42 protein-coding genes and 1 pseudogene are annotated in these 50,079 nt (G+C 67.8%); 12 read left to right on the plus strand and 31 right to left on the minus strand.

Features of this window, described 5'->3' with window-relative positions; translation table 11 throughout:
* Positions 1–26: 26 nt before the first annotated feature.
* Both mtr and DSY14_RS07785 read left to right on the plus strand, forming a co-directional pair.
* Positions 27–1,436 (plus strand): mycothione reductase, encoded by a 1,410-nt coding sequence (mtr, locus tag DSY14_RS07780; RefSeq protein ID WP_211715794.1) that lies wholly within the window; start codon positions 27–29, stop codon positions 1,434–1,436.
* Between the two features lie 374 nt (positions 1,437–1,810).
* Positions 1,811–2,584, plus strand: a complete 774-nt coding sequence (locus DSY14_RS07785) for an IclR family transcriptional regulator (RefSeq protein WP_283091592.1) — start codon at positions 1,811–1,813, stop codon at positions 2,582–2,584.
* 7 nt (positions 2,585–2,591) lie between these two features.
* Here the strand turns inward: DSY14_RS07785 and DSY14_RS07790 are convergent, their stop codons facing one another.
* Genes DSY14_RS07790 through DSY14_RS07820 form a run of 7 tightly spaced genes read right to left on the minus strand, consistent with a single transcriptional unit; the run spans position 2,592 to position 8,558 of the window.
* Entirely contained in the window at positions 2,592–3,245 is a 654-nt protein-coding gene (locus DSY14_RS07790) for a flavin reductase family protein (protein WP_211715796.1), read from the minus strand.
* Positions 3,238–4,323, minus strand: coding sequence for an ABC transporter substrate-binding protein (locus DSY14_RS07795; RefSeq protein ID WP_211715797.1), 1,086 nt, complete (start codon positions 4,321–4,323; stop codon positions 3,238–3,240). Before DSY14_RS07795 ends, DSY14_RS07790 begins: the two co-directional genes overlap by 8 nt.
* A gap of 24 nt (positions 4,324–4,347) precedes the next feature.
* Entirely contained in the window at positions 4,348–5,214 is an 867-nt protein-coding gene (locus DSY14_RS07800; protein WP_211715798.1) for an ABC transporter permease, read from the minus strand.
* Complete coding sequence (locus tag DSY14_RS07805; protein WP_211715799.1) at positions 5,211–5,966, minus strand: ABC transporter ATP-binding protein; 756 nt, start codon at positions 5,964–5,966, stop codon at positions 5,211–5,213. The genes DSY14_RS07800 and DSY14_RS07805 overlap by 4 nt, the downstream gene beginning before the upstream one ends.
* A gap of 7 nt (positions 5,967–5,973) precedes the next feature.
* Positions 5,974–6,726, minus strand: a complete 753-nt coding sequence (locus tag DSY14_RS07810) for an HpcH/HpaI aldolase/citrate lyase family protein (protein WP_211715800.1) — start codon at positions 6,724–6,726, stop codon at positions 5,974–5,976.
* Positions 6,723–7,637 carry a hypothetical protein gene (locus tag DSY14_RS07815; RefSeq protein ID WP_211715801.1) on the minus strand — a complete coding sequence of 305 codons (915 nt, stop codon included), beginning with the start codon at positions 7,635–7,637 and terminating at the stop codon, positions 6,723–6,725. Before DSY14_RS07815 ends, DSY14_RS07810 begins: the two co-directional genes overlap by 4 nt.
* A gap of 3 nt (positions 7,638–7,640) precedes the next feature.
* Positions 7,641–8,558: a DUF6282 family protein gene (locus DSY14_RS07820; RefSeq protein ID WP_211715802.1), complete on the minus strand. Its 918-nt coding sequence runs from the start codon at positions 8,556–8,558 to the stop codon at positions 7,641–7,643.
* Positions 8,559–9,735: 1,177 nt separating this feature from the next.
* Here DSY14_RS07820 and DSY14_RS07825 point away from each other — a divergent pair.
* A complete protein-coding gene (locus DSY14_RS07825) occupies positions 9,736–9,930 on the plus strand; it encodes a hypothetical protein (RefSeq protein ID WP_211715803.1) in 195 nt (64 codons plus the stop codon).
* 389 nt (positions 9,931–10,319) lie between these two features.
* Here the strand turns inward: DSY14_RS07825 and DSY14_RS28650 are convergent, their stop codons facing one another.
* Positions 10,320–11,537, minus strand: a complete 1,218-nt coding sequence (locus DSY14_RS28650; RefSeq protein ID WP_249187497.1) for a hypothetical protein — start codon at positions 11,535–11,537, stop codon at positions 10,320–10,322.
* Positions 11,538–12,039: 502 nt separating this feature from the next.
* Here DSY14_RS28650 and DSY14_RS07835 point away from each other — a divergent pair.
* Both DSY14_RS07835 and DSY14_RS07840 read left to right on the plus strand, forming a co-directional pair.
* Complete coding sequence (locus DSY14_RS07835) at positions 12,040–13,101, plus strand: hypothetical protein (protein WP_211715804.1); 1,062 nt, start codon at positions 12,040–12,042, stop codon at positions 13,099–13,101.
* A gap of 375 nt (positions 13,102–13,476) precedes the next feature.
* Positions 13,477–14,214, plus strand: a complete 738-nt coding sequence (locus tag DSY14_RS07840; protein ID WP_211715805.1) for a hypothetical protein — start codon at positions 13,477–13,479, stop codon at positions 14,212–14,214.
* Between the two features lie 1,697 nt (positions 14,215–15,911).
* On the opposite strand, the gene DSY14_RS07845 is transcribed toward DSY14_RS07840, so the two are convergent.
* From DSY14_RS07845 to DSY14_RS07860, 4 genes are all read right to left on the minus strand, one after another.
* Positions 15,912–16,070: a hypothetical protein gene (locus tag DSY14_RS07845; protein ID WP_211715806.1), complete on the minus strand. Its 159-nt coding sequence runs from the start codon at positions 16,068–16,070 to the stop codon at positions 15,912–15,914.
* A 113-nt stretch (positions 16,071–16,183) separates the two neighbouring features.
* Positions 16,184–17,005 carry a dimethylarginine dimethylaminohydrolase family protein gene (locus DSY14_RS07850; RefSeq protein WP_211715807.1) on the minus strand — a complete coding sequence of 274 codons (822 nt, stop codon included), beginning with the start codon at positions 17,003–17,005 and terminating at the stop codon, positions 16,184–16,186.
* A gap of 116 nt (positions 17,006–17,121) precedes the next feature.
* Positions 17,122–18,690 carry an ABC transporter substrate-binding protein gene (locus DSY14_RS07855; RefSeq protein ID WP_211715808.1) on the minus strand — a complete coding sequence of 523 codons (1,569 nt, stop codon included), beginning with the start codon at positions 18,688–18,690 and terminating at the stop codon, positions 17,122–17,124.
* Positions 18,691–18,930: 240 nt separating this feature from the next.
* On the minus strand, positions 18,931–20,223 hold the full coding sequence (locus DSY14_RS07860) for an MFS transporter (RefSeq protein ID WP_307851159.1): 1,293 nt from the start codon (positions 20,221–20,223) through the stop codon (positions 18,931–18,933).
* A 70-nt stretch (positions 20,224–20,293) separates the two neighbouring features.
* Here DSY14_RS07860 and DSY14_RS07865 point away from each other — a divergent pair, with 70 nt between their 5' ends.
* Positions 20,294–21,268 carry a GlxA family transcriptional regulator gene (locus DSY14_RS07865; RefSeq protein ID WP_211715809.1) on the plus strand — a complete coding sequence of 325 codons (975 nt, stop codon included), beginning with the start codon at positions 20,294–20,296 and terminating at the stop codon, positions 21,266–21,268.
* Positions 21,269–21,388: 120 nt separating this feature from the next.
* Here the strand turns inward: DSY14_RS07865 and DSY14_RS07870 are convergent, their stop codons facing one another.
* The 11 genes from DSY14_RS07870 to DSY14_RS07920 form a co-directional block, all read right to left on the minus strand.
* On the minus strand, positions 21,389–22,513 hold the full coding sequence (locus tag DSY14_RS07870; RefSeq protein WP_211715810.1) for a hypothetical protein: 1,125 nt from the start codon (positions 22,511–22,513) through the stop codon (positions 21,389–21,391).
* Positions 22,514–24,289: 1,776 nt separating this feature from the next.
* On the minus strand, positions 24,290–24,796 hold the full coding sequence (locus DSY14_RS07875; protein ID WP_211715811.1) for a flavin reductase family protein: 507 nt from the start codon (positions 24,794–24,796) through the stop codon (positions 24,290–24,292).
* A gap of 108 nt (positions 24,797–24,904) precedes the next feature.
* Positions 24,905–26,260, minus strand: coding sequence for an FAD-binding oxidoreductase (locus tag DSY14_RS07880; protein ID WP_211715812.1), 1,356 nt, complete (start codon positions 26,258–26,260; stop codon positions 24,905–24,907).
* Positions 26,257–26,616 (minus strand): hypothetical protein, encoded by a 360-nt coding sequence (locus DSY14_RS07885; protein ID WP_249187499.1) that lies wholly within the window; start codon positions 26,614–26,616, stop codon positions 26,257–26,259. The genes DSY14_RS07880 and DSY14_RS07885 overlap by 4 nt, the downstream gene beginning before the upstream one ends.
* A complete protein-coding gene (locus DSY14_RS07890) occupies positions 26,613–27,914 on the minus strand; it encodes an ATP-grasp domain-containing protein (protein WP_211715813.1) in 1,302 nt (433 codons plus the stop codon). The genes DSY14_RS07885 and DSY14_RS07890 overlap by 4 nt, the downstream gene beginning before the upstream one ends.
* Positions 27,911–29,053: an FAD-binding oxidoreductase gene (locus DSY14_RS07895; RefSeq protein WP_307851160.1), complete on the minus strand. Its 1,143-nt coding sequence runs from the start codon at positions 29,051–29,053 to the stop codon at positions 27,911–27,913. Before DSY14_RS07895 ends, DSY14_RS07890 begins: the two co-directional genes overlap by 4 nt.
* Before the next feature lies 1 nt (position 29,054).
* Positions 29,055–30,593: a class I tRNA ligase family protein gene (locus DSY14_RS07900; protein WP_211715814.1), complete on the minus strand. Its 1,539-nt coding sequence runs from the start codon at positions 30,591–30,593 to the stop codon at positions 29,055–29,057.
* On the minus strand, positions 30,590–30,961 hold the full coding sequence (locus tag DSY14_RS07905; protein ID WP_249187500.1) for a cupin domain-containing protein: 372 nt from the start codon (positions 30,959–30,961) through the stop codon (positions 30,590–30,592). The genes DSY14_RS07900 and DSY14_RS07905 overlap by 4 nt, the downstream gene beginning before the upstream one ends.
* Positions 30,962–30,966: 5 nt before the next feature.
* Entirely contained in the window at positions 30,967–32,253 is a 1,287-nt protein-coding gene (locus DSY14_RS07910; protein ID WP_211715816.1) for a SidA/IucD/PvdA family monooxygenase, read from the minus strand.
* 192 nt (positions 32,254–32,445) lie between these two features.
* Complete coding sequence (locus DSY14_RS07915) at positions 32,446–33,693, minus strand: acyl-CoA dehydrogenase family protein (protein WP_211715817.1); 1,248 nt, start codon at positions 33,691–33,693, stop codon at positions 32,446–32,448.
* Positions 33,694–33,843: 150 nt separating this feature from the next.
* Positions 33,844–34,677, minus strand: a complete 834-nt coding sequence (locus tag DSY14_RS07920; RefSeq protein WP_211715818.1) for an isocitrate lyase/phosphoenolpyruvate mutase family protein — start codon at positions 34,675–34,677, stop codon at positions 33,844–33,846.
* A gap of 716 nt (positions 34,678–35,393) precedes the next feature.
* Between DSY14_RS07920 and DSY14_RS28655 the strand changes: the two are divergent.
* Positions 35,394–35,510 (plus strand): annotated as a pseudogene (locus DSY14_RS28655) (IS5/IS1182 family transposase); the annotation flags it as partial.
* A 103-nt stretch (positions 35,511–35,613) separates the two neighbouring features.
* On the opposite strand, the gene DSY14_RS29420 reads toward DSY14_RS28655, so the two are convergent.
* The 3 genes from DSY14_RS29420 to DSY14_RS07935 all read right to left on the minus strand — a co-directional run bounded on the left by DSY14_RS29420 (position 35,614) and on the right by DSY14_RS07935 (position 39,004).
* Positions 35,614–36,249: a DUF4352 domain-containing protein gene (locus DSY14_RS29420; protein WP_211715819.1), complete on the minus strand. Its 636-nt coding sequence runs from the start codon at positions 36,247–36,249 to the stop codon at positions 35,614–35,616.
* 116 nt (positions 36,250–36,365) lie between these two features.
* Positions 36,366–36,704 carry a transposase gene (locus DSY14_RS07930; protein WP_211715820.1) on the minus strand — a complete coding sequence of 113 codons (339 nt, stop codon included), beginning with the start codon at positions 36,702–36,704 and terminating at the stop codon, positions 36,366–36,368.
* Positions 36,705–37,276: 572 nt separating this feature from the next.
* Positions 37,277–39,004, minus strand: coding sequence for a hypothetical protein (locus tag DSY14_RS07935; protein ID WP_211715821.1), 1,728 nt, complete (start codon positions 39,002–39,004; stop codon positions 37,277–37,279).
* Between the two features lie 359 nt (positions 39,005–39,363).
* Between DSY14_RS07935 and DSY14_RS07940 the strand changes: the two genes are divergently transcribed.
* From DSY14_RS07940 to DSY14_RS07950, 3 genes are all read left to right on the plus strand, one after another.
* Positions 39,364–39,909, plus strand: coding sequence for a hypothetical protein (locus DSY14_RS07940; RefSeq protein ID WP_211715822.1), 546 nt, complete (start codon positions 39,364–39,366; stop codon positions 39,907–39,909).
* A 299-nt stretch (positions 39,910–40,208) separates the two neighbouring features.
* The gene (locus DSY14_RS29425) at positions 40,209–41,180 is read left to right on the plus strand and encodes a helix-turn-helix domain-containing protein (protein WP_211715823.1); all 972 of its coding nucleotides are present in this window, start codon (positions 40,209–40,211) and stop codon (positions 41,178–41,180) included.
* Between the two features lie 172 nt (positions 41,181–41,352).
* Positions 41,353–42,801: a hypothetical protein gene (locus DSY14_RS07950; protein ID WP_211715824.1), complete on the plus strand. Its 1,449-nt coding sequence runs from the start codon at positions 41,353–41,355 to the stop codon at positions 42,799–42,801.
* A 323-nt stretch (positions 42,802–43,124) separates the two neighbouring features.
* On the opposite strand, the gene DSY14_RS07955 is transcribed toward DSY14_RS07950, so the two are convergent.
* The gene (locus DSY14_RS07955) at positions 43,125–43,595 is read right to left on the minus strand and encodes a hypothetical protein (protein WP_211715825.1); all 471 of its coding nucleotides are present in this window, start codon (positions 43,593–43,595) and stop codon (positions 43,125–43,127) included.
* A gap of 1,299 nt (positions 43,596–44,894) precedes the next feature.
* Here DSY14_RS07955 and DSY14_RS07960 point away from each other — a divergent pair.
* Positions 44,895–45,422 carry a putative phosphothreonine lyase domain-containg protein gene (locus tag DSY14_RS07960; protein WP_211715826.1) on the plus strand — a complete coding sequence of 176 codons (528 nt, stop codon included), beginning with the start codon at positions 44,895–44,897 and terminating at the stop codon, positions 45,420–45,422.
* Positions 45,423–45,719: 297 nt separating this feature from the next.
* Here DSY14_RS07960 and DSY14_RS07965 read toward each other — a convergent pair whose 3' ends face one another.
* Positions 45,720–46,523, minus strand: coding sequence for an SDR family oxidoreductase (locus tag DSY14_RS07965; RefSeq protein ID WP_249187501.1), 804 nt, complete (start codon positions 46,521–46,523; stop codon positions 45,720–45,722).
* A 97-nt stretch (positions 46,524–46,620) separates the two neighbouring features.
* On the opposite strand from DSY14_RS07965, the gene DSY14_RS07970 reads away from it, so the two are divergent.
* Positions 46,621–47,415, plus strand: a complete 795-nt coding sequence (locus DSY14_RS07970) for a helix-turn-helix transcriptional regulator (RefSeq protein WP_249187502.1) — start codon at positions 46,621–46,623, stop codon at positions 47,413–47,415.
* Between the two features lie 14 nt (positions 47,416–47,429).
* Here the strand turns inward: DSY14_RS07970 and DSY14_RS07975 are convergent, their stop codons facing one another.
* The 3 genes from DSY14_RS07975 to DSY14_RS07985 form a co-directional block, all read right to left on the minus strand.
* Positions 47,430–48,254 (minus strand): transposase family protein, encoded by an 825-nt coding sequence (locus DSY14_RS07975; RefSeq protein WP_211715827.1) that lies wholly within the window; start codon positions 48,252–48,254, stop codon positions 47,430–47,432.
* A gap of 5 nt (positions 48,255–48,259) precedes the next feature.
* Positions 48,260–48,520 (minus strand): hypothetical protein, encoded by a 261-nt coding sequence (locus DSY14_RS07980; protein ID WP_211715828.1) that lies wholly within the window; start codon positions 48,518–48,520, stop codon positions 48,260–48,262.
* Between the two features lie 458 nt (positions 48,521–48,978).
* Complete coding sequence (locus DSY14_RS07985; RefSeq protein WP_211715834.1) at positions 48,979–49,383, minus strand: RHS repeat-associated core domain-containing protein; 405 nt, start codon at positions 49,381–49,383, stop codon at positions 48,979–48,981.
* Positions 49,384–50,079 lie beyond the last annotated feature (696 nt).

The following is a 50,079-nucleotide window of genomic DNA, read 5'->3' on the forward strand; positions in this document are numbered from 1 at the left end:
GAGAGCGCCCGTAGTTAGGACTCACCATGCACACTCCCGCCAGTGACATCGCGGTGGACCACCACTACGACCTGGTCATCATCGGCAGCGGTTCGGGCAACTCGATCCCCGGGCCCGAATTCGAGGACCGGTCGATCGCGATCATCGAGGAGGGAACGTTCGGCGGCACCTGCCTCAACGTCGGCTGCATCCCCACCAAGATGTTCGTCCACGCCGCCGACGTCGCGCTGGCGACGTCCCGGTCGCAGCGGCTGAACCTGAACGCCCGGTTCGATTCGGTGGACTGGCCGGGCATCGTCACCCGTATCTTCGAGAACCGCATCGACCCGATCGCCTCCGGCGGGGAGAGCTACCGTCGCGGCCCCCAGACCCCGAACATCGACGTCTACGACCGGCACGCGGTCTTCGTGGGCGAACGCACGCTCCGCACCGGTCAGGGCGACCAGGAGAAGGTCATCTCGGGCGACGAGGTCGTGATCGCCGCCGGCTCACGTCCCTTCATCCCCGAGGCCATCGCCGACTCGGGTGTGCCGTACCACACCAACGAGGACATCATGCGGCTGCCCGAGCCGCCGACCTCGTTGGTGATCGTCGGTGGGGGTTACATCGCCATGGAGTTCGCCCACGTCTTCGACGCGTTGGGCACCGACGTCACCATCATCGCCCGCTCGGCGTTGCTGCGCGGAATGGACGCCGACCTGGGCAAGCGGTTCAACGATCTGGCCGCCGAGCGTTACCGCCTCCTCGGCGGCCGCACCATCGTCGACGCCGAGCACACGGAGGACGCGGTGACCGTACGGCTCGACGACGGCTCGTCCGTGAGCGCGGACGCGCTGCTGGTGGCCACCGGACGTGTGCCCAACGGGGACCGGTTGGACCTGGCCTCGGGTGGGATCGCGATGGGCGAGGACGGGCGCGTCCTGGTCGACGCGTACGGTCGTTCGACCACCGCCGAGGGTGTCTGGGCTCTCGGCGACGTCTCCTCTCCCCACATGCTCAAGCACGTCGCCAACGCGGAGATGCGCGCCGTGCGCCACAACCTGCTCCACCCGAGCGACCTCCACGTGATGCCGCACGACCACGTTCCCGCCGCCACCTTCACGCACCCGCAGATCGCCACCGTCGGTATGACCGAGGAGCAGGCCCACGCGCGGGGCCACAACGTGACGGCCAAGGTACAGAAGTACGGGGACGTCGCCTACGGCTGGGCCATGGAGGACGTCACCGGCCTCTGCAAACTGATCGCCGACCGCGACACCGGCAAGCTGCTCGGTGCCCACTACATGGGCCCGGACGCGGCCACCCTGATCCAGCAGATGATCACCGTCCTCGCCTTCGACCTCGACGTGCGTGAGGTCGCGACCAGGCAGTACTGGATCCACCCTGCCCTGCCCGAGGTCACGGAGAACGCCCTGCTCGGCCTCGACTTCTCCTGAGCGACCCGGCACGTCCCACGCGCTCCCGGAGGGGGCGGCTCACGGCAGAGGCCGACCCGGTACACGCGTCGGCGGGCGAACCCGCGGTACGGGGCGCGGGGTGGCGGTGTGCTCATGGAGCGGGTCGCCGGCGGCGCCGACCACGGCGGGTTCTCCCGTGGCCGGGGCGGCCCCCGCACGGCGTCGTGGTCGGCCGGACCTCACGGCCGGGGCCTTCGTGGGGTTCCTCGTGGACCTCGGCCTCCGTCGCCCGAGCGTGACGGGCCCCGGAACTCTCCCGGCCCGGATCCCGACCGCACCCGGGGAATTCCGGGCCCGGACCACGAGGGTGAGGGCACCGGCTCCCGTGTTTGAAACCACTCGTGCGAGGTACGATGAGGTCGCCATGTGAACAACCCGAACACATCACGTCAAGGGGCGACAGAGTGGACATCCAAGCAGTCGACCGGGTGGGGATGATCCTCGCACTTTTCGGTCCGCATCGTGAATCGGTGAACTCCTCGGAGGCCGCCGACCTCATCGGGCTCAATCGCACGACGACCTATCGCTACCTCACCTCCCTGGTCAACGCCAACGTGCTCACCCTGCGCGATGACCGCACGTACGCACCGGGCCCGACGCTCGTCCAACTCGGCGCCTTCGCCCTCGGCCGCCGTGACATCCTGCGCCTCGCCGTGGACCCCATGCAGACGCTGGCCCGGGACACCGAGATCACCGCGGTGCTGTCGCTCTGGGGCTCGTCGTCACCGGTCGTGGCACACGTCGAGGAACCCCCACGCCGCCAGATCGTCGTGTCCGTACGCGTGGGCATGCAGCTGTCGACCGCCGCCGCCCAGACCGGCATCTTCCACACCTTCATGAGCGACGCCCCCAGCGTGGCGCGGGCCGCGCGGCAACTCCCCGCGGAGGAGCGTGAACGGATCGAGTGCCTGGTGCGCGAGACGTCCGAGCGCGGCTACGCCGCGCAGGTCAGCGCCCGGGGTATCGCCGTGCTCGCCACACCCGTGTGGGACGAGCACGGCCTCGCCGCCTCACTGGCGCTCCTGAGCACCCGGGACGTACTGGACGTCCAGGCCGAGGGCGCCGAGCTCGCGGCGCTCCGGAGCGCCGCGACCACGATCTCCCAGTCACTCGGCGCCCACGAGTGAGCCGGGGTCAGGCGCGTTCGACCCGCGACGCCGACGGGGTGGAACCCACCGCGGACCCGCCCCCGAGGCGTTCGACCCGCCCGATCCGTCCGTAGGTCGGTCCGGCCAGGCGCGACGCCGGGTCGATCATCGTGGTGTCGATCTTGAGACCGTCCAGCGCCGAGGCGAGCACGTGGAACCGCACCACCTCACCCACCGTGAATTGTGCGCCGGCCCGGCCGAACTCCACCACGCGCGCCAATCGACACTCCAGGCTCACCCGTGCCGAGGCCAGGCGGGGGACGTCCACCACCTCGCTCGGTGTCATGGCGAGTCCGAGGACCTCGGCTTCGTCGACGTCCGGGGGATGCACCTCCCCCGACTCATGGACCTCCCGCCACTGCTCCCAACCGGGGATGTTCACGACGTACTCGCCCCGCTCGGCGATGTTGCGGGCCGTGTCCTTGAACCCACCCTCGCGCCGACCGATGTTGATGCCGACCATGGGCGGATCGTTGGACACCATGGTGAACGCGCTGAACGGCGCCAGGTTGGCCGCACCGTCGCGACCCACCGAGCTCACCCAGGCGATGGGGCGAGGGACGACGCACCCCGTGAGCAGCCGGTAGTTCTCCTGCGCGCTCAACCCCGAAGGGTCGATCGTCGTCGTCGCGTCAGGCATGGTCGGTGGCCTCCTGGCGGACGGCGTCACGGTCGAAGTCGTTGATGTCCTGGATCAACGAGTCGTCGTACAGGCCGGCGGAGTCCACCGACTCGGTGAGTTCGCCCGCCTCGAGCAGGAAGTCCACGTTGGCCTGCAGGGCCTGCGGATCCATCGCCCCGTAAGGATCGTCGTCGGCACCGAGGTTGGCCAGTCGCGCTTCCAGGACGGAGACCGACGACGCCAGGGCGGCGTCGTCCTCCAGCCCGGAGGGACGCGCCTCGGGGTGGGCGTCGAAGAGCAGCGTGATGGCGGCCTCGGGGTTCGCCTCGCTGAAGACCACGCCCTTGGCGATCGCACGGCCGAGCTTGACGTACAGATCCCGGTCCTGTTCCAGGTCGCCGGTCCGGGCGGCGAGACCACCGCTGGTGAGCTCGTCGGTACCCGGGACCTCGATGTCGCGCAGTTCGATCCCCTGGTTCTCGAGGACCTGGAAGGAGGTGTCCAGCAGGGCGAGCGCGTCGACCTGGCCGTTCTCCACGGCGGCGGCCTGCTGGCCGCCCGTCCCGATCGCGACGAACGTGACCGAGTCCTCCGGCACCCCCGCCTCACGCAGACCGGCCTGGGCCTGGGTGACCGAAGCGCTCGCGAGGCTGATCGCGCCGACCGTCTTACCCTCGAGATCCTCGATCGAGGTGATGTCGCTGTCGGCGGGGACCTGCAGACCGTAGATGTTGTCCTTGTAGTAGGACATGAAGTAGGTCAGGTCGAGGTCCTTGCCGGACTGACGTCCGAGGATCACCGGTTCGGGGCTGACCGCCCCGGTCGCGACCTGCCCGGTCGCGATCTGTTGGGCCTGGGTCGTCGCGGAGTCGGCCAGGATGACCTCGACGTCCAGCCCCTCGTCCTCGAAGTAGCCCATCTCTTGTGAGACGGCGATCGAGGCGATCCCCGCGTTCCAGGTCGGGGTCGCGAGCGTCATGGAGACCTGTTGGTCGCCACCGTCGCCGCTCGACCCGCCGCAGGCCGCGAGCAAAGAGGTGAGCACCAGAAACGCGCCGCCCTGCAGCACCTTTCGAGACACACGTGTCATGGGCATGAGTTGTCCTTCGATGAGAGGAATTCAGTGTGCGAGGGAGCGGGCCCGGTTCTCTTCGGACCAGAACGCGAGTCGTCGCCCACCGAGGACGACGGCGTAGTGCAGCACGAGACCGATGGTCGAGAGCACGACGAGGGCCGCGAACATGGTGGCCACGTCCAGTGAGGTGTTGCTGGCGATGATCAGGTAGCCGAGCCCGGCCTGGGAACCCACGAACTCCGCGACGATCGCGCCGATGACCGAGAGCACGACCGCCACGTCCAGCCCGGCGATGATGCTGGGGACGGCCGTGGGCAGACGCAGTCGGGTGAGCACCTGCAGACGCGTCGCCCCGAAGGAACGCATCATGTTCACCTGATCGCTGCTGGTGGAGTTGAAGCCGAGCGTGGCGTTGACCAGGATCGGGAAGAACGCGATCAGCGCCGTCGTGAGGATCTTCGACTCCATGCCGAAGCCGAACCAGACGAGGAACAACGGCGCGAGGGCCACCTTCGGTACGGTCTGCAGCACGACCACGATCGGCAGAACGATCTTCTCGGCCAGGCGCGAGGAGCTCACCCACACCGCGACGAGCAGTCCGGAGACGACCGCGATGCCGAAGCCGTAGATGATCTCCTGCAGCGTCACCCAGGTGTGGCGTAGGAACGGCCCCTGGCCGAATCCCTCGATGAGCGCCTGGACGATCCGGGTGGGCGCGGGGAACAGGATCTCGGAGACATCAAGGGTCCGGACCGTCACCTCCCAGACGATCAGCAGGATGAGCACCGTGGTGCTCGACAGCAGCCAGCCGGGGAGGTCGGAGAGCCTGCGACGTGTCTCGGTGCCTCCTGCCTCACGCCGCACCGTCAGGTGCCGCTTGGCCGCGGAGGTGTCGTGCGAGGGCGCGGTCATGGGGCGGTCACCACTTCGGCCTTGTCGAGAACGGTTCTGATGCGACGCGTGTAGTCGCCGAACTCGGCGGTGCTCACGATGTCGAGGGTGCGCGGGCGCGGTAGGTCGATGTCGATGACGTCCCCGACGCGACCCGGCCGTGGGGTCATCACGACGACGCGGTCGGAGAGGAGCACCGCTTCGGAGATGCTGTGGGTGATGAACACGACCGTCTTGCGGTCCCGCTCCCAGATCTCCAGGAGGTCCATCGTCAGCTGGTCACGGGTCATCGCGTCCAGGGCGCCGAACGGTTCGTCCATGAGCAGGATCCGCGGATCGTGCAGGAGGGCCCGGGCGATCCCGACGCGCTGCTGCATCCCGCCGGACAATTCGTAGGGGTGGCTGCCGGCGAATTCCGACAGCCCGAGCATCGCGAGGAGATCACGCGCCCGTCCCTCATCACGCCGCCGCTGGGCACGGCCCTGCAGGGTCGAAGGCACGAGCACGTTGTCCAGGACCGTGTTCCAGGGCAGCAGGAGCGGCTGTTGGAACACCATTCCGGTCATCGCCGACGCGTCGCGCGCCTCGGCCCGGTACTCGATGCTGCCCGCGGTCAGCGGCTCCAGGCCCATGATGAGCTTGAGCATGGTGCTCTTGCCGCACCCGCTCGGCCCCACGATGGAAACGAACTCTCCGTCGGCGATGTCGAGGTGGAAGTCCTCGACCGCCACCGTTCCCCCGCGATAGTGCTTGCTGACATGGACGAAGTTCATGACCGGCTCATGCATGGGACGACGCCTTTCCTGTGTGGTCCTCAAGGGCCCGCATGCGTTGTACGGCTCGCGCGGCCGCGTCGGCGAGCAGTGTCGTGTCCGCGGCGCCGACGTAGAAGTCCAGCCCCAGCTCGCGGGCGCGCGCGGCGCCGGCGGGGCCTCCCGCCGCTCCCGCGGCGATGCCGTGCGCCCGGGCGGCCGCCGCGACCGTGACGTCCGCGTCCGGGACCGCGCCCCGGGCGTCGAGCGTGAGGTCGGCGGCACCGAGCAGGAGACCGGTGATGCCGTCGACCGCGGCGATCTCCTCCACGGACTCCAGCGCGGCGCGGGACTCGATCTGTGCGATGACCTCGACCTGACGGGCCAGGTAGTCGGATCGCGCCCCCTGCCCCCATGATCCGGCACGCGAGGTCGCACCCGAACCGCGCCTCCCCCCGGGGGCGAATCGCGTCGCGGACACCACGGCGGCGGCGTCGGAGGGGCCGTCGACGTGGGGCACGACGATGCCGTCGGCACCCGCGTCGAGGACGCGCTGCACGAAGGAGGCCCCCTGATCGGGAACCCGGACGAGCGCACGCATGCCGTGCGCCTGACCGACGGCGATGTGCCGGGCGATCGCCGACGGGTCCAGCATCGTGTGTTCGGCGTCGATGACGATCACCTCGACGCCGGCGTGGGCGAGGATGGTGGTGGACTCCCAGGAGTCGAGCTTGACCCAGGCCGCCCACCACGTGCCCTCGGACCTGCTCAGCCGGCTCATCGGAGGGCCTCCGGCGCCGGGTAGTCCTCGGCGTTGAGCACCCAGCCCGGCCTGCGTGAGAAGTCCTCGCGAGGGCCGGCGAAGACGTCGATCATGCGGTTCTCGCCGGCCCCGACCGCCTCACTCGTGTGGATCAGCGGCGGGGGGATGATGGTCAGCGACGGCCCACCGATCTCGCGATGCTCATCGGGGCGCCAGGCGGTGCGATCGTTTCCCCACGTGCGCCGGATGTGGTGTACGTACCGACCGGCGTCGACGAAGCTCAACTGCTCGAAGTCGTCGTGGGTGTGGGGGGACAGCGTGTGCGGGTCCCGCGGTCCGACGCGCGGGTACAGCACGTTCACCATGGCGTGGCGGCCGCGGAGGATACGCCCCAGGCGCCCCTCCTGTGGGGCGATGTCCTCGATGGCGTCGTAGACGCGGATCGCGGCGGCGTCGGAAGGGGCGGGCCACGGGGTGGCGGGGGCACTGAGTCCGAGCCCCTCGGCGTAGGCCTCGGCGTTGAGCGCCCGGTCGAGCACGTCCGGTGTGCGTACCGTGTGCAGGCGCAGGAGCCGCAGCGCGCCCTCGACCTCGTAGCGCCAGGGGCCCGGCCGGACCGTGACGATGCTGGTCGGTTCCACGGCGACCCGCTCCCCCGCCGTGCTCACCGTGAGACGGCCCGCGGACGGCAGGACGACCAGCATCGTCTCGTCCGCGTCCTCGCGGTCGACGGTGTCCCCGTCGGTGTGTTCGGCGTAGACGACGGCGGTGTTGGCGGCGCGCACCGTCCACGTGCGCCCGCCCCGTGCGGTGGTCCCGGTGGGGGCGAGTTCGCCGAAGTCGAAGTACTGCGGCTCCAGCGCCGCGTCGGCGTCGGGCGCGGTCGAGGCGGCCAGTTGGCTGCGCGGATCGCTCGCGAGGTAGGCCATTCTTCAGCGCCCCTCGACGGAAGCGGGACGTTCGTCGTCCAGGCCGAGCAGGAAGGCGGCGTTGCGCGAGGTGACCTGACGCAGCTCCTCGACGGACAGGCCGTGGTCGAGCAGAGCCCGGCCGACCCGCATGAAGGCGTCGACGGGCATGGGGCGGCCTCGCTGCCCCAGATCCGAGGACAGGACCGTGTGATCGGGGCCAATGGCCCGGATCCACTCGACCAACAGCGCCGGGTCCCACTTGCGAAAGCCCTGCGGGTCGTACATGCCGACCTCGTGCTCGATGTAGCCACCGAGGGCGGCCAGCCGGCGGCAGCGCTCGACGTCGGCGTCGACGATGAAGTTCGGGTGGCTGAGGATCATGCGCCGGACCCCGCGCTCGGCGGCGGCGGCGAAGAGCAGGGCCGACTGGGCCGGCTCCAGGTGGCCCGCCGAGAGGAGTACGTCCGACTCCGCCACCAGGTCGATGACCTCGTGGGCGGCGTCGAGCAGGCGACCTTCGGCGTCGACCACGTCGACGATCCGGTTGGGGATGTCGTAGTCGGACTCGGGGAAGCCGTGATGGTCGTTCTCGCAGTGGCAGCGGCTGGAGAAGGTGGGGAACCACACCGCGCGTCCGCCCATCTGCAGCGACATCGCGACGGCGTAGGGGTTGAGCCCGCCTACCTGGGCGTTGAGGGCGATGCCACCGAAGATCGGCGTCGCGACGTCGCGCAGTTCGCGATGCATCGCGAGCAGGTCCATGACGGTGTTGTGGTGGTGCGACTTGACCAGGATGCCGCGCATGTTCAGGCGCTCACCGTCGCGGGCCGCCTCGACGTGATCGAACTCCCGTGCGAAGGGGTTCGGTCCGGAGTGGCAATGCAGATCGACGGCTCCGTCGAGTGCCTCCGCGATGGGCGGGAGGGACGTAACAGCCATAGAGCACACCTCTGAGATCAGGATCACATGTTCGTATTGAATCATCTATGTTCGGATTGCGACTGTCAAGCCTCGTTGTTGATCTCCTACGGCACGGCCCCGCAGCTCACGCCGCCGCAGGCCAGCGGCACGTCCGTGCAGCGTGGAGACCTCGTCACGGCCGAGGCGACGTCTGCCGCCCGAAATCGCCCCCCACACCGCGATCGCCGAGCACCCGACGGAGACCGCACGGGCACCACCGCGTCTCGGGACGCCACCGTGCGCGTGCGCACGGTGCGGGGCACCGCCGCGGTGGCGCCCGCGGACAGCGACGGGCGCTCTCCCTCCGCCGACCCGGAGATTCCGTCGCGGGCACCCCCGCCCACGCGCTTTGCCCCTGCACGCGAAACGCGTCGAGAGCCGTTCGAGGCGCGGAAATCCGCCGCGTTCCGACCCCGATGGAAGAAAGAACGGGCGGACACCTCACCAGGCATCCGCGCATTCCGCTCCGTGGCCCCTCACGGAAGCGAGCGACGATGACGGGGAGAGCGTTCTCGTGTGCGTCGAGGCGAACGTCGACCGGCTCTGCTGTCGACGTTCACCGCGTGCCCACGCCCCCGCTCTCCCCGGGCGCGACCGGGGATCCGGGGCTCTCGCCAGGGCGGGAGCACCGCCGCCACGATCCCGCAGAGGTCATGTCCACCCAGGTCGGGAGGGCCGGCTCGCGCCACGGAAGACGCGGTGGTCGGGTCGGCGATGCGTCCCTCACGCGAGGTCGAGAATCCCGGGCGGGCCGGCTGCGCCGCCTCGTTCCGCGCCGGCAGGAAAGGATTCCGGTGTTGTTCGGAGAATACCGTCGAGGAGAACACCAGGACCGAGGGAAATAGCCAGATCCTTCGCCGGGAGGACGCCGGGCGCACCATGGCGAAAGGAACGATCGGGCTTTCCGTAGTGCGACCAGTTGACCTTTCCAAGGCCTTCCGCGAGTTCCGCCGACAGGGCGACCCGCCGACCCGGGAAGCCGTGCGGCCGTGCCGGTGGCCGTACTCGTGTGAGGCGGGCCGACCCCGCACCCGAGAACCGGGCCGATACGCTGCAGGGCGGGGAAGACCGCGGGTCTCACGGCGAGGGATTCCCCGAGCGATCACACTCTCGCGGCGTGCGTCCGCGATCCCGGCGAACGGTGAGGTGGACGGCCATGGACAAGCCGCGTGGCGGCGACTCGTTCTCGTTGCTGTACAGGACGGGGTTCCGCATCAACTACGCACTCCTGCACGTCATGGGTCCTGCGGCGCTGACCCCCGAAACCGATCCGCGGATCCGCGCGAAGCGGGAGTACGAGCGTCGGCGCGCACTCCACCGGGAGTGGAAGGCCCGCCAGCGGGCCGCGTAGCCCGACCGTGCGGTGGACATGCGCCGGCGCCGAGCCCCTGGCGAACGACAGGCGCGGTGCGCCCGGCACACCCGCGGGTTGAATCCGCCGGTGGTTCCGGCATCCGCCTCATCCGCCGCTGCCCAAGGGTGTCGGTGAGCGGCTCGCGCACGGTCGGCTCGGTGCCCTGGACGGTGTGGCCCCAGGTGTCCGTCGGCCGGTCGGCGCGTACCCCGACGGAGGCCTCGGGGCAGGTACGGCTCCGCCCGGGCCACCGCCGGCTCGTAGGTGCGCGGGCCGGTGTCGTCGACGTCCGCGCAGGAGCCCAGGAGCGCATCGCTGAGCAGTGCCATGGGGGCGACATTCCTCAGTTGCCCGCGCAGGCGCCGGCGTGACCGGCACCGCGCCCCTCAGTCGGCGCCGCCCGTGGCATCGTCGGGCGCGACCCGAACGAGGATCTTCCCACGGCCGTCGCCCCGGAAGAGGCGTTCGAGCGCCTCCGGCGCGTGCTCCAGCCCCTCCAGGACGACCCGCTCGTGGCGCAGCCGGCCGTCGCCGAGCCGGACGGCCAGCTCCCCGGTGATCTCGTCGAAGCGGTCGGCGTGGTCGGTGACCAGGAATCCGTGTGCGGTGGCGCGCTGCTCGACCAGCTCGACCAGGTTGCGGATGCCATGACGCTGGGCGGGGTCGGCGCTGTAGTCGGCGATCATCCCGCACATCGCGATTCGCGCACCGGTGTTGATCGTTCCTCCACCCTGGGGTGCCGTCAACGAACGTGTCACCGGCCGCGAACGACTGGTCCGGGCGGGGTTGTGCCGCCATCGGTCCGCGTCCGCGCTGTCCACAGCAGGCGATTCGACCACGGCGCATGAATCGACCGACGAGATCATCCGTGTGCGCGCAGGTGCCCGGAGCCGTCGAGGCGAGACTGCCGGCTCCGACGTACTCGACGGGGAAGAGGCACCGTGGCGGCAGAGGCGACCAGCACACCAACGCCGCCCGCGCAGGACCTGGGGCAGACGATGTCGGGCAGGTGCGGACCACGCTCTGGCGGGCGCGGCCTGGTCCCCCCGGGTGGAGCAGGCCCTTGACCGTGCCCGGGGTGGCATTCCGCCCCGGCCTGGAAACGGCCCCGGGGCCTGACTGGTGGCCTGGAGGAGGAACCCCGCACCGACCAGGATCGAGAGCCCACCGCTGAGGATCATGGGCCACTGGCCGCCCAGGCCGCGGCGCCCGAGCGCGACGATGAGTCGCACCGCGCCGGCGGTGATCGCCCACAGGCCCCAGATGCTCAGCACCGCGGCCGATCCGGTCGCCGCGAAGACCGCGAGGGCGATCACGGCGAGCGTGCTCAGGCCCATGTTGACGGCGAGCGCCACCCCCGGGCGAGCCGACCCTGAGGACCGGAAGTCGATCACCGCGCACAGGAGGTCGAACGCGGGGTACAGCACCAGCAGCAGCACGACCGCCGGGGTCACCGTGGACGCCGTCAGTGCCACCGCGTTGGGCAGGGTGTAGCGGCGGGTGGTGTCGGTGTCGGCGTGCCGCATCAGCTCGGCGACCAGGACCACGTCCGCCGGCGCGGAAGCGACCGCGCACGAGGTCGGTGCCGAAGGTGTGGCGCACAACGTGCGGACCGAAGGCCTCGCCGCCGTCGGCCGACCCGATCCCCGCCGCGGCACCCAGGGCGCACACCACCGAGTTGGCGGTCCGGGTGGACAGACCTGCGCCGTCGCGGTTGCGGATGAGCGGCCCCGGCGGGCCGACCGAGCTCGTCCGGCGGCTTCTCCAGCGTGGCGCGCACCTGTGCGTGCAGGGGCACGGCGCAATCCTTGCCCCGCACCCGCACGCTGCCCTCCCTCGCTGACAGACGGTCGTCGGCACACCTCCGGGACCACGATCTCCGTGACGCGCAGGCCCGCGTAGGAGGCCAAGCGACAGACGGCTCGGTCGCGGGGCGCAGCGCCGCGGGCCACGGCCCGTAGGAACCGCAACAGGGTCCGCTGCTCCAACGCCCGGGGCGAGGTCGGACGGGCCAGGTGTTCGCGCACCATCGCGGGGCGCCGGTTTGTCGGGCCCGCCCGGTACAACGGGACGGACCGCACGCCGCGACCCCGAAGAGGCCCCCTGATGTACCCCGACCTGCCCCCACTCCCCGACGGCGAGACCGAGCGCGTGCCCGGCGCGTTGCTGGTCCGCGGCGACTGTGACGACAGCACCTGGAACGACGTGCTCTCTCGTATGGGAGAACTGCCCGGCACGGTCACCCACACCCCCGGGCAAGCCCTGCCCCCGGCCCAGGGCCCCATTCCCCGGCGCCTGCTCGTGGCCCAGGACCCCGCCAGGCGGGGCGTCACCCCCATGGAAGTGGCGCGGGCCCTGAGCGGTGAGAGGGCCTGGGTTCCCGACCTGGTCCTGATCGCCGACCGTGGTACCACCAGTGAGGCCGACCTGCGACCGCTCATGGCCTTTCTCCCCAGCGACGACGACCTCTACCGTTTCCGCGTCACGCCTCGCCAGGCGGCCATGACCTACCTGGTCCTGCACCGCCCCAGCATCGAAGACACCCTGGACCACCACAAGGATTGCGGCGCCGCCGAGGTGGAACTCGAACCCGGTGAGTCCTACGAGGACTGGTCGGAAGGCTCCCTGGACCTGATGGGCGCTGTCCTGGAGACGGCGGCCCGCCCGCCCCTGTACCAGCCGCCCGCCGCTCCCCTGCCCGTGATCACCCAGAACAACTGGGGGCTGCTCGTGCGCACCGATTTCAGCGACGACCGTGCCTGGGCGGCACTCGCGGCGGACGCGGACCGCCACGACCCCCGGATCGAGACCCTCGAGGAATACCAGCCCTACGTGCAGATCGTGGACGACCCGGCCTTCGCGGGGGCCACACCGGAGCAGGTGATGGCGATCGTCCGCCCGAACGATGACGAAGACGAGGAGACGGGCGAGGAAGTGGTGGTGATCGCCGACCAAGCCTCCATGGGCGGGTCGGACCGCACCGTCCTGGTCGTGCCCCTGGAGGACAACGTCGGGTGGTCCTTCCGCCTGCCACCGAGCGAGGTGCGGAGTATGGCGGCCAACCTGTTCGTCTGCAACAACGACATCTCGGACTGGATGAATCGGGGCTCGTCGGACGGGCCGGCGGTCATGACGGAAAGGGAGAGGCGATCCTGGCGGGGCTGGTGATCGAGTCATCGTTGTTGGGGGGTGTGGAGGATCAGGGGTCGAGAAGGATGGCTGCGGGATCGGGCGGTAGCGCCGTGACCTGACCCCCCCGCAACTCATGGCGAATTCCGGGGATCGTGGCAACACAGTGATCGACCGGCTGTCGCCAGGAACTCAGCGAGGCGCTCGGCCGGGGTGTCCTGGCCGAGCGTTTTGCGTGGGCGGCTGTTCAACTCGGCCGCGCCCACCGGTGTGGCCCTGCGGCGGTCCCGTCCGCCCCGCGCAGGTCACGATTGCGGACCGGCCTCTACCGCGCCCGCGGGTCGCCCTGGCAGGATTCCCGTGCCGAGCGCCGTACACCCACGCCGCACGGAACACCAGCACGGCCCAAGGAGCATGATGACACGTCCGGACACGAGGGTCCCCGGTCTCCTGCCCTGCACGGCCGCGGTGGTACTCCTCCTCACCGGCTGCGCCGACGGGAGCGGGCCGGTCATCACCGAGTCCGCCACGTCCTCGTCCCCGGAGCAGACCCCTCCGCCTCCGGCGGATCCGGCCGCGTGGGCCGACGAGCGGTTCGGCGCGTTCGAGGAGGTCGTCTTCGAGGGGACCTCCTCGGAGCGCCTGGAGCTGCCCGACCAGGTGCGGGACGCCGGGGCGATGGTCCTCGACGTCGTCTACGAGGACGGCGGGGAGGAACTCATGCTCTTCACCCTGGACGCCGACGAACGATTTTCCGAGGTGCTCCTGGACACCTTCCTCCCCATCACCGGCGACGACGAGGGCTCGTTCTCGGGGCAGGCCCTGAGCGTGGGCGAAGCGGCCCTGCTCGCGGTGGAGGCCGACGGCGCGTGGAGCGTCACGCTCCGGCCGGCCTCCTCCGCACCGGAGCTGCCCGGCGCCGGGAGCGGGCACGGGGTCTTCCTCTACTCCGGGCCCGGCGGCGACGTGGGCGTCCGGGGCACCGGGGCCGAGGGCGGGTTGGCGGTCCAGGAGGTCGGCGGGCAGGCGACGGTCCCGTCCCGGGCCGCCTTCCTACAGTTCGAGGAGCTGGAGGGGGGCGGGAGCCTCGCGCCCGGCCCGTCCCTGGTGCACGTCACCCACAACGGGGACTGGTCGCTCGTGCTGCCGTGACACCGCAGGCGCCGAGCGCGCAGCCTGCGGTCGGGTCGGCGCACCCGCCGCTCACGCCTTCCGGCATGGTGAACACGTCCTGGCCGCCTCCGCATCATCCGTCCGAGGTCCGCTGTCAGCCGGAATCGTCCCCGGGGCCGCGTCCCGTGCCGGCGTCCCCTGGAGTACGCTCGCGTTCGGCTCCACGCATTTCCCAGGAGTCGCCCCCCACCCCCGCATCCCGAAGGCCCGCCGTGGACCTCGCCGCCTCCCTCTTCCTGTTCGTCTTCGTGGTCCTGATCTTCGGAGCCATGGGGTACGCGGCCTAGCGGAGCACGTCCGAGGCGAGGCCACCTGGTTCTGCGCAGGGCGGGAAGCGCAAGGGGAATCTCCTGCTGCGGCTGGTCGTCTGGGTGGGGTACGGCCTGGCCATGGCACTGCTGGTGACGGACCCGGCGCTGCTCTTCGTGCTCGCCCACAGCGAGCTGAGGCCCCCCGGGTGCTATCCGGTCATCGGGGGGAGCTTCTGGGGGGTCACCGTCCATGAGCCAAGAACTCTGTGTCCCTCTGGCCGTCTCCCGGCTGGGATGGGCCCTGGTGCTGTCCGTGGCCGCGGCGGTCAGCCTGGGTGCCCTGGCTCGGAAGTCCATCCACGACAGCCGCTGGCCCTCGCCCCCGCACGAGCTTCTTGCCGCGGACCGAACGGTCCCTGATCTCGAAGACGTCCACAGCGCCCCTTCACCGGTGGGGTGCCGCAACGACCACGAGAACTCAGGGATGTCGCGGGGACTTTCACCTGTCCGCGCCACGAGATGACGTGTCCCGCCCCCGCAGCCGGCTCCCGGAAAGTGTGACTCACCGACGACTTGTGCACTCGGCCAGGAGCCCTGATCGCCCCTCTTCGATCAGTGCCGTCCCAGAGCCGTTCGTCCGAGGGTCTTCCTCCTGCGGCGGCACCTGGCCTCGGTCTCCGTGGCTCCGCCTGACGGCTCGCAGTGCCTGGAGTACGGGAATCGCTGTGAGCCCGTCCTCGTCGAGGTACATCCAGTGGATCCGGGAGGGGCGTCGCCGCGACGGGCAGTGAATGATCTCTGGTGGAGTGACGATGAAGCCCGCGCTCACGTCGTGTTCGGTGTCCGGGATCGGTTCCTCGGTGACTTCCGGGGCGTGCACGGTGGTGACGATGAGCGTGGCGTCGGGGACCAGGCCGGAGTGCGCGAGCAGGCCCCTTTCGATGTCGCTGTATCCGGCTCCTTTTCAGATGCGGACGCCGTTGAGGTCGACCGCGACGCTGCCGCAGACGATGACGTCCACCGCTCGCATGCGTCCTGGGTGTGTTCGGGGGGCGTGTTGGGCGGCTGCGGTGCCGGAGGCGACGGCCTCGGGCGCGGTGGGTGTGGTCGGTGGGGGTCGATCAGGGAGAAGGGGTTCGGGGTGGCGATCGTGGGCACCGCCGTGTAGAGGAGTTTTCCTTGGTCTACGGCGGCCCGGCGTACTTCTGGTTGTGCTCGGTCCGGGTCGGCATTGATGACCTGGGCACCGGCCCGGCCGGGGTGTGGGCCCAGGAGCCGGGCGGCGCGGTCGGCGCCGTGGAAGTTCGGGATCTTTCCGTGTACCGGTCCGGTGCGGCCGATGTTCTCGTTGCCCAGGCGGGCCCACGTCTTCTCGCGGAGGTGGTTCTCGGCTTGGGTGTGGTGGTCGGGTGCGGGCACGAGGTTCTATCGGCTGAGCCGGTCGACGAGGCGGCCTTGGACGTCCGCGACGGGGGGTGTGGTGCGCCGGGGGTCGAGTTCTTCGAGCGCGGTGGCGATCAGGGAGGCGGCCCCGCCGGGTCGTGTGGTCTGGGCGATGTCCAGGGCCTCATGGAGCGCGGTCACCGTGGAGTGGGGTTCACGACCATCTCGTCCTCGCCTCGCGGGGATCCTCATGTGTGGAATCCGGAGCCGACGGCGGCAAGCCCGGAGGGCGGTCCCTGACGGAACCGACGCCGTCAGAGCGGCTTCACGGGCGGGTTGTCAAGAGTCAGGGCCGTGCAGCGGACCCCGCCACCGCCCTTGGACAGCTCCGTCGTGTCCAACTCGACCACGCGCAGGCCGCGCTCGCGCAATGCGTCGGCCAAGCGCGGCACACCACGCGTCATCGTCACCACGCTGCCGTCGCTGACCAGGTTCAGGGCGAAGCGTTCCGCCTCCTCTTCCGTCACCTCGATCAGATCGAGCCCGAGCGCGCGAAGGCGTCCCAAACTCGGAGCGTCCAGTGCCCGAGGGCAGTAGGCGAGGACGCCCGCATCGCCGACGCCGGTTCTGACGACCGCCACAGCCAGGTCCAGGTCGTACCAACGCGCTCCCACGGTGCGCAGTGGCATCACCTCGTATTCGAGTTCTCGAGCCAAGACTTCATGCATCCGGGGATCGGTGCGCTGACCGTACCCGGCCAGCAAGAGATCGCCCACCGCCAGTGCGTCACCCTGTCCACTGAAAGCGTAGGGCGCCTGCACGACACGGTAGCCGCGCTCCTCCAGCCATTCCTGGAAGTACGGCATCTCGGCCTCGCGTTCGGGCGGCGGACTCCCCAGGACGGCCCGGTCTCCGCGAACCACTGCGGCGTTGGCGGTGAAGACCATGTCCGGACACTCAGGCGCCGACGGGACATACTCCACCTTGCGTCCGGCCGCCAGGTGCGCCGACACGATCGCGTCATGCTCCCTGACAGCCGCCGCAGGATCGGGCTGAACGCTGGTGTGCATGTAGGGGTTGATCTCGTAGTCGACCCGGAAATGGGCCGCGTCGGACACGAGCAGTTCACTGTTCACGTGCGTTCCTTCGAGAAAGGTGGGACCAGCCTGAGCGTGAGAGAAGTGGCCGAGAGAGAGCCCGGAACGGCTCACGGATCCCTCGCCGGCGCTCCGATGATTCGGCGGCGCGAGGCTTAGACCGGGACTTGTTCCGAATCCGCCACCGTGACGCTGTACACGTCGAGTTCGCGGAAGGGGTTGGGCTGAACGTGCCGCAGTCGGGTGGACCAGGCCGACAGCGTGCTCTGGTACCAGATCGGCACGGTCGGCATGTCGCGCAGGATCACGCGCTCCGCCTCCTGGTAGCCCTCCCAGGCCTCCTGTCTGGTCGGCGCGGCATCCGCCGACGAGAGCAGGGAATCGACCTCGGGGTTGCTGTAGCCGCCCACATTGTCCGAAGCTCCGGTCCGGTACATCGGGCTGAGGAAATTCTCGATCGACGGGTAGTCCGCGATCCAGCCGGAGCGGAACACGGCCGTGATCTCACCGGCGTTGAGCCTGCGCCTGAATTCCCCCAACGTGCGGATCGCCACGAAGCGGCAGGAGACGTTCAGGACCGCCGAGATCGAGGCGCAGACCTCCTCCATCCAGGGTTGGTTGGGTGAGTCGACGTTGGAGGTCAGCTCGATGTCGCCCTCGAACCCCGAGGCCTCGAACAGCTCCCTGGCACGCTCGGGCGAGTAGGAGCACAACTCACCACCCTGGCCGGCGAGGCGCCCGGAGACAGCGGGCGGGACCAGGCCGTCGGCGGGCACCTGGTGGCCCTGGAAAATCCGGTCGATCAGGGTGACGCGGTCGATCGCCATGGAGATCGCCTGTCGCACGCGGGGGTCGGCGTAGCGCGAATCGCCGAGCGGAAACGAGATGGTCTGGATTCCGAGATAGGTCCGGTCATGCGTGCGGTTGGGCAGATCCCGTAGGTACCGGTCCCCTTCCAACGCCCAGAAGGGGGTCACGTCCAGATAGTCGAGACGGTCTGCGACCACATCGTGGTAGGCGTCCTCCAAGCTGGCGTAGACACGGAATTCGATGCCGCCGATACGAGGCCTGTCGTCCCCGGCGTAGTCCTCGTAGCGGTGGAGCACGATGTTGCGCTCGGGCTCCCGGGAGACGAATCGGAAGGCTCCGTTGCCGACCGGGTGGGCCTCGAACGCCGCCCGGTCTTCGAAGAACACTCGTGGCAACGGGAAGAACGCGCTGCACCCGAGGGTGACGGGGAATTCCGCGAAAGGCTCCTTCAGGGTCACCACGAAGGTGTGCTCGTCGATCACGACGAGGCCGGACAGCTCCGAGACCGCGGAGTCCGAGGCGTTCACCTCGTCGAAGCCGTCGATGTGCGACAGGAAGCCGGAGGCCTGCATGCCGTTGGGCCCGTACGCGGTGTGGTTCCAGGCGTCGACGAAGCTGCTCGCCGTGACAGGTGAGCCGTCGTGGAACGTCCAGCCGTTCTTGAGCGTAATGGTGAAGACCCGGGAGTCGTCGGTCGTGATGGATGCGGCGACCGCGTTCGTGGGCGTGGCGTCCACCGGGTCGTAGGAGACGAGGCCGCGGAAGAGGGCGGCGATCACTTTGACACCGCCGGACTCGGTCGTGTGACCGGGAATGAGCGCGTTCTCCGGCTCGGTTCCGTGATAGCTGATGATCGTGGCCGAATCGCCCGGTTCGGGCTTGGCGACGGTCTGTGTCGTACCGGTCGTTCGCACATTTCCTCCGCTGGTTCCGTGTCTGGTGAAATCGGATGCCACGCGCGCGGACGACGGGCGCCCGCACTGGAAAGAGTCCAGCAGAGGCCCGGGTTGGACGCCACTCTCGGGGGTCGAGACAATCAATCAGGACAAATGACTCGACACGGTTTCACGAAGGCGGTCACGACAATGGCGCCCCCATTGTGGCGAACAATGGAGGCGCCACTATACGGGCGGGCGTGTGAGGGCGAAGAGCGATCAGTCGGCGGCTTCGTCCGACACCCGATCCTTCCTCTCCACGGCTTCCTCCTTGGCCGGAACACGCTTGATCCGCATGGACAGGAAGGCGGCGACGACGCTCAGGATGCCGGCCGCGTACCACGCGGGCGCGTAGTCGTGGAAGTTGTCGCGGATCATGCCGGCCGCGGTAGCGGAGATGGCGGCCCCGACCTGGTGCGCGGCGAAGACCCATCCGAAGACGATGGCGGCCGAGGCTCCGAAATGCTCCCGGCACAGAGCGATGGTCGGTGGCACCGTGGCGATGAAGTCGAGGCCGTAGATGATGACGAACACGATCATGAACCCGGTGATCTCCTCGCCGAACAGCTGTGGGAGGAGCAACAGCGAGATACCGCGCAGGGTGTAGAAGAAAGCGAGCAGGATGCGCGGGTCCACCCGGTCGGTGAGCCAACCGGAGAAGATCGTACCGATGAGGTCGAAGACACCGATGAGCGCGAGCAAGCCGGCGGCGGCCACAACAGGCATACCGTGGTCGTGGGCGGCCGGAATGAAGTGGGTGGCCACAAGGCCGTTGGTGGTGGCTCCGCAGATGGCGAATCCGGCCGCGAGGAGCCAGAACGCCCTCGTCCGGGTGGCGTTGATCAACCCGTCGATGGCGATCCGGGCCGCGTTCCCTGACGGAGGCGTCGGGGGTACGATCTCGCTTCCCCCGAAGGGTGGGATCCCGGAATCCGCTGGGTACTCACGGAAGAACAGCAGCACCATGGGCACCGTGAGGAACGCGACGAGGGACACCACGATGGCGGCGGCCCGCCACCCTCCGTCCGACTCGGTCAGGGTCGCCACAACCGGCAGGAACACCAGAGAACCGGTGGCGCCTCCCGCTGAGAGGATGCCGCTGACCAGCCCCTGGCGCTTGTGGAACCAGCGGGTGCTGATGACCGCCACGAAGCCCAGCGAAATCGAGCCGGCGCCCAGACCCACCAGGACACCCCAGAGCATGATCAGCTGCCACGCCGCGGTCATGAACACGGTGAGTCCGCTGCCCAGCGCGATCAGCGCCATCGCGCCGGCCGTCACCTTGCGCACGCCGAAGCGCTCCATCAGCGCGGCGGCGAACGGCGCGGTCACGCCGTACAACGCGAGGTTGACCGATATAGCGAAGCCGATAGTTCCAGTCGACCACCCGAATTCGTCCTGGAGCGGGCCCACGAGGGCGCCCGGAGTTGACCGGAACCCGGCTGCGCCGACGAGCGCGACAAAGCCGATCCCGGCGATCATCCACGGTAGTAAATGCTTGTTTCTCACCACTCGGCAAGAATGCTCGATGCTTCTGAGCCTCGCGAGTAGCTGAAGGGCCATCTTGTGGAAGAATCGGGCCATGAGTCGCCCCCGCCTGATCGCCGTGCTCGCCTTGGACGACGTCGTCGCGTTCGACCTCGGGATGCCCGCGCAGATCTTCCACGCGGCCATGGACGAGCGGGAGCAACGCCTCTACCGGGTCCGGATCTGCACACCCGGTGGCCGGCCGGTGCGCAGCAACGCGGGGTTCACCGTCACACCCGAGCGCGGCCTGGATCTGCTCGCAGAGGCGGACATCGTCTTGGTGGCCGGTGTGCACTACAGCTCACCGGTGATGACCGACGGGACCTTGGACCAGGCGGTGCGCGACGCCTTGGTGACCGCGGCCCAAGGCCGAGCGCGGATCATGTCGATCTGCACGGGCGCGTTCATCCTCGCCTCGGCTGGGCTGCTGGACGGGTACCGCGCCACCACACACTGGGCGCACGCGGACGGTTTCCGCAGGCTCTACCCACATGTCGAGCTCGACCCCGATGTGCTGTTCGTCGACGAGGGCCCGATTCTCACGTCAGCGGGCGTCGGCGCCGGGGTGGACCTCTGCCTCCAGGTGGTGCGGGACGACCACGGCAGCGGGGTGGCGAACATGGCTGCGCGCCGGTGCGTCGTCCCGCCCTGGCGCCCTGGCGGGCAGTCCCAGTTCATCGTGCGCCCGATACCCGAAGTGTCCGACACCTCAATAGCCAGGGCACGGAACTGGGCGCTAGAGAACCTGTCCAATGCACTGGACCTGCGCACCCTGTCCGCCGAGGCCAAGATGAGTACCCGCACGTTCACACGCAGGTTCCGCGAGGAGACGGGCTTGAGCCCGCGCAAATGGATCACGCAGCAGCGGGTTGACCGAGCCCGGCATCTGCTGGAGACCACTGACCTGGGCATCGACCAGGTGGCCCGCCATTCGGGCTTCGGCACCGGGGCAGCGTTGCGCCAGCAGATGAGCGCGACGCTGGGCGTGGCGCCGAGCACCTATCGCGCCACGTTCCGGTCCGACGGTTGAGGAGTTCTCGTTCCATGCCGGCCGCCGGCGCTCGACCGATCGTTTGGCCGAGGGCTCCGGCCGCGCCGCCGCCACGGTGACAGGGCGGTCGGCGACGTGGATCGACGCGGAGTGGTCGACTTACAGCGGGAGCGCGGCGGGGACGCGTGGTCGCGCGGAGGCCTCGAAGGCGAACGCCCTCACCAACCGGTCGACCTCGTAAACGAACGGTTGGTCACCACGGTGCAGTAGACCCGCCTCCACCAACTCCTCGGCGAGTTCGACCTCATCGTGCGCGGAGGGGCCCGGGGCGTAGTGGACCCGAAGTCTCGCGATGCGTCCGAGTAGGGTCGCGGACGCCTCGCTGACCTCGCGATATGCCGTGTTCAGGGAAGCCCGCAGCGACATGTCCCCTACGCACAGCCAGTCCAAGGCTCGGCAGGGATCCAGCAGCCAGGAGTTCACCCTGTGCAAGGGTAGATCCGGTCTCGAGACCAGCTTGCGCAGCGTGATGTCCAGGGCCAGCGGGATGTCGCAGCACAGCTCGGCGAGCCGAGCGTGCTCGCGCGGCTCGTTCTCGGCCCGCTCGGGCACGGCCGCGCGGACCGCCGCCAGCGAGTCGGCGCGGGAAAGCGCCTTGAGCCGAACGCGACGAACATCGCCCAGGCAGAGCAGCGGCGTCCGGCTGACCAGTACTGTCACGCTGTACCGCGTCTCGGCCAGTAGCGGCCGCACCTGCTGTTCCTCGCGCACGTTGTCCAGCACCACCAGCAGCCTCCTCTCAGCGAGGATGGAGCGATACAGGCCGGCGCGTTGATCCACGTTGTCGGGCAGAAGGTCGCAGGACACCCGGAGGGCCCGCAGGAATCCGTCCAGCACGTCTCCGACATCCGCGGCGGTACCGGTCAGCGGCCCGAGGTCCGCGTACAACTGACCATCGACCATCTCAGAGGCGATGCGGTGCGCGTAGCGCATGGCGAAGTCGCTCTTGCAGGTGCCGAACGACCCGGTGATCACCACGGGGGTCCCCGCGGGTTCACGACAGAGACGGTCCAGTTCGGCTCGCCGGTCGATGAAACCGCAAGGGCGCAACAGTAGTTGGGCCGGTGCGGGCATCTCGGGAGCGGAGGACGTGGGCTTGGGCCGGGGCCTCGTGGCGGTGCCGGAATCGCCGACGTCCGCGGCCTGCATCCAGCGCCGCCGCCACACCTCTCGGTCCCCGCCGCACGCAGCGACGAACCCGAGGGTGACCTGCAGGGTCGGCATACGTATGCCACTGGCCGCGCTCGACAGCACAGACGAAGAGAAGAGTGCTAATCGGGCCATCTCTCGGTAGGTCGGGTTTCCCGCCTGCGCGCGGAGTTGCCGCAGCTCTTTCGCGAAGACAGCCACCCTGCCCCCGCTGACATCGATAGGCTTCTCTGGTCTGGCCACACTGCGATCCCTTCCGCGACAATCAAGCTTAATGCTCTCTTAACATTTCGGATGGAACGGATGCCTGCCTCCAGTCACCTCAGCCAAAGGGACTCGCCGCACAACAGTTTATTGAAGTCGACGCGAGAGTTGATCGACAGGGCTGATCGAACCAAAGAATCAACCCTTCGACAAGAGTTGCTGCGCGACCAGCTTCCATGGCCACAACCGGCCAACTCTCACACGCGCCTCTCAACGCACCCTCTACTCGTTGTTCACAACACGGCCTTCCTTCCATGTGCGTCTGACTTCTCGGATCTTCATTATTCTTTCCGCGCTGAACTGCGTCGACACGCGGCGCAGGCGCACCGGCGCGGGCCCCTGCCAGATCACGTAGGCGACCGCCGCGGAGGCGGCCGAGTCCGGCCGCCTGCGGACAGCGTCGGCCAAAGCGCAGGGGACGAGGACGGGGCGGCGGAGTCGAGCATGCGGGCGGGCCGCAGGACCACCGCAGCTCGCCGCGCCTCTTCGGAGGCGCGCGACGTCCACCCCGACCCGAATCCGTGGTGGGATCGCCCGACCTCCAATCGATCCCGCATCGAGCTTTTTCCGGAATTTCGGATCGCGACGTTCGACTCCGTTCCCTCACGTTCACGAAGGGACACGAAACGACGACAGAATGTCTTTGTCGTTCCGACTCCCGAATCCGGAGCACCGGCACGGAACAACCAGGGGCGATTTCTCAGAGTCGTCGATGCGTGACCTATTCGAATCACACTCAACGTGACGCACCGCTTTCCGACAGCCACGAAAGAGCGGACTGTTCCAAGAATGGCCGCCCAGTCTCGAGGCCCGAAAGAACTGCTACGGCCAGGCCGAATAGGTCTCACCCGAAGGTGGTCCGGGCGGACTGCGACCGGAGCTCCGGACGAGTCCACGGACGACACAGGTGTCCGCTCCTCTGGGGGAACGATCTGTGGTGCGCGCGCCGCCGCTACGACCCGTCGTGGTGTCGTGCACTGCATCAGGCAGCGACCAGGAGGTCCACAACGGTTCACCGTCGGGCGCCGGCCACCGGGATGTTCAGGACGCGTCTCGTGCGCCTACCCGGGCGGAAGGGACGGCCGACTCCAAGGCGAACACCGACCAAGAGGGTGCCCCGGCCCTCGTTCGAAGGTCGGACCCGAACGGCACACGGAAAGGTGGCCTGACGCACGTGGCGTCGGCGATCACGATGACGACAGGCGCGATGCCGGCGAGTGAGTCGCGCTCGACCGGGCGAGGGAGGTGGTGGTGCGGGGCGCGGGTTCGGCGGCGAGGAACGGGTGGAGACGCGGTGTGGTCCACTGGTCCTGCCGGCCGCACATTCTGGCCCTCGCCGGCGCGGCGGTGCAGTCATGACCAGGCGCACTGATGGTGGATGCCCAGGCCGCTGCCCGCACGTGCTGCGGGAAGGCCCGGAACACGGACGTGTTCGATGATGGGAGCGCGGTCGTGGACGGCCGAGCGCCACCGGCGTGGGCCACGAGGACCTCCGGGTGGTGTGGAGGGCCGTCTCCACCGCACCGGAGGTTCTCTTCGGCATCTGCACCTTGCCGGGCTTGTCACTGGTGCCGTGGTCGAGTGCGGTTAGCGCGGTACCACGCCGGCACCGTCCAGCGAACGGTAGCGGCCGTGCAGGAAGACCAGGGCCGGGCCGTATCGGCGTTCGTCCACCGCGACGACCTCACCGATGGCGATGGTGTGGTCGCCCGCGTCGAAGCTGTCCCATAGGACGCACTCCAGCCAGCTCGCCGAGTCCAGCACCAGAGCACCGGTGTTCGCCCCCGGCGAGGCGGCCAGAGTGTCCATCGCTCGGGAACGCGATGCCCGGTCCCGTGCCAACGCCCCGGCGACATCCCGGGCTCGGCTGTCCAGGATCGAGACGGCCCACTTCTTGGTGGCCAACAGGTCGGCCAGGAACGCCGAGTCCAGCCGCAGACACAGCGACACCAGCGGTGGGTCGAGCGAGACCGAGGTCAGGGAGTTGACCGTGACCGCGTCGTGGTGTCGACCGTCGGCCTGGTCGCTGTAGGTCGTCGCTACGCACACGCCGGTGGCGAAGTTGCGCATGACCCCACGTAGGTCGGGTGACATGCCGGTCGCTCCTTTCGATATCGGCACCTTCGGGCCCAACGGCGCCGCTTCCGGGGCAGAGCGTCCCGCAGGAATGTGGAGGGGTGACCCTGGGAGCGCGGCCACAGGTCAGATCGCCTGGGCGAAGGAGAAGATCCGGTCAGGGTCGTAGCGGCGTTTGACCTGGGCGAGCCGCTGCGCGTTGGGTCCGTGATAGGCGGTACGCCAGTCGTCCAGATCCGGGTCGCTGAAGTTGAGGTAGGAGGCGTCGGTGGCGAACTCCCCCATGTTCCGGTACAGGGCGTCCAACCACTCCAGGTTGTCCCGTTCGACACTCGGCGACTCGTCCGGCCGCCACGACGTGTCCATCGAGATGAGGAACAGCGCCTCCCGGTGGGGGAAGGCCGTCTCCTCGACAGGGACGTCGTTGATCACCCCACCCCAGGTGAACAGGGCCACCCCGGCACCGTCCGGGTTGGCGCTGCCCGGCCACTTGTCGAGAGCGGACACGATGGTGCGCAACCCTTCCTCGGGCAGGGGGCCTGGGGTGCACCGGGTCCGCACGGCGAACGCGCCGCCTGCGGTCGTATGGTGGAGGTAGTCTGCGGCCTCCCAGTAGGTACGGTCTTCGATGTCCGCCCGAGTCGCCGGGGCCACGGACAGCGCTGGGGCCAGCATTTCCCGCAGCTCGTGCGCCGGTCCCAGGTGCTGCCCGATGACCGAGACCACGTCGTCTCCGTCCCTTGACCGGCTGATCCCGATGCGCGCGGAGAACTCGTTGGGCGCGCGGTGCATGACCTCCTGCATGACGGCCAGCACCTCGATCGCGTGCGGCCGCTCCCACAACACCAGGCAGGTGGAGGTGGCCGGCACCGGCCGCGCCTGGAAGGTGAAGGATGTGTTCACCCCGAAGTTGCCGCCCCCTCCACCCCTGCACGCCCAGAAAAGATCGGAGTTCTCGGTCTCACTGCACGTCAGGGTCCTACCGTCGGCGAGTACGACGTCGGTGGACACGAGGGCGTCGCAGGTGAGCCCCGCCGCTCGGGACACGACGGAGACGCCGCCGCCGAGCACGAGCCCACCGATGCCGACGTCATGCGAGTTGCCCAGGGGAAGGGTCATTTCGTGCGCTCGCAGCGCGCTGTAGAGCTTGCGCATCCGGGTACCACCGCCGACCGTGACCAGGGCCGTCGACGGGTCCACGTGCACGCCGTCGATGCCACTCAGATCGAGCACCAGGCCGCTGTTGACGGAGCCGCCGGCGTAGCCATGACCTCCGCCCCTGGCCACGACCGGTACACCGCAGTCTCTGGACCACGCTATCGCTCTGCCCACGTCGGCGGGCCCTGTCACGGAGAGCACTGCGGCAGGGGTCACGTCTCGGTAGCGCTCATTGAAGGGTGTGCTGCGCGCGCGGAAACCGGTGTCGCCGGGAAGTCGCAGCCGACCGTCGACGAGACCGCGCAGTCGGTTCCACCGCGTCATGTCCGAGCTCCCGTCTGCGTTGAGGAGAACGAAGGCGTCGCGACCTCTTCCAGGTAGGAGACCCCACTGTCGGCGTTCTCGCCATAGCGCTCCCACTGTTCCCGGAGCACGAGGAGTCCGTCGGGCCGAGGCTGGGGCACGTTCACGGTGTACCCGGAGATCACCTCCCCGGAGTCCAGCACCATGGTGTAGGCGAGTCGCAGCGTGCCGTCGGCCGCGCACGTCCCGTTGACCGTGCCGCGCCGTACTTTGCCACCGGTGAAGTCCGCCCAGACCAGGTCGCCGTCCTGGCGGTAGCGTGAGAGGACGCCGTCGTTCGCGCCCACCTTCTGGAACAGCCTGCCCTCGTAGTTCATGATGCGTCCACGTCCAGCAACCCGGTCGGCATCTCCAGAACGGAGCCCGGAGATTTCCGGGCGATCTCGTCGGCGTCCACGACGATCATGGCGCTCGCCGTGGTCAGGCGCTCCTCGCAGGTGGTGACGTCGTCGGCCTGGCACACCACGAAGGAGTGGCGGGCGATGTAGCCGCCCGGAGGCAGCCGCAGTGTGGTCCCGGGGGCGACCATGGCGGACACCGTGACCAGTCCGGGCGCATCCTCGGGTACGTGCACGGCGCGGACCAGGCAGTCGTGGTCGGGGTAGCCGAAGCGGATACCGACCACGCCCGCTCTGAGCCGGGCGGTGTCGGGCCGCTGTCCCAGGGCAACGTCCACCATGACCTCGCCGGGGTCGATACCCGTGGCGATCATTCCGAGGAACGGAATCAGGTCGCCCCCGACCCGGCCGTTGATCTCAATGATCAACGGGCCGCGTTCGGTGAGCCGGACCTCCGCGTGGGTGATGCCGTCCTCGATACCGAGTACTCGGTGTGCCTCGGCCAAGGTGTCGAGCAGCTCTCGGTCCTTCAGTAGGGGATCGTGGGCGTGGACCACGTGCCCGGTCTCCTCGAAGTAGGGGTGGCTGCCGGTGCGCTTGCGAGCGATGAACATCGGCAGGCACTCCCCCTTGTGCAGCGCGCTGTCGATGCTGATCTCGGGGCCGACCGCGTACTCCTCGACGATGGCGCCGCCGCGGAAAGGCTCGTCGCCCACCAGGCTGGCGTCGGAGGCGACCTGAAAGGCCTCCACCAGTTCGCGTTCGTCGCGGGCCAGGACGACGCCCATGCTCGCGCCGAGCGCCCGGGGCTTGACGACGACCGGGTAGCCGATGCGCTCGGCGGCGCTCCGGGCCTCGCTCAGGTCGGCCGCCATGGCGAAGCCGGGTTGCAACAGCCCTCCCGCGGTCAGCCGGGTGCGCGCACTGTACTTGTCGCGGCAGCCCCGCACCCCGGGGATACTCAATCCGGGCACTCCGAACTCCGCTGCGAGTTCAGCGGCGGGCATCACCAAAGGCTCGTCCCAGCAGAGGATTCCGACGACGGTGTACCGTGAGGCGATCCCCCGGGCGGTCCGGCCCAGGAGGTCGTGGTCGAACACGTTGACCACGGTGATCTCGTCGAAGTACTCGTGCTGCCAGGTCGGCTGAAGGTTGTTGATCAGCACCAGCCGGTGCCCCGCAGCGTGGGCTCGCGCCGCGGCGGACCGGACGAGGTACTCGCGGTAGAGCTTGAGTCCGCTGCCGATCACCAGAAGCACACTCTGGGAATCGTTCATCTCGGGTTCCTTCCTGTCGTTGTGAGGGGTGGCTGCGACCTGCTCAGCGCACCGACGATGTGGTCTGCGACGAAGGGCGCGGTGCGGAATCCGTCGCCGCCGCTGGCGGCGCGCGCCCAGACGGCGGGGCCCACCTGCGCGAGATGTGCGCCCGCAGTGTGGGTGTCGACTGCGTAGTGACAGCGCTTCACCGCGACGACCGTGTACCGGTCCATGTCCGTCAAGGGCTGTGCCGCCAGGATCCGCGCGCTCCACACGTGCTCGTCTTCGTCGTCCTCGTCATCCACACCGGACACCTGCCGGCAGGCCGTGCTGCTGCTGACTTTCACGAGGGTGCCGTCTCCGGAGGGCAGCATCCAGGCGTCGCCTCGGGTACCGATCCGGCCGGCACTGGGAGCGGTGTCCCACCAGCGCGCCACCTCATCGGGGGCGCGGAGATAGACCATGGTCTGCCGGTACGTCACGGTCGGCGTGTCCACGAGAGCACTGGACCACGGCCCGCAGGCGACGAGGACCAGGTCTCCCTCTTCGACGGTGTCGTCGGCCAGGGTGACCCGGCCCGAGTCGGCGTCGACCGAGGACACCGGGCACCAAGGTCGTAGCCGCACGGCGGGGTGACGGCGCAGCCACCCGGCCGCCGCCCACAGCACCCGGTCGGCCAGCAGCACTCCTGCGTGGGGTTCCCGCAGGACGGCACCGCCTTCAGGAAAACGAAGATGGGGGTACGCGTCCGGTGCGACCACCTCGACAGGTAGTCCGGCGTCGGCCCCGACGGCGACGGCCGCCGCGGCCTTTGCCGCCGGCCATCCGGTCAGCACGCCGACCCGGCGGTAGAACCCGGCGCGCGGCGCAGACCCGCACAGGAGGTGCTCCAATTCCAGCCAGCGGTGGTGGGTCTCCGCCAGCCGCCGGGTGGCCTCCGGGTCGGTGGGGTTCACTGTTCGCAGAGCCCGGTGCTGGTCGAAGGAGGTCGATCCCGGGTCAGGGACGGCGCCCCGTTCCAGCACGGTCACCTGGTGTCCGGCGAGCGCGCATCGGACGGCGGAGACCAGTCCGGTGACGCCGGCACCGACGATGACCACCTTTTGGCCCTGGTCCTGACCCTGGAGCGGAGGTCGGGAGAGCGTGCCGACGTTCACCTCATCCCGCCCATCCGGTCAGGCGAGGCAGGACCCTCGGGACGACCGACATGGTCTCTCCACCCGCTCCGATGCGCGTGTCCGGCAGCGCCTTCTCGGCCAGATCGATGAGAAGGGGCGCGGCGCACCGGAGTACCGTGTCCACCTCATGGCAGTAGTCGCCCTCCTGCCCCGGTTTCACGGGCCACAGCGCGAGTCGGCTCAGTTGGTCGGTGAGGGTGTCCGCCGCCCGGGTGAGGCTGAAGTATTCCAGCTCGTAGCACGCGGCGAACCGCTCGGCGATCCGTGCGGCGGCGGCGCGCGACCGCTCGGACACGGGCAAGGGCCCGCTGCCGATGAGCCGGTCCACCTTGTCGGCGATCCGGTTCCAGGGGGCGACCAGACGCGAGGATGTCACCCGCGCCAGCGCACTCCGGCTGAAGTCGGTTCGCTGGTTCTCCGGGCTGGTCGCGGCCAGGTGGAAACGGACCAGATCGCGAGGAACCTCGGCGACCAGGTCGTGCCCCCACACCACGTGTCCGCGGCTGGTGGAGAACTTGGCGTTGTCCAGCTCGTAGAACTCGTTGGTGACGAACTCCTCGGGGAGCAGATATCGCCCGTCCGTGGCCAGCAGCATCGCCAGCGCCGCGATGGCGAAGGGGTAGGTGTTGTCGAAGCCGAGGAAGTACACCACCTTCGTGTCCGCCCCGGTGAGTAACAGCCCGTCGTCGGCGGCCTGTGTCCCACCTCGCTCGGACGCGAGCAGACCGCAGTAAAGGCTCCATGCCGCGGGTTCGGCGTTCGGGTTGATCCTCTGGCCAGGGACTTCCGGGAACGGTGCCGGGATGCCCCATGAAGTCGGGTAGGTGACCGGGTAGTCCGGGAGCGGCCGGGACAGCATCTGCCCGATCGTCTGAGCCATATGCGGGCGCATCGCCGAGCCGAATTCCGCGAAGTGCTCACGAATGCGCTCGCGGTAGCGCTCCAACGGCAGCACGAGCACGCTCGCCTCGCGCAGCTCCACGGGTTCCTCGGGATCCAGCGTCGATTTCGGGTCGATCAGGTCCCCCGCCGAGATCGGGTGGCCGCAGCTCTCGCAGAGCCCGGCGCACCCCTCGGTGAGACAGAGCGGACAACCGCCTTTGGCGAACCCGTCCACGAGGTACTCGCCGGTCGCCGGGGAGTACGGGAAGGTCATCGTTCGTAACTCGAACTTGCCTGCTGCGTGGAGCCGCCCCATGAATTCCAGGACCGTGGTGACGAACCGGTCCTCGTCGCCGGTGTAGCCGTCGACGTCCACGCCGACGCTGGTCAAGGTCGAGCTGATCTGTTCCCCCGACTGCGCGACGAGCCGCTCGGGCGGGATCCCGAGCCGATGCGCGGTGGTCACCACGTAGGTCGAGGTGTCCTGGAAACCCGTGGCCAGGAGGGCGTCGCGGCCGGTGGACCGCAGGTAGCGGGCGTGGACGTCGGAGGCGAGAAACGGCCCGGCGATGTGCCCGAGGTGCAGGTCGCCGTTGGCGGTGGGCGCCGGAGAGATGATGAGCGTCGTCCTGCTCATGCGGACCGTCCCTGGTGCTTGGTGACGAACTCCGTGGTCATCTCGGTGTCCCACCAGATGCCGTAGTACTCGAAGTCCTCCGGGCCCTGGTTGACGACCTTGTGCATACAGCCCGGGGGGAGATGCGCGATGTCGCCGGCGGCGAAATCGTGGCGTACGCCGTCCACGTCCAGTTCGGCGCTGCCTGCCACGGCGATGAAGATCTCGTACTCGTGGTGGGAGTGCGGAGTGGACTCGTCGCCGGAGCGCAGGATGCACCAGGCGCCCTCGAAGGGGGCGTTGAGAGCGGGCCACGGCTTCAGGCGTTGGGAGTCCAGGCCGTACACCCGGGTGAGGTCGTCACGCCGCAGGTTGCGGATCTCCACCATGCGTCTCACACCTCCGTTCCGACGTCGACGGTCTCGCGGCGGTGCAGCAGGTCGGCGGTGATGTCCTCGGACCGATGGGCCAGCACACTGATCAAAGAGTCCGCGATGCCGTGTGTCTGCTCGTTGACACCCTGCAGATAGACCGCACCCCAGGCGGAGTCGCCGAGGTCGACGCGGTAACGCCGACTGACGTTGAGGGCGTCGAGCCCCACGCGGTCGGCAAGATCGCGCACCAGTGCGGGCATCCGTGAGTCGAAGCCGGTGCCGAGGAACACCATGTCGCAGCGGAGCGGGGCGACCTTGTCGCTCTTGCGGTCGCGCAGATCGAGTACGACCTCGTCGCCGTCCATGCGGGCGCTGACGACATCCACCAGAGGCGTCACCGTGGATCGCTTCTGCCCCAGCATCTTCTGCTGGTAGATCATGGAGTAGAGCTCGTCGAGGAAAGGCGGCGCCAACCCCGCGTAGTTGGTCTGGTGCATCTCCTCCAGGACCTGGGTCCGCGCTTCGGGCAACATCGTGTAGAACTCGTCGATGAAGGAGGAGTAGAAGAGTTCGTTGCCGAACTTGCTCGTCTGGTAGTCCTGCAGGCCGATGGAGCGCATGATCAGCGTCGGCGCGGAGTCCGGAGCATCCTTGTGCAGCGCCATGAACATCTCGGCGGCGCTCTGCGCTCCGCCGACGACCACTGGCCGCTTGGGTCGCTCGGTCTCCGGCAACGCGGCGATCCGATCGGAGTACTGGGTGCTGTGCACGACCCGCTCCGCGGGCAGACCACGGAAGGCCTCGGGAACGTGCGCGTCGCGGCCCGCGCCGACGACCAGGTCGCGGCACTCGATGGTGTCACCGCCGAACAAGGTGACGGTCCACCCGATGATGGAACCGTCCTCACCATGGCGCGGGGCGATGCGCTCGGCGCGGGCGTTGTAGCGGATCCGGACGTGGTCGAGGCTATCGGCGACCCACTGCTGGTAAGCGGACACCTCCCACCGGTAGGGGTTGAAGGTGGACAGGTTGACGAAGTCGTCCAGCTTCCCCTGTTCGTGCAGGAAGTTCAGGAAGGAGAACCGACTCCGGGGATTGCGCATGGTGACGAGGTCCTTGAGGAAGGACACCTGACTGCGCGCCCAGGGAAGCAGCAGGTTGCGCTGCCATTTGATGTCCGGGTGCTGCTCCAGGAGCAGGGTGCTCTCGGCCAGTTGGTCGAAACCGGATTCCTCGATCGCTACCGCGAGCGCCAGGTTCGATGGCCCGGCGCCGATCATCAGAACCTCAACGTGCTGTTCGGTCACAGTGTCACCTGACTCTTGGGAGGGTGCGTTGGCAGAGATGCTGGGGCCGTTCGGCCCCAGCGGCCGATAACGGCCGCGGACTCGGTCCCGGTGTGCACGGGGCCGTGAAGAACAGGACCGGGGGAGGAAAGAGGGCAGGGCTGAGTGTGGGTCCGGAGCATCGGAGCAAGCGCTGCGGCGGACCTGGCGGGGTCAATCCTTCTTGGCGGGACCGGTTATGCCGAGCGAGAGCGCGAACGAGGGCTTACCGCCCAGCAGATAGGCACCGGCGGACTGGAGGATGCGGTCTTGGGCGACGACGTGTTGGCACATCGTGTTGACGTCCCGCAACCATCGGTCCATGGGGGAACGCTGGTAGATCGAACCGGTCTGCAGCAGGTCGTACAGCCTCGATACGATCGACCGCGCGGTCTGGAAGGCGTGCCGACGGGAAAGCGGGAGGGCCGCCCGCTCGTTCGGAGTGAGGGCCTCAAGGGCCTTTCCCGCGCTGAGCACTTCGTGTTGTCTGCGCAGGGCGGCGTAGACCCCGTGTCGGGTGGCGGCGAAGTCCGCTTCGCAATCGGCGATGGTGACCTGGGTTCGGTAATCGTCGGCCATGGCGCCGGAGACAGGGCTCACGCGGGTCGAGGCGATGCCCCGGACATGGTCCAGCGCGGCGCGGGCGACGCCGAGCGCCACTCCGGGCATATTGCGCATATGCACCTCGGGCTGCGCGAGCGGGCCTTCTCCGTTGCGCACGGTGTCGAAGGTGACGATTCGGCCCGTGGGGACGAACACGTCGGTGATCGCGTAGTCGCAACTACCACTGCCCGCGAGGCCGGTGGTGTGCCAGGTGTCGATCACCTCGACGTCTGAGCGCGGGACGAAGAACAGCTTGGAGTCGTGCGGGTCACCGTCGGGGCCGGGCTCGGGCTTTCCGTCACGGTAGACGAACGCCCCGGAGATCACCCAGTCGGCGTGCGTGATGCCGCTGCCGAACTGCCAGCGACCCGTCAATCGGTACCCGCCGGGAACCAGTTCCGCGCGCCCGGTCGGGAACAGCAGGCCTGCGGTGCTCATGTCCAGACTGGCGAACATGTCCTTGGCGACCGACTCCGCCAGGAACTGAGCGTACAATCCGGAGTCCGAGCCGATCATGGCGCACCAACCGGCCCCGGCGTCTCCATAGGAGAGCGCCTCGATGACCTCGGTCTGTTCCATGGAATCGAGTTCGGGGCCGCCCCAGGCGCGGCTGAACCCCATGCGGAACACCCCGGTGCTCCGCAGTGCCTCCACGACATCGGCGGGCAACCGTCGTTCGTGCTCGATCTCGACCGCTCGCTCACGGAGCATCGGCGCGACGGCCTTGGCGCGGGCCAGGATCTCCGCGGCGGTAGAGGCGGGAACCCCCTCCAGAGCACTCTTTCCGGCCGGGTTCGGCTGGACTCGTATGGTCGTCATTCGCTTGTATCTCCTCGGCTGAGCTGATGTGTCCGATTCAACTCAATGAGGCGATTGAACGAAAGGAATGACCGAGACGGACAATCAATCGCGATTAACGATACGAATGGTCACGCCGACCGCACTCGGCGTGACCGCTCGAACTCCGGATCAGGAGGAGAAATAACCGTTCAAGGTACCGAAATCGAGTGCCTGGTCGAGTTCGCCGTAGGTCCCCTTGGACAGCACCTCGACAGCGGCGCGCTCGGCGAGAGCGTAGGCCGACTGAGCCACTGCGGTACCCAAGCTCACCCGGCGCACCCCGGCGGCCTCGAACTCGGCGACGGTCGGCGCGCCGGGGCCCGCCATGACGTTGACGGGCAAGGGGGTGGACGCGACCAGCGATGTCAGGACGTCCAGGTCGACCAATCCGGGAACGAACAGACTGTCGGCGCCGGCCTCGGCGTACGCTGAGGCGCGAGCGACCACATCGTCGAGCCGCCCGTGAGCCTCGCCGATACCGAACAGGAAGACGTCAGTGCGCACGTTGATCACGAGATCGGCGAGCCCGGCCCGCTCGGCCGCGGTACGCGCCGCACGCAGTCGCTCCGCCTGCTCCTGCGCAGTGAACAAGGGGCCACCGGGTGCGTGTGAGTCCTCGATGTTCACACCCACGGCTCCGGCCGCTACGACGGCCTCGATGGTCGTGGCCACGTCCCCAGGAGCATGGCCGTAACCCCCCTCGACGTCCGCGGTGACCGGAACGTCCACCGCGCCTGCGATCCGCCGGACCTGCTCGACCATTTCTCCTCTGGTCAGGATCTGACCGTCGGGGCGGCCGAGCGACCAGGCGACCCCGCCACTCGTCGTGGCGATCGCCTTGGCACCGGCCGCCGCGATCGCGGCGGCGCTGGCGGCGTCCCACGCGTTGGGCAGGACGAGGACGCCGTTGCCGTGTAGTTGCCTCAGAGATTTCGCTTTGTCCTGCTGGGTGTTCGCGACCACGTAGCATTTCCTCCACACTGCGATAAGCGGAGACTGATTCCCACTGGGAGAGCAGAACCGTAGCAGTGTTCGCGAACGACCGAAGCTGTTTGGCCAGGTTCGGTCGAAAGGCAGGACGGCCGCTTTCATTCTGATTATCGGAGCCGGAGAACCAGGCCCCCTCAGGTGATCACCCCCGCTCACCAGATGCGCACAGCCGGGCCTACTCAGGGTCGACCTGGCCACCGGACGAACAGGTGCGGTAACCAGCTGTGTGCTCCACTCGTGCTCGGCGGTTCCGACCCTGGACGTCGGCTCGTGGCACGGCGTGGATCAGTGCGTCGGGAGGATGCGCATTATGCGGAACATAGAGGCGCGAAGTGTCGGTTTCATCGGGTTACCGCAGGTTCTCATCCTGCTGAATACACCAAAATAATCCCTCGTCATAGAGCCACTTGGCCTCAGCTCAAAAGATTCCAAGAACCGATGGGACCAAGGTGAGGCCGAAGCGGGACCATGCCCTCCACTCGCAGCGCAGCCATGCCCGCCCTGACGGGCTCGCTCCGAACCGCGCAAAGTCGGCCGAGAAGTTCGACCCGTGGGTCTCACCTACTAGGAACGGCGGCACCGCATAGACCCGGAACTCACCCCACATCCAGCGACACCTGTTCCTCACGAATGACGGGAGGCGATCCCGCACACGCCTCGCAGTCTCCCCCACACCCGGTACAAGACAGGAGCGGGCGATCGACCTGCTCAAGCAGAACCGGGCGGTCGCGACCCGTTATGACAAGCGGGCCGCGGTCTTCGACGGGGCCGTGCAGGTGGCCTCGATCAGGAGCTGGCTTAGCGATCTCACCCGATCAAAAAACAGTGCCTCGACCTTCACCTCGGGCAACACGGAGAATGACACGCTCCGACCCCCTCTGAGACGGGTCGGAGCGTCCGCGTGTGGGCCTACTCGGTGATCTCGATGGCCGCGGTCTGTCCCGTGTCGCTCCACGTGGCGGTCAGCAAGCCGATGCCGAGTCCGGCGCCGGTCTCCATCTCGAAGGGGATGCGCACCTGCGCGGTGCCACCGGGGTTAACGTCGGTGTAGAGGACGTCGTCATCGTCCAAGGCCATCGCGGCATCGCTGTGGTAGGCGAACCGACTGCCGTCCGTGTCAGTGATCTCAGAGTTGTCGATCTCCGGCGTCTGCGGAGCGCTGGAGGCGTTGACGAGCTCCACGTCGAGGATGACGAACTCCCACCCGTCCGAAGCGACGGCGTTGGAGTAGGAGCCGGACACCGACGCGGCGCGCTCAATACCGGTGATGGTGATGTCCCAGATGCCGTCGGTGGCCGACTCCGACATCGGCACGGCCTCGGGAAGCTCCTCCGCAGAGACCTCGTGGGGGTTGTCCTCGTAGTCCTCCATTGCCTCCATGTCCCCGGAAACGTCAGCAGTATCGAACTCGTCCGCGGTGTCCTCGAAAGCGGCCTGGATGCTGGCAGAGATGTAAGCCTGATTGCCTACCCATCCGAGACCGAAGCCGACGACGAGCGCCGCGACAGCGCTGACTACGCTGGCGATCCATCCGGTCTTGTTCACTGGGTTCTCCTTACTGGGGGCCGGGCAAGGAGCGGGGGCTGGCGGCCGGCAAATGGTCGGGCAAAGAACATTACCCCGGTCTTCGGACACCTCGGGGAGGTTTCAGGGGGATCGTCCTACATTCTTTTCAAACCGATTGTGGACTGCTCTGTCGTGGTGTTCGTGGTGCCAGCGTGTTCTGGTGGCGTGCCCTCCAGCGTCCGTGGGGCGCCGGAGTCAGACACATGAGCATGAGGAGGTGTGATGCTTTCGGTAGGCACGACCGCTCCGCCGTGTGTGAGGTCCACAGCCCAGGTCGTCTCGTGGCAAAGGCCCAGGACATCGGCGATCAGGGTGAAAAGGTCGGGCTCGTCATTGGCCACCCGGCGAGACATCAGGTGTCTGCCCTGCGCGTCGATCACCACGCAATGGAGATGCGTCTTGCCGATGTCCACCCCGGCCCACATGCGATCCATCGCTCCTCCGGCGCTCGTTTCCGTCGTGCCCGCAGACCACCTCGCCGGCAGGTCCTTACACAGCGATCTGTTCGCAAATCCCAATCCGCGGCCGAGTCGTCGCAGGATGCGAGGCGGCCAGTCGTAAGAAGCCATGGGCGGCAGACCACTGAAGGCCACACCTCCCACCCCTCGGACGGTCCAACCCTACGAACAGCTGAACCGAACCGATCACCAAGGTAAGGACCACTGACCAGGGCACACATTTCCCATCAACGATCCGGCGCACGATCCTGTTCCGTTGCTCCTCACGTCCCGACCCCGAGAGAAGGAATAGCGCGGCTCGATCATGGGCCGGATGTTCCTCAACCCCCGATATGTGCAGGGCGACCAAGTGCGCGTTGGCGGTGGCCGGGGTCCGTCCGGGTACGGTCTTGAGGTGGGGCGGTGGTCACGGGCAGCAAAGGCGCACGTGCGCCTCGGCGAGCGGATCGCCCCCGGCCGGGGCGGCGTCGGCCGGCCAGGCCAGGAAGCGACACACAAGAGGCGTGGGTGCGGCGGGTGGGCTCATTCAGCGGCGCCGGATCGACGGTTCATTCCACGGTAGTGGGAAGTCCGAACATCACTGTCTCCGCGGGGCGGATCGAAGGTGTCTGAGCGAAGACGTCCCCGGTGGGCAGCGATGTGTGGCTGAGGAAGGCGGCCGCTCCCTGCTCCAACTGGTTCGCGCCCAAAGGGCCGAGAATGATGCTGCCGTCTCGGGCGTCAATCGCGGACACGACCCACTCCCCGTCAGTCTTGGTGCCACCATAGAGGAACCCCTCGCGCACGGCCTGCCGGTTGTTGGAAGCCAGGGCGACACTCTCCCCCGGCTGCCACGCATCGGATCCGTCGCTGATGTGGATCGCATTTCTGTCACGCAGGACGAAGACCCCGCCGAACACCTGGGGGACGCCGGAGTGCTGGGTGTCGCCGATCACGATCGACAGGCCACTGTCGGCGTCAGGGGCCTCACGGCGCCAGAGTTGTTCCCCGGCCGGGTCGAAATCGACCAGCGTGGTAGCCCCCCACTTCCGGGCGTAGGGAGAGCTGTAGGTGTCGATCTCCACCACGGTGGCTGTTTCATCGACGATGACGTTGTACACCGCGTGCGCATCACCGTCGGCGTTCGCGCGTGGGGCGGGCAGCGTCGCCTCATGGATGAGGCGTGCGTCCACCGAATCGTAGACGGCAATGGCCGGCCCCCTGGTCAGGACGAGCCGACCGGCTCCCAGCACGGCCTGCTCGGTGGGAGTGTCAGCAGAAAGAGACAGCACACCCCTGGGTTCCACCAGCGTCACGTCTGCCAGAGGGGTCGAGTCGACGTCGAAGGTACCCGCGGTGCGACCGTCAGCGATGTCCAGAAGGCTCCAGGCGGTGTCGAAGACCGCGACGCGGTCGGGGGTGGAGAGGTCGACATCGATGTTCGTCAAGCCCGTGGCGCACCAGAGCCGATCTCCGGTCTGCATGTCGACGGCGAGCAGGGCATCGCGCGAAAGACCGAGTCGGCCTCGGCCCTGATCATGGTTGAGGCGGACGAGCAGTGTCTCGCCGAGGGCGTGCACGCGGTCGCCATGGATCCTTCGCTCACCATCGTCGCCCGTCCTGCCGAACGCCTCGTCGATCCCTGCCTCCAGCGTCCACTGCACCTGGCCGCCGGCGGCGTCATAGACACCGAGACCGTCCACATCCACCATCACCACCGAGGTGGAGTTGCCGGTGGCGACTTCGCCCCAGTGCGGCACCCACCAGGCGGCCTTTCCGAAGGCCGCGTTGCCCTCGAACTCCTCGGCCGCGTCCAGCATCGGCGAGTCCTCGTGCCCGGCATCCCGCTGGTCCAGCGGGCGTGCGTCCGGCCAGGTGTCGTCGGCGCCCTGCTGCACGGTGGGTCGCGGGCACAGAGTGGCTCCGGCTGCCGGGGACCAGTACCAGGGCGACAGTACTCCGGCGAAGACCGCCGTGGCCGTCGCGGCGGCCGCGACGCGGGCGGTAATTCTTCCCACGCGATCTGGACTCTCGTTCACCAACCTGCTCCAAGTCGGCACCCGTGCGAGGATGTCGGCCGCGATGAGCGCGATGACGCCGAAGGCGGGCGGGGCGGGCCAGACGGCCCAGGCCGCGGCGGCGAAAAGCACGATCTCTCCGATGACCAGCAGGGGTCCTGGCACACGGATGAGGGATGAGCCGTCGCGGCGGGGCACTTGGCAGGCGATCAGGGCCAGTAGGGCGGCCGCTGCGGCCCCGGTTGCGATGAGCGAGACCGCACCGAGCGTCCTGACCACCACCGCAAGGCTCGCGAGCAGCGCCGCAGCGTGGAGAAGGGACCGGCCAGCGCGCGCGAGCGTCCATGTCCTGACAGATGGTGGCGGGGGATCGGGGGGCATATAGGGATTTTCCCTTGGCGCGGTTGCCTGCCGTTGGTGGTCGGGGCGTGAGGAACAACGGAACAGGATCGTGCGCTAAGCGTGGGTTTTCGTTCCGATGTTCCTCAACCCCCGAAGCGCAGTAGCTCAGCTACCTGACGCCCTGGCCGTTGCCCCCTGCCGGCTTATCTGGTCCGATCCCACCTACGCCTGGATGCCCAGACCGTCCCTGCCGGATGAGACACTCAGCCCTCATCCCCCGGACGAGAGGACGGCCCGTGCCCGCCGTTGACGAACTCATCGACCTGCTGTTCCCCGACGGTCCTCCGGAGCCGGCCGGACCGCCGCCCGCCCTGCCGATGCCCTCGGACCTGCGCGAGTTCTTCACCCGGATCGGTCACGACGCCGTGGAGGTGGATAACCGGTTCGGCTTCAGTATCAACCAGGGGCTCCCGGAGTACTCCGCGGGACGCCGCGAGAACCTCAGGCAGGTGTACAAGACTGACGTCATCGCGATCCGGGGCGGCCACGAACAGAGCCGGCCCGGTGTCGGCAAGGCCGAGGGGGACTGGGACGTCGTCATCGATGACCTGCTGCTCCTGGGGTCGGACGACAACGGCAACGACCTTTATCTGGAGGCTGTCGGCGACCCCGATGGTTGGGCGCTGGTCGCCGACGGCTGTCGGAGCTCCGTCTGGGCCCGCCACACCGTGACCGCCACCGACTACCTCTACGGCCTGCTGTCAGGCTCTCTCCGGTGCCCGGTCTTCACCCTGGACGACTGGCCCCGGTCCCGCTTCGACGTCGTCGTCCGCCACCGCTGAGCGGGGACGAGGAGGATTTCTACGGGATCTGGCGGTAGCGCTGTGACCTGCCCGCCCCCGCAACCGATGGTTGCGGGGGCTTTCTTGTGCCCACTTGGCGAGACGCATCGTCTCTCCAAGGCCGCTGACTGGGGGTCGAGGCACATCGGAAACGAAACCCTACGCTTAGCGCACGATCCTGTTCCGATGTTCCTCAACCCCCTGACCGCCACAGAACAGAACCGCACGAACCCCCATCAGATGGATACGAATTTCCGAAATGACCGCTGGCGAGCAACAACCCCTAGAAGGAGGTCCCGGTGACCGAGGCCGTGTTCCACACACGGGACATCCCCCCGGCCGAGCGGCTTGGGTACTGGCAGGAGTGCGTGGCCAGGACCCACGCCCCGCTGGTGCTCAGCAGCGACGAGCCCCACACCTTCCAGGCCTACCAGAAGCTTCTCGACCTGGACGGGGTCCTGCTCTGGCCCAGCATCTTCCGGCCCGTGGTCTTCACCAGAACCCGGCCCCTCATCCGGGGCTCGGACCCGGAGAACCTCCACCTGACCCTCATCTTCCGCGGGCGCCTGGAAGGCGACTTCGGTCGCACGTCGGTCGATGCCGGGACGAACGAGATCAGCGTCATCGACTCCTCCACACCGTTCTCCATCCGTGCGAGCCGCGGACACGTGGAACAGCACGGAATCGGACTGGAGATCCCCAGGTCCCGGCTGACGCTCCCCGAGAAGTTCATGGGCCGGATCGCTGGAGCGAAGTTCTCAGCCGCCTCCGGATACGGATCGCTGACCAAGAACTTCCTGCGCACCCTGGTGAACGACCCGACCGGCCGCGGCCCCGGTGACGCCGACCGCCTCTCCACGGTCCTGTGCGACCTGCTGTCCGGCATGTTCGCCCAAGCGCTGGAGACCGAGGGCCTGCTGCCACCGGAGACGCGCAGACAGACGCTCCTGATCAGGGTCAAGCGCTTCATCGACGACCGGCTGGGCGATCCTGACCTGGACCCCTCCATGGTGGCCACCGCCCACCACATCTCGGTCCGGTACCTGCAACGGATCTTCCAGGAAGAGGGCGACACCGCTTCCACATGGATACGCAAGCGCCGACTGGCGCATGCCCGCCACGACCTCGGCGACGAGGCCTTGGCGCATGTCCCCGTCTACCTGATCGCGAAGAAGTGGGGGTTCTCCGGCGCCGCGGTGTTCAGTCGGACGTTCCGCGACTTCTACGGCGTCTCCCCGAAGGAGGTGCGTCCAGGACGCGCTGACGAGTGAACCCGCGCACCAGTCCGGGATGCCGCTAGTGTATTCCTTGACCTGGTGCGCACGGCTTCTTGACCTTCATCGACATGGCCTCTGGAGATGCTTAGCGTCGGCAGGGACCGCTGTTCCTCTCCCCGGTAGGCGCCCGCCTGCCCAACGCTTCCCGGAAAAGGACACTTACCGTATGTCCACCCCAGAACACACCAGCGGCACATCCCCCAAGCACAGACGCCGATGGTGGATCATCGGGTCGGCCGGAACGGCTCTGGTCGTGATCGCCGCCGGTGGGCTGATCTGGTGGAACATTGACTCCCCCGACCACCGCACCACCAGCGCCCTGGACGAGCACCCCCTCGCCCAGACGGCTTCGCAGCAGGGCTGGGAGTGGACCCCGCCGGAAGGTAAAAAGGTGGTCGGGGTTATGCCCATCCCCTCCGGGGTGGCCGTGCAACTCTACGACGGCGTCATCGCCCTGGACGGGGTGACCGGTGAACCCACCTGGCACTACCGACGCCAAGAACCGTCGCTCAGGGCCGCCTTCACCACCGAGGACACCGCGCACATCGCACTGACCTTCGGCAAGAAACAGGCCGACAGTCGTCGCCCGAACGATCCTCGCATAGAGGATCTGCTGTTGTTGGATACCTCAACCGGTCGGATCGTCGCGGAACAGGAGATCGAAGAGGTCGGACGAGAAAGGTCGAAGTACAACCCGGTAGAGGGGGCTGAGGGGGCGCGCCAGGCCCTGTCCGCCGCTGGAATCCACCATCTCACGGACGACGCCCGCATCGAATTCCGTGCGGGGTTCACCGCGCGATCCCTCACCTTCCGTGCGGGGTTCACCGCGCGATCCCTCACCGACGGCACGACCCTATGGCAGAACGACACCGTCTTCCCTTGGAGCGACGAGGACGACTCGATCTCGGACGCCTACTTGGGACAGACCGCGGTGGTGGGGAACACGATCTTCGCCGGCCGCTCCACCGTGAGCAGCAGAAGCGGCCTAATCTGGGACTACGAACTCATCGCCATGAACGCCGACACCGGTGAACTCCGTTGGGAACAGTCCTGGCCCATCGGCGACGGCCGGTACAGCACAGACCCCACCTTCACTCTCGGGCCGAACACCCTCGCCCTGCGCCTCTACATCGAGGAGCAAGGCAGGGTCATGGATCTGGAAACCGGCGAGGAACTCAGCACCGACCCCTGGCCCGAAGAGGGCGGCCTGCTCGCGCTGACCGAAGACGGATACGTCGCGGCCGACCAGAGCTTCGACGACCGGGGCATGTACTACCACGACCACGACGGAGAACTCCGCCACCGTCTGGACCCGGACGGTGTGAACCTCGAAGGCAACCACACCCTGGCCCTGCCCACCACCGAATCCTTCATCGCCCTGGGACCCGACCCCGACGACACAGACGACGCCGGCCGCGGACTGCTCACGGTCGACGACTGGGAAACCGGAGAACGCACCGCCTCCCTGCCCGTGGACTGGACACCAAGAGGAAACAAAAGGCTGACCACCTCGATCGTGTGGTCGGCCGAAACCACCCCGTTCCTCCGGCAGGCCCCCGGCGCCATCATCGCCCTGGACCGCATCACCGGACAGGTCAGCGCGTTCACCCCTTGATCCCTCTCTCACGGCCGGGCCCATCATCGGGTACGAGCTCAGCTCCTTGGACTGCCTCGTTCGTTGAGGTCGGTATGGCGCGTCTCGGATCGAGGAAGCCGCACCCCACCCCGAGTTCGCGCAGGAACCTCACCGCCAAGATGGGCCGGTGACATCTCTGGCACGCCGCCGGCCCACAAACTCAGCGAGCACTCCACCCCGGTCCAGATCCGCCGCTGACCAACCGCCCCCGCAACCGATGGTTGCGGGGGCTTTCTTGTGTCCACTCAGCGCGACGGGGGCGAGGAACGTCGGAACAGGAATGCGCGGTAAGGATCCCCGGCTCAAGCGCTCTGGCCCTCCCGCGGCGCCTGGGCGATGACCAGAGCGCAGCGGTTCAGCACCGTCAGCAACACGTCTTGGGCCACCTCTCCCCCTGGTCCATCGGGGGTGTTGGCGGTCTGCCACAGTGCCGCGGTCATCTCGGTGTCCCGGTTGGCCAGCGCGGCGAAGACCCGGTGACCGAGCGCGGTGCCCGGGCCGATGTTCTCCAGCTCCCAGACATGGCCGGTGCGCGGTTCACGGTCCGCGCACGCCGCCATGCCCACGGGCATCGGCACCATCAGCTCGGCGCCGGCCACCCACCCCGACATCACCCCGACCATGTTGGGGGTTTGCCCCAACGCGGCGTGCAGCACGGTCATCCGGCACAGCGCCTCGGCGTCCCCATGAATCTCCTGAACCGCCGCCCACAACAGGTGAGCGGCGATCTCACCGTCATCCTCAGCATCCCACGCATCGTAGTCGTGGGCCACGCGTTCACCTCCTATGTCAGCTTTTGGGACACTAACCCGCCATGTGCTACCCCACACATGCCTGCTCATGCGGCCGGCGCCCATCGCGTGATGAGACAGACGTTATCGGGCAGCCCAGGACCACGGGCGAGTGATGAGGGGAGTGAAGCACGCCTCGAGGATCAGCCGCGCGTGCTCAAGCACGTCGCGAAGACGGGTGATCGCGGCCCCTTGCCGGCCGTCCTCGGTGGAGATTTGGGAGTCCGACAGGAACGGGGGTGAGGCTCCCGACCGTGGTGTACCTGTCGGCTCCTGGAGCTCGCCGAAGCCGACGTCGCCCCTGCGTTCCAGGCTCTGCGCAGGGTCAGGTACGGCAGTACCTCGCCACCATCGGCGACCACAGTAGCGCGGGTGGGTATTGCAGGTTGAAGTCATGGGCGATGACAACACCGTTGACGTGCATTAACCGTGCGAATTCGAATTCGATTCTGCTCCGAGGGCACCGCCGGATTGCGTCTGATCGCGCCTGACGGTGCGCGTCTTCCTCCTGCTGTCGACGTTGTTCCTTCAATGTGTTGTTCTCTGGCGATTCGGGTGATTTAGCCCTCGCCGGCCCCCAACGTTGCGCCTCCCGGGACACGTATCGTCTTCACCTCTGAACACCTCGGATAGAAGATCCCACGGGGTGGCCACGACCCACTGGAGCAGCACCTCGGTGGTGACGACCAACGCCCGAAGCGCCGCCCCAGAAGGCTGTACGGCCCACCTCGACCCAAGGGGGCGCCCGCACGTGGCGAGCAGGCCGATGGTGGACGGACAACGGAGCCCAAGGAGCGACTGGGGAAACCTCGGGCCCCGCCCGCGTATTATTACAACACATTCCGAACCATCTGAAAAGAACAGATCCGTGCACACCCGAGGCGGCCGCGGCACAAATATGAAAAAAACCATCTCTGACCATCACAAAGAAAAACGAAACCGGCGTGAGGACGTGCGTCTCCTGCCGGGTTCGCTGCGCATTTGGGTACTAAAGTCCCTAGGTTCTGCGCCGCGCAGTGGGAAGATTTTCCCTGGAGCGCGTTGTGCTCCGGTCCACGCGAGATCCGCCCCTGCCCGGGACCGGGTCGAGGGGCTCGCACCACCGGTCGGGTGAGCTCTGACGGGCACGCACACCGTGGTCGTCGCAGCCCCCTGCCAGGAGGCCGTTATGCGCCTGGGCTTAGACCGAGCGGCCGCTCTACGCCCGCATCGCTTCCTCGGGGGTTCTCCATCCGCGATGCTGACGCCTCAACCCTGTAACGAACGAGAGAGATCCTGCCGATGGACCCCTGGCGCTACGCCGTGAACCTGGCCGCGAGCGAGACCGAGCGCAAGGAAGTGGCGGCACTGGTCAACGCCGGGTTCACCGGCAAGTGGATGCCCTTCATCGCCACCGGCCACATCAAGCAGATGTGGGCGGACCTGGTGGGGGCCACTGAGGAGGGTCGTTTGGGCTGGAAGGCCATGGTCGCCGCCGACCCCGCGGCCGGTAAGGACGTGGCGGTGTGCGTCCACACCAAGGACTGGCGGGGCCAGGACGACGTGGCCCGTGTCCTGGTCGAGTTGCGGGCGCTGGGCATCGACCAGCGCCTGTCCTACCAAGAAGAGACGGCCACCAGGATCCTGCTCCAGGGCAAGGGACCCTCGCTGTACGTGGCCGGCCCCGGCAAGGACGACTTCACCCAGCGCCGCGAGGCCTGCACCACCCAAGAGCGGCACATCCACTCCGGATCCTCTGGGCCCGAGGTTGAGCGCACCGTGGCGGAGCTCTTCGCGCGTTCTGAGCCCTACGGGCCCTTCCACACCTGACCCACAAGGGGGCGAACAAGGTAAGCCCGAAAGGGGCATCGCCGGCCCTGTACCCACGCTTAGCGCACGATCCTGTTCCGATGTTCCTCAACCCCCGCAGTCAGGGCCTGTAGCGAGACGCAGCGTCTCGTGAGGTGGGCATGAGAAGCCCCCGCAACCATCGGTTGCGGGGGCTTCATCGTGTGCGGGGCAGGTCGTGGCGCTACCGCTAGATCCTGTAGTAATCCGCCTTGACCCCATAGAGGCCTGTGCCGCGGAGGCCATCCCCCGACCTGGCGACCCTTTCCCGTCAGGGCATCAGATGATCTGCTCGGTCGGGAGGATGGTGATCTCGGTCAGGTTGACGTGCTGGGGAAGCGCGGCCATGAAGGCGACCGTCTCCGCGACGTCCGCAGACGAAAGGACATCAATCTGCTCGATCAGGTCGGCCATGAGCTTGCTCGCCGCCGGATCGGTGACGTGATCGGGCAGCTCGGTGTCGACCATGCCCGGCTCGATCGTCGCCACCCGGATCTTCTTGCGGCCCAGCTCGGTGCGGAGCAGCTTGGAGAGCTGGGTGACGTAGGCCTTGGTCGCCGAGTAGACCTGGAAGCCCTCCAAGATCCGCACGGCGGCGATCGACGAGGTCATGATGAGGTCGGCACTGCGGCCGTCTGCCGCGGCCGACTCCAGGGACGGGACGAAGGCCTGAACGGTGTTCATGACTCCCTTGATGTTGAGGTCGATCTGGGCGTCCCAGTCCGCTGCGACCAGGTCGGTGATGCCGGAGATGAGCTGCACACCGGCGTTGGCGAAGACGAGGTCAACCCGGCCGAGCTCGCCGGTGACGCGGTCGGCGGTCGCCAGGACGGCGGTGCGGTCTGTGACGTCGGTCGGCAGGGCCAGGGCGGTTCCGCCGTCGGCGCGGATACGGTCCTCGACCTGGTCGAGCCGGTCGCCGCGGCGGGCCACCAGAGCCACCTTCGCGCCCAGTCCCGCGAAGCGCAGGGCGGTCGCCTCGCCGATGCCGCTGGAGGCGCCGGTCACCACGGCGACACGTCCGGCGAGCGGGGTCCCGGAGACGAGCTGGGCGGGGGCCTGGGTGTTCTGTGCTGTGTTCATGGCGAGCAGCATGCGACAGGTTCCGCCGGATCGGGGGGTAGCGATACGGCCCCCCACGGGCCAGGGGGTGCGCCGCGCCCCTCAGTAGGCTCGGGGTATGCCACGCAGTGAGTTGGGCGAGTTCCTCATGACCCGCCGTGCCAAGGTGACTCCGCAGGACGTCGGAATGCCCGCGGTGGGCAAGCGCCGTGTCCAGGGCCTGCGCCGCGACGAGGTCGCCGCTCTCGCCGAGGTGAGCGTCGACTACTACCGCCGTTTGGAACAGGGCAAGGAGACCCGCCCCTCGGAGGTGGTCCTGGCAGGTCTCTCCAAGGCGCTGCGGTTGACCGGGGCCGAGGAACGACACCTGTACGCACTCGCCGGGACGGCACACAGGCTCGGCCAAGAGGCTACGATCCAGCCGGTGCCGACCGAGCTGTTGGGCCTGATGGACTCCTGGAACGACTCCGGCGCCATCGTGCTGGACCCGGTACTCGACGTCCTAGCGCTGAACGACCGGGCCCAGGAGCTGTTCGCGGGTTTCAAGGAGACCGCGAACCTGCTGGAGATGGTCCTGCTGGACCCCGAGGGCCGCCGGTTCTTCGTCGACTGGGAGGCCTCCGCCGAGGCGACGGTGGCCAACCTGCGCGACAGCGCCGACTTCGCCGTCGCTCCCGCCCGGCTCCGGGAACTGCTCGACCGGCTGGAGGCTCAGAGCCCGGAGTTCCCCGGCCTGTGGGCGCGCCACGACGTGCGACCCAAGACCCACGAAACGAAGGTGCTGTGCCACCCCGACCGGGGCCTGCTGAGCATCGAATTCCACTCCTTCAACGTCGCCAGCGTGCCGGGGTACCAGCTCCTGATCTACCGGGATAAAGGGGTTGCGAAGGAAACAGGTGCCTTCCAACGCTGAAGGCCGCCCCCGGATCACGCCAGCCTCGCGTCCAGATCCTCAGGGAAGTAGGCCGACAGGTCGGCGCCCGTGGAGAAGCCCTTACGAGTTGGTGCGTGATAGCGGGTGAGGCATGGTGGACCCGCTCGTGGTGCTTGTCGGATGTTCGCGGTGCGGTCGGAGACCAGCCCGGCGATGGCGCGGTAGGTCGCCGGAAGGTTCTCCCTCCGATGGGTCCAGCGCATCAGTTGTTTCCAGCGTTTGTGGTCGGCCAAGGCGTTCTCGACGGTGATCCGATCTGAGGAATGCGCGTGGTGGGGGCACTTCCACCGCTCATGGAACTCGGGCAGAGCACTCTTGTTCGGCTTACGCGGCGGGGTGAGGGCCTGATGCGGGTGGTCGCGCCGCAGACCGAGGTACCCGTCGTCGAGCAGCACCTCCACATCGGGGAAATGCCTGAAGCAGGAGTCGATGCCCTCGGCGCGCACCACGGCGGCGTCGTGCATCCGCCCGGGGCGCATCGCATCGGTCCACAACGTGCGTCCTCGGTGGTCGGCCACCACGGTGGTCTTCATGGTGTTCTGCTTCTTCTTGCCCGAGACGAACGCCCGCCGACCGCCCCGGCCCGCTTGGGGCCTGCGCACCTGGACCTGGGTGGCGTCCAACCGCAATGCGATGCCTTCGGCCTGGGCGTAGGCGAACACGTCCTCCACGGTGCGCAGACGTATCCCTTGCCGGTCGGGGACCGCGCATCCGGGCTCGGCCAACAGCGTGCGGATCTGGCCCACGGCCCGTGTGACGGTGGAGCGGTCCACTCCGAACAGCAGGCCCAGCACTGCGTGCGGCAGGTCCTGACGCAAGTGAATCAGGGTGTGACCACCAGCCGATCGACGAAGACCAGGCGGTGTCGGGGACCCGCCCCTGTGGCCCGTTTCCTCGCCCCGCCCCGGGCTCGGTGCCGGTGGTCCTCGACCACCGTTGCCCAGGGGCGGGCCGGCTCCTCGACGAGCGCGGCCAGGTGATGCTGGGAGATGCCGGTGAACCAGGGATGGGCCAGGACCGCATGATTGAACTTGATCGCCACGACCAGAGCACGCCACGACTCTTCAGTGGTGCCACCCGCCATCACGCACCAACTCGTAAGAGACTCTCTATCTGTGCCGTGAACTGCGGTTCTTGGGTGTTCTGGGCGTAGTAGGAGGCCTCGTACTCGTCCGGTGGAACATGCCCGATCTCACCATGGAGCCGGGTGTTGTTGTACCAGTCCACCCACTCGGCAGTGGCGGTCTCGACCTCACCCGCCTTCTAAACAAGAATCGCAGACCATGGGTCTATATTCTTATCCAAATGAAGTTGCCAACAACATAAAACCAAGCCAATAAAACTACCATGAACAAAAAGAGATGTATTCGATACTCCACCTTGGTCATTGTAAACCGGTATTCTACCGTGTGCTTCCTTGCTCGCAGCAGATAGGCCGCAGACCAAAGAATTGTCAGCGCAATGGCCACTTTGAGCATCGGTCATTCCTCTCAGGCCGTGCGGAGAACTTATTTTTCCGCACGGCCAGTCTGGCAATTCAGACTAACAACTTTGCATGTCGTCAATAGAACCACCGACTCCGATCGCTGCTATAGCGACCAAGCCGACAATAGCCAGCCCCCATGGGCCGGCGGCATCCGTAGCCAAGGCTACAGGTGCACCCAAGCTGGCGACGCTGGAGGCAGTCCAGGCAAATCCAGCCATGGTTGCAAACATCCCAGCGATGCCCCAAGCACACGTATTTAGCCCAGTGGGGTCGGTGTTGTTGATGGGGTCACACCCCGCGCAGGTGTGGTTGTTCAGCTCTTGCCGGGAGGGGTCCGGCTGGGTGAACCCCAGGGTGAAGGTGTCCATGAAACGGTGGGACAAGTGCACGGTACCGTCCTGGAGCTGGTAGGCGCCCGTATAGCCGAACGGGTTCAGCTCCCGCGCATTGACCTTGACCAGAAGGCGAGACGCTCATGTTTTTATTTTAGGATTCATGTTTTTCCTATCTATTGCGCCCCTCTTTTCGCCTTCTTCGGAATTGGATGATTCCACCGGCAATGAATCCGGTTAATGCAATGCTCATGCAAGAAAAAATACGATATCTTCTCTAAGAATTGACCAGGCGAAACCGGCCACTGCGGCAAGAAGTCCAAAAAATACACTATACGTGTCAACACATGAACCCCCATGTGGACGCGGGGATGCGCCGCATTGATAAATTGCGCACCCCGCCGAGGCTAACAATAGTATCCTATTTTGAATGAGCTATAACCCGCTACAGCCGTAGCGCCAACGTAGGTCAGAATTGCAGCCGCCCCAAGTCCACCGGTCACCCTCGACCGCCAGGTCCGCTCCGTGCGTGTCACCGACCGCCTCGCCCCGCTCCAACAAGCGGCCCGGAACTACCGATCCCGGGGAGAGACAGCGGATCTGGCGGCCGAGATTGCCACCCTTCGCTCATCATGAGAACCACCGGCACCCCCTCCACCAGCCCCCGGTTCGCCCTCACCCGAGACCGCGTCCACGACGTCCTCACCGCCCTGTGCACCAAGGCCGGGCTAGGTACTGTTTTTTGAACGGGTCAGGTCACGGAGCCAGATCCGGATCGAGGCCACCTGCACGGTCCCGTCGAAGATCGCGGCCCGCTTGTCATAG

It is taken from the genome of Nocardiopsis sp. MG754419, from assembly GCF_018207095.1.
Taxonomy (GTDB): Bacteria; Actinomycetota; Actinomycetes; order Streptosporangiales; family Streptosporangiaceae; genus Nocardiopsis.

Excerpts from the sequence above, each read along its gene's own strand:
- DSY14_RS07810 (WP_211715800.1), bottom strand. The coding sequence starts at position 6,726 with ATGAGCCGGCTGAGCAGGTCCGAGGGCACGTGGTGGGCGGCCTGGGTC.
- DSY14_RS07885 (WP_249187499.1), bottom strand. The coding sequence starts at position 26,616 with ATGAACTACGAGGGCAGGCTGTTCCAGAAGGTGGGCGCGAACGACGGC.
- DSY14_RS07805 (WP_211715799.1), bottom strand. The coding sequence starts at position 5,966 with ATGAACTTCGTCCATGTCAGCAAGCACTATCGCGGGGGAACGGTGGCG.
- DSY14_RS07900 (WP_211715814.1), bottom strand. The coding sequence starts at position 30,593 with ATGAGCAGGACGACGCTCATCATCTCTCCGGCGCCCACCGCCAACGGC.
- DSY14_RS07890 (WP_211715813.1), bottom strand. The coding sequence starts at position 27,914 with ATGAACGATTCCCAGAGTGTGCTTCTGGTGATCGGCAGCGGACTCAAG.
- DSY14_RS07965 (WP_249187501.1), bottom strand. The coding sequence starts at position 46,523 with ATGAACACAGCACAGAACACCCAGGCCCCCGCCCAGCTCGTCTCCGGG.
- DSY14_RS07950 (WP_211715824.1), top strand. The coding sequence starts at position 41,353 with ATGTCCACCCCAGAACACACCAGCGGCACATCCCCCAAGCACAGACGC.
- DSY14_RS07840 (WP_211715805.1), top strand. The coding sequence starts at position 13,477 with ATGATGACACGTCCGGACACGAGGGTCCCCGGTCTCCTGCCCTGCACG.
- DSY14_RS07915 (WP_211715817.1), bottom strand. The coding sequence starts at position 33,693 with ATGACGACCATACGAGTCCAGCCGAACCCGGCCGGAAAGAGTGCTCTG.
- DSY14_RS07875 (WP_211715811.1), bottom strand. The coding sequence starts at position 24,796 with ATGTCACCCGACCTACGTGGGGTCATGCGCAACTTCGCCACCGGCGTG.
- DSY14_RS07865 (WP_211715809.1), top strand. The coding sequence starts at position 20,294 with ATGAGTCGCCCCCGCCTGATCGCCGTGCTCGCCTTGGACGACGTCGTC.
- DSY14_RS07795 (WP_211715797.1), bottom strand. The coding sequence starts at position 4,323 with ATGCCCATGACACGTGTGTCTCGAAAGGTGCTGCAGGGCGGCGCGTTT.
- DSY14_RS07960 (WP_211715826.1), top strand. The coding sequence starts at position 44,895 with ATGGACCCCTGGCGCTACGCCGTGAACCTGGCCGCGAGCGAGACCGAG.
- DSY14_RS07980 (WP_211715828.1), bottom strand. The coding sequence starts at position 48,520 with ATGGCGGGTGGCACCACTGAAGAGTCGTGGCGTGCTCTGGTCGTGGCG.
- DSY14_RS07790 (WP_211715796.1), bottom strand. The coding sequence starts at position 3,245 with ATGCCTGACGCGACGACGACGATCGACCCTTCGGGGTTGAGCGCGCAG.
- mtr (WP_211715794.1), top strand. The coding sequence starts at position 27 with ATGCACACTCCCGCCAGTGACATCGCGGTGGACCACCACTACGACCTG.
- DSY14_RS07820 (WP_211715802.1), bottom strand. The coding sequence starts at position 8,558 with ATGGCTGTTACGTCCCTCCCGCCCATCGCGGAGGCACTCGACGGAGCC.
- DSY14_RS07785 (WP_283091592.1), top strand. The coding sequence starts at position 1,811 with ATGAGGTCGCCATGTGAACAACCCGAACACATCACGTCAAGGGGCGAC.
- DSY14_RS07905 (WP_249187500.1), bottom strand. The coding sequence starts at position 30,961 with ATGGTGGAGATCCGCAACCTGCGGCGTGACGACCTCACCCGGGTGTAC.
- DSY14_RS07825 (WP_211715803.1), top strand. The coding sequence starts at position 9,736 with ATGGACAAGCCGCGTGGCGGCGACTCGTTCTCGTTGCTGTACAGGACG.
- DSY14_RS07835 (WP_211715804.1), top strand. The coding sequence starts at position 12,040 with ATGTACCCCGACCTGCCCCCACTCCCCGACGGCGAGACCGAGCGCGTG.
- DSY14_RS07930 (WP_211715820.1), bottom strand. The coding sequence starts at position 36,704 with ATGGATCGCATGTGGGCCGGGGTGGACATCGGCAAGACGCATCTCCAT.
- DSY14_RS07815 (WP_211715801.1), bottom strand. The coding sequence starts at position 7,637 with ATGGCCTACCTCGCGAGCGATCCGCGCAGCCAACTGGCCGCCTCGACC.
- DSY14_RS07880 (WP_211715812.1), bottom strand. The coding sequence starts at position 26,260 with ATGACGCGGTGGAACCGACTGCGCGGTCTCGTCGACGGTCGGCTGCGA.
- DSY14_RS07870 (WP_211715810.1), bottom strand. The coding sequence starts at position 22,513 with ATGCCGACCCTGCAGGTCACCCTCGGGTTCGTCGCTGCGTGCGGCGGG.
- DSY14_RS07800 (WP_211715798.1), bottom strand. The coding sequence starts at position 5,214 with ATGACCGCGCCCTCGCACGACACCTCCGCGGCCAAGCGGCACCTGACG.
- DSY14_RS07970 (WP_249187502.1), top strand. The coding sequence starts at position 46,621 with ATGCCACGCAGTGAGTTGGGCGAGTTCCTCATGACCCGCCGTGCCAAG.